Raw genomic sequence first — 57,671 nt, 5'->3', positions numbered from 1 at the left:
GTACATAGTTCTCGGCCTCTTTAACCGCTTGTTTCAGTTGGATACGTTAAGAATACCAAAAATACCGAAAGAAGTTCGATCAATCGGATATTTTCCCGAAATCACCCGAAAGGCGTTCGATCCTACCGCCCCGGTTGAGGTGTGCGTGATCAAGTTCGGTTTTTATTTCCTCATATTTGGCTTAAATTTGAGTAAACCGGCCTGTGCTGCCGGTCGATTTGTGAGTTAAAACCGGTCTTTTTCCTGTAACGAATGTCGTCTGTACTGATCCTTTTTGCGCATCCCGCCTTAGAAAAATCCAGAACCAACCGGCTTTTGCTGGAGGCTTGTCAGTCGGTGGACCGGGTGACGCTCAACGACCTTTACCAGGAGTATCCGGATTTTGACATCGACGTAGACCGGGAGCAGCGCCTGTTGCTGGAGCATGACTACATCCTCCTTCACCACCCGATGTACTGGTACAGTTCGCCCGCTATGGTCAAACAATGGGAGGATCTGGTGCTGGAACACGGCTGGGCGTACGGACGGGAAGGGAAGGCGCTGGTCGGCAAAAAAATGCTGAACGTCATGACCACCGGCGGACCCCGAAAGGCCTACGAAGAAGTGGGCTATAACCGCTTTACGATCCGGCAATTTCTGGCTCCCTTCGACCAGACGGCGTATTTGTGCAATATGATTTACCTGCCGCCGTTCGTCGTCCACGGCACCCACCGGCTTTCTGAACCGGAAATGCACCGGTATGCGAGTCAGTATAAAAGCCTGTTGACCATGCTGACCACCGATCAGATTGACCTCGAAGACGCCAAAACGCGCCGGTATCTCAACGAATTACTCATCGACTAACCACTGTTATGAATCAAACCGTACTTATTCAGGCTATGGTTTACCTGGCCTCCGGAGTTTTATTTGTGCCGATTGCCAAACGCCTTGGCCTGGGGTCGGTGCTGGGCTATCTGCTGGCCGGCGTCATGATCGGCCCCGCCGTGCTGGGTCTGGTGGGCGATGAAGGCCACGATATCATGCACTTTGCCGAGTTCGGCGTCATCATCATGCTGTTTCTGGTTGGACTGGAACTCGAACCTGAACGACTCTGGAAACTTCGGACGCCGGTCCTGGGACTGGGCGGTTTGCAGGTTCTGCTGACAGCGGTTCTGACCGGCGGACTGGCCCTGACAACCGGTTTGCCGTGGCAGCCGTCGCTGGCGCTGGGCATGATTCTGGCGATGTCATCGACCGCCATTGTGCTGCAAACGCTGAACGAAAAAGGGCTGATGCAAACGGCCGCCGGGCAAAACACGTTTGCGGTTCTGCTGTTTCAGGACATCGCCGTGATTCCCATTCTGGCCATCATGCCGCTCTTGGCGACGTATCCGATGGCTTCCGGACCTGATCATAACGCCCACACCGCGCTGCTTGATAGTTTTCCCGGCTGGTTGCGACCCGTTGCCGTGATTGGTGCGGTCGTTGGTTTGGTGCTGATTGGCCGGTATGTGATGCGCCCGGTTTTTCGCATCATCGCCCGAACCGGGATGCGCGAAGTCTTCATTGCCACGGCTTTATTGATGGTCGCGAGCATTTCGGTTTTGATGGAAATGGTGGGACTTAGTCCGGCGCTGGGCGCGTTTGTCGCGGGCGTGGTCCTGGCCAACAGCGAGTACAAGCACGAGCTGGAAAGTGACATCGATCCCTTCAAAGGGTTGTTACTCGGGTTGTTTTTTATCTCCGTGGGAGCCGCCATCAATTTCGAACTGATCGTTGAAAATCCGCTGCTGGTGATCGGTATCGTAGTCGTTGTTATGGCGGCTAAAGCCCTGATATTGGCGGTATTAGGCAAACTGTTTCGCTTGAAGACGGACCAGAATCTGTTGTTTTCGCTGGGTCTTTGTCAGGTGGGCGAGTTTGCGTTCGTGCTGTTTTCCTTCGCTTCCCAGAACGGTATTCTGGCGAAAGAAACCGTGGATCTGATGACGGCAGTGGTGGCCATCAGCATGGGAATGACTCCGCTGGTTTTCCTGGTCAACGAAAAACTCCTGTTGCCGCGACTGGGGACGAAAGAACTGGTTGATAAAGAGCAGGATACGATTGAAGAAAACAATCCCGTAATCGTGGCGGGTTTTGGTCGGTATGGTAACATCGTCGGGCGGTTTTTGCGGGCCAACAACATAGGAACAACGGTATTGGATTTTGATTCGGACCGGGTCGATACGCTGCGGAAACTGGGCATGAAAGTCTATTACGGCGACGCTTCCCGGTATGATCTGCTGAAATCGGCCGGTGCGGAACACGCCAAACTGATGATTATTGCGTTGGATTCGCCGGAAAAGGCACTGGATCTGGTCGAAACCGTGAAAAAGCATTTTCCGCACCTGGAGATTCTGGTGAAAGCCATCGACCGCGACGATACGTACGACTTTATGGACGCCGGGTTAACCCACGTCTACCGCGAAACCGTTGACAGTTCCCTGCGAATGGGCGTCGATGCCATGACGCTGCTGGGTTTTCGGGCGTACCAGTCGCAGCGGGCAGCCCGGTTGTTTCTCAAACACGACGAAAAAGCCCTGGCCGAACTGGCCGCCGTCCGGCACGATCGCAAGCAGTATTTCAGCAGCGCCCGGCGACGCATCCGCGAACTGGAAGAACTGCTGAGCTCCGACGAAAACGATCGCTGGCTGAAAGATATCGAGGATGGCTGGGACCCCGAATCGTTGCGGAACGAAGTCAAACAGATGAATCCCTAAGAAATAGTCTGTATCATTTGCCTTTCTTTTCACAAAACGCCACCAGCTACTATCCCAAAGGATACCGGTATCCTTTGGGATAGTAGTATCTTTTGTATAGTTGATGCCGGTACTTTTATGGCGAAATAAAATAAGGCACAACCGGTTGACGCCGGAAAGTTGTGCTCTTAATCGAAGCCGCCATGAACACAAAAACGAAACGAATTATCACCCTCATTTTTACGGGTATTGCCAGCGGAATGGTCATACTTAGTGGTATTATGAAACTGACGGGGAGTATAGATGTCGTAAAGACGCTGACCAACGCGGGCGTTGGACCGTATATTTCCTTATTAGGGATCATGGAGATTGGCTTCACGGCTCTTTTCATTTATCCCAAAACCATGAAGCTCGGCTTTATTTTCCTGTGTTGCTACTTTGCCGGAGCGATGGCTGCGGAATTGTCGCACGGAGGTCCGTTGACCGGTGCCATTTTTGTGATGGTCCTGATTTGGGTATCGGCCTTTTTAAGGGACAAAACGGTTTTTTTGCCCTCGGCAATGCAGGGGCAGGTTTGAGGATTACCCGATAGCACATCTCCTTCTGCCCCGATGCCGCAATCGGATTGCGGCAATCGCATTACCGTTTTTTTGTCACAAACGAGTTAAAGCCCCGGCGGGGTGTCCTCCACGAATCAGGACGCCCCGCCGGGGCTTTGTGGCATCTTGCCGGATTTGTCAGCTGTCGGATTGGGCGGATTTTTAAACGGCCCAGCAGCAAACCGGTCCTGGTTGGCGAAAGTAACAGAAGGAACTTATCGCGGCAATTGTTAACTTGCTATAAGAAATAAAGCCGTACCCATTGTGCAACCGCTGCCCCTGACATTTGCTTTCGACGAAGAGACCACCTATTTCGCTGACCTGATTATTCCTGTTCCCATTCCGAAACTGTTCACCTATCGCGTGCCGCGCGACATGGTAGAACGGCTGAAAGTGGGAGCGCGGGTGATTGTTCCGTTCGGCAAAAACCGGGTCTATACGGCAGTGGTGGGGCGCATTCACCACCAGCCACCGAATACCTACCAGGCCAAATACATTCTCGAATTGCTGGATGAATATCCGCTGATTACCGGCTACCAGCTGGAGCTATTTGCCTGGATGGCTGAGTATTACCTCTGCAACATCGGCGATGTCCTGAACGTCGCTTTGCCGTCGGGCCTGAAAATTACGAGCCAGTCGAAAGTGCAGTACAACCCGGATTTCGATTACCCGGAACTGCTGACAGACGACGAAGTGCGCTTGCTGGACGAGCTAAAAAAACACTCGGCGCTGTCGTACGAAGAACTGGGTCGGCTGGTGGGGGAGACCAATGTGCCGAGCACGATTAAACTCCTGGTGGGTAAACGGGCGGTCATCGTTTTTGACGAAGTGCGGGAAAAGTACGTACCAAAAATGGTGCGGAAAGTGCGGCTGAAGGCCAACTACGAAAACCGGGAGCAGGTGCTGGCGCTGATTAACAGACTGGAAAAGTCGCCGAAGCAGCAGGAAGTGGTGATGAAATACCTGAGCTACGTGCCGGTACAGAACAACCCGTTACTAAACCGCAAAGGGCTCGATAAAACCATTCTGAATCAGGACGATGAGGTATCGCAGTCGTCGCTGCAAACCCTGATCAAAAACGAAGTATTTGAAACATTTGAAATCATCGTGCCGCGTTTCGGCGACGAAGATATGCAAAGCGTTGAGGTGAAACTGACTGACATTCAGCAGAAAGCGTGTGATGATGTTGTCAGCCAGTTTAATAATAAAGACATCGTTTTGCTGCACGGTATTACCGGAAGCGGGAAAACGGAAGTCTACATCAACCTCATCCAGAATGCGCTGGAAAGCGGTTCGCAGGTGTTGTATCTGCTGCCCGAAATTGCGCTGACGACCCAGATTGTGGTTCGGCTAAAGAAGGTTTTTGGCGATAAAATGGGGATCTACCACTCGAAGTTTTCGGACAACGAGCGGGTGGAAGTCTGGAAGGGAATTGTGGATGGGCAATACCAGTTTGTGGTGGGCGTTCGATCGGCGGTTTTTCTGCCGTTCGACAACCTGGGGCTGATCATCGTGGACGAAGAACACGAAACGTCGTATAAACAGCACGACCCGGCCCCGCGCTACCACGCCCGTGATGTGGCGATGATGATTGCGCATTGGCAAAAAGCCAAGGTGCTGTTGGGTTCGGCAACGCCCTCCATCGAAAGCTATTACCACGCGCAGCAGGGCCGCTACGGTTTTGTTGAGCTGCTGCAACGCTATGGTGACGCTATGCTGCCCGATATTGTGCTGGTCAACACGCGGCTGGAAAAGCAGCAGAAGAAAATGAAAAATGAGTTTTCGTCAGTCTTGCTCGAACAATTGCAGCAGAACCTGGAGCGCAAGGAGCAGAGCATTCTGTTTCAGAACCGGCGCGGCTACTCGCCGTATCTGCAATGTGAAGATTGCGAATGGACAGGCCGCTGCCCCAACTGCGATGTCAGCCTGACCTACCACATGCGCGATGCCGAAATGCGCTGCCATTATTGCGGCCACAAAGATCCGGTGCCCAAAAGTTGCCCGGCCTGCGGGTCGTTCAAGGTGCGGACGATCGGTTTCGGCACCGAAAAGCTGGAAGATCAGCTTCAGATCGTGTTTCCTGAAGCCCGGATTCAGCGGATGGACCTGGACACGACGCGGGCAAAAAACGCGTATCAGCAGATTATTTCGGAGTTTGAAGGCGGCAACGTCGATATTCTGGTCGGAACGCAGATGATCAGCAAGGGGCTGGATTTCGGCAATGTCAGTCTGGTCGGTATTTTCGACTCCGACCGGATGATTCATTATCCGGAATTCCGGGCCATCGAGCGGGCATTTCAGATGATTACGCAGGTCAGCGGCCGGGCCGGACGTCGCGCCGACCGGCGGGGCAAAGTGCTGATTCAGACCAGCAATCCGCAGCAGGCGGTTTTGCTAAAAATTCTGGAAAACGATTACCGGGGCTTGTTTGAAGAAGAGATTGTGGAACGGGAAAATTACAATTACCCGCCTTTTTCGCGACTCATCAAACTAACGGTTCGGCACGCCGAGCAGAGCATCAGCCAGCAGGCGGCCCAGCGGCTGGTGGCCCAACTGACCGAAAAGCTGGGCGAAGCGCGGGTGCTGGGGCCGGAAGTGCCACTAGTGGAACGCATCCGAAACCAGTATCTGTACACGGTTTTGATCAAACTCGAACGCAGCATCAGCCCCAAAGCCGCCAAGGTTTTCATCCTGGATAAAATCAATGAATTGCTGAGTGACAAGGGGTTGAAAGCCGTCACGGTGGTGGCGGATGTGGATTGTTTGTAGAGGAACCAGATTAACAAGAAATGAGTTTTTCTAAAAAATGCAGCGATGAGTACATTAACCATAACTTTGACCGACGAGCAAGCTGCTCGTTATGGATTGCAATCTGATTCTATGACACTTGATCAACTGGTTGATAAGATCAAAACAGAAGTGGCTCGTGACGCTTTGCATAAGTGTCAAGCCATTGCTGGAAGCAATGGCTTATCAGAAATCTCACTGGATGAAATAAACGCGGAAATTGAGGCTGTTAGGAATGCAAAAACTGGTTATTGATACGAATATTCTGGTTTCTGCGCTTATTTCCCGAAGTTACCCGGCCCGTATAGTCGACGATGTTTTATTAGAAAAAAAGGCGGTACTTGTTTTGTCAGAAGCGATCTGGCAAGAGTACGTTGAAGTGCTTAACAGAGCCAAATTCGCCCGATTTTCCGACTTCAAGAAAAATGCGGAGATTCTGTTATTGAGGTTGGATGAACTGGCTGAAAAAGTGGCACCCACCGAAAAATTAACGCTGATAAAGGATAGCGACGATAACAAATTTTTAGAAGTTGCCGTAGCCGCACAGGCCCATTACCTTATTACTGGTAACTCAAACGATTTTACCTTTAATCGAATACGATCAACTCAAATCGTATCCCCAAAGGAATATTGGGAGAATTACGTTACAGAGCAATAAAGTTTTGCTTATAAGTCTATGATTAACAAGGGGTTAATCCCGTCACGGTGGTGGAGGATGTGGGTTGTTTGTAGCCCCTATCTCCGGTAAAACCCCTGCGGTAAAAGCAGCACGCAAAAAAGCACCTGAAACCGGATCAGGATCCAGTAACAGGAGAGTCTGAAAACCACCAGCGGTTTATTCTGGAACATCATAAAGAGCAGGATCTTCAAGGCCATGAGGGTATTGGCGGGTGCGGATTGAAAAAAATGAGCCATCGTTTTAAGCCAGTGCTTTTCTGAACAATTCTTCCCGACTGCGAAAAATACTCCGGCTTATTTCCGACCCGCAACTCCCTGGACTTTGGGAGCAGAAAGCCCGCAGACTGGTCGGCAGGGCATCATACCGCGCCAAAGCCATCAGCCAGACGGTGCGATCCTGATACGGGGCCAGTAACGCCCGGGCCCGGTTCAGATACCGGTGTTGCCGGGGTTTCCAGACCGGGCGCTCCCCATACACCATTCCTTCGCCATTCAACAGGTTGGGCAGGGCCTGCGGGGGCGCCAGCGGCAGCAGTTCCGCCAGCAGAAAAAGCCCCAGTTCGACGTTCAGCAACCGGTTGGCCAACTGGCCGGGCAGCTCGTGCTGAAACCGGAGCTGGGTCGCCAGCGGTTCCTGCCAGTGCAGCAGAAACGGGCTCAGTTGGCGGGCAAGGGGCGAGTTGGATAGGGGCAGTGCGTTCATGAGTATGTTGTTTACTGTCGGTCAGTTCGACGTTCGATCTATACAAAAATAAACCTACCAGAACGTAATCTTTTTACGTTGTCAACTAATTTATAAATTATTTTTAGCTCAACACTTTCCGCAAAACGGTCAGGCGATTGCGCGAAAAGCCCTCGGTTTTTAACCGGAACCGGGTGCGGTCACAACTGATGTCGTAGGCCTGAAGATGAACCGGCACGGCGACGTATGTTTCCAGCAGATCAAGCCAGCGCGTATCGGGGGTCAGATGGGTTAGCAGAGCCCGACCACGGCTCCGCAGTTTATGTTGCCGGGCTGTCCAGTTCAACCGGGCCGAAAAGGCCGGATCACGGTCGAGTAGCAAACCGGGCAGGGCGTCGGCCGGGGCGCTGGGGAGCAGTTCGGAGAGCAGAAACAGGCCCAGCTCAATGTCCAGAAGCTGGCGGGCCGACAGCCTGACCGACCGGCGGGCGTTGCGTTGAGCCGCCGGAACGGTCGGGGCTGTCGATTGCGGAAGTGAAAAAAGCGCGTTCATAGACTTGTTGTTAGTGGTTGGTTTGGGAATCGAACGCTGCAAAATTGATGGCACCAGAACGTAAACTTTTTATGCTCTTCTGCCGATCTACAAAAATTTTTCACTTTTTTTGTTGGGCTAAAAAATACCTGCTCATGCCCATCACCCGTTCCGCTTTCCAGCGCTACCGCCTGATCGACGAAGTAATCAGCCGCTATCCGCGCCGGTATTCAAAACAGGCCCTGTTTGAACTCCTTCAGGATCGCTGCGGCATTCGGTCGGTTTCGTCGCTGGAAAAAGACATTCAGCGGCTGCGCGAAGACCACGACGCGCCCATTGCCTACGACAAACGCAGCAATGGCTATTACTACACGAATCCGCAGTTTCGGCTATTGCGGCTCATGCTTACTCCCGACGACATGGAAGCACTCGATTACGCCCGGGAGGTGCTGGCCGCGACGCAGGGCGCGTCGGTGGTGGTGGAACTCACGAATGCCCTCCAGAAAGTGCGGCAAAGTCTGGATATTGTCCGGGAAGTGCGGCCCGAAGACGGCAATGGGTTGGGCATGGGCCGGAAAGTAGTGTATGTGGAAGAGAAGATTCTGGGCGGCAACCGGCAGTATGTTCCGGTGCTGATTCGGGCGGTTAATCAGAACCGGCAGGTGTCATTTCAATACCGCAAACACGCCGATCCGGCCGTAGAATCCTCGGATTCGGCCCGAACCCTGCACCCGATTTTGCTGCGGGAAGTGGCCGATAGCTGGTATGTGATTGGGTATGACGCTGTTAGTGGCAAGGAGAAAACCTACGCCCTCGACCGCATGGCCGACCTGGAGATCCTGGACGAACCCTGCGCGGTGCCGCCCTCGGTTCTGGCGTATGTGGCCGAGTTGTTCGACCACATTTACGGCATTACGGACACCACCGATCCGGTGGAAGAAATCGTGTTGTCGTTTACGCCCCTGTTCGGTTATTACGTGAAAGCCAAGCCGATTCACCAGACGCAGGAGGTGCTGCGCGACGATGAAACGGAGTGCATCGTCCGGCTGCGGCTGGCTCCCAACCGCGACCTGCTGATGCACCTGCGCAGTTACGGCGAACACGTCAAGGTGGTAAAACCGGCGAGTCTGGCGCAGACGATTACCGAATCGTTGCGGGCGACGCTGGGGCGGTATTGACTGGAAAAGCTATAAACAGGTCTTATGAGAACTGCTGTATTATTTTGCGTAAATTTGAACCAGACAAATAATAGTATGTTTTCAAATTAAAAAACAATACATTCTGAACCTTTTGGCGGAGTATTGCAATACTACAACTGGTAACAATCCCATTTCCTGCACACGAATGAAAAAAATCCGCCCCGGTGGTTCAACGCCCTTTCTCGTTCTGGTTCTCAGTTTCCTGTTCTTTCAAAGTTCGGGCTTAGAAAATCGATTCCGGAATGCCGGCCAACTGGCTGACGATGGCCCTGAACGTGCTGGCCGAAATGCGAAAACCGGAAAGGTCGCAGCACGGTCTGAAACCGCTGCCGATACGACCGGCTGGCAATTTCCGTGTGACAAAAATTCGATTGAGCGCTACACGGCGTATCGGACCGCCAAACCGCCCGTGATCGACGGGAAACTGGACGAGGAAATCTGGACCAAAATCCCGCATTCACCCCGGTTTGTGGATCTGGTTTCGGGCGGTAAGACGCTACACGACACGCGGGCCGCTGTCTGTTGGGACAAAGAGAATCTTTACGTGGCCTTCTGGGTGGAAGAACCGTATGTCAATGCCAAACTGGCGAATCACAACGATCCGATTTATTCGGAAAATGATGTGGAAGTTTTTATTGCCGGGAAAGACACCTATTACGAATTTGAAATCAATGCGTTAGGGACCCGCTACGAAGCGTTTTTTATCTGGAAAGATGCTTACGAAACCGGCGGTTTTGGTCAGAATCCCCACTTTGCGCTTTCCAATCCGGCGGTGCGGCAATTCAACGGCGTGGGGTTCAAAAAACACCCCCGGGGGCTGCGGTACGGTTCCTGGGATTTCCGCTTTCCGGGCCTCCAAAGTGCGGTTTTCGTCGACGGCACCCTTAATGATAACCGCGACCGGGACCGGAAGTGGACGGTGGAACTGGCCTTTCCGTGGAAAGGGATGGAAGAGCTCGCCAGAGCCGACCACCGGGCATTTCCGCCGAAGCACAACGATCAATGGCGCATGGATTTCTCGCGTTTCAACACCTACAAGGAAGCCGCTCCGTCCACCGATCACGGCGGCTGGGCCTGGAATTCGCACCGCGTCTGGGATTCGCACGTGCCGGAATGTTTCCCGATGATTACGTTTTCGGAGAAGGGGTTGTAGGGGGCGGTGATGTTGTTATAGAGCAGTTTATTACCAACTAATAAACTGCTCTTTTAGTGGAGCATTGAATAACCAACATAATTCACCTCGCCTGTAACGGATATCATTGTAGACTTTGGTGGGTTCACTTTTGTTAAGGCTTACGGTTAAGTCTTTCGCAAAATAGGTAAACTCTTTCATCGAATTTCTAACCCTTTGTGCCTGTACGAAGAGCAGTTGTGTTACAGCATCAACTCCCAAAAAACCATCAACGATGTCGGGAGAAAACCCTTGCATTTTGTCAAAAATAGAATTAGTATGACTGTACGCCATTGTTAAAAGAAAAAGTCGGTGGAAACTGACGCCTAACTTTTTATTAAATTGATGAAATCCAAAATCATTATGAATGTGCATTTCAGGTAATGGTGTGTGATCCAGTAAAGATACAACACGCTTTGCAACAGCAATTGCTATGTGTTCTTTGACCTGAAAGTATTCCTTCCCTGCACAGTACCGATGCTCATGGAGCAACAAATGAATTCGACTTTCCGCTTTTAAAATATCCTCTACTTGATAGGCCATTACTAATCTGAATTTATCAGGAATACTCGTTGATCGACTCAATTCTTCCAGCCGCTTCTCAGGATTATACTCACTTATACCTATCTTCAGTAGATCGTATTTTAGACTTGGATTTGCAGCAATGTATAGATATCCAGGCTTTTTCATATGCTATAAAATTGATTTCTAATTAGCTATTTTATCTCTTAAAAAGTCAATTAAAGACAACTCGAGGCATCTTTTAGTAGCGCTTGGTTCAAAATAAACCTATCATAACGGAATCTTTTTCTGTTGTTCTAATTTTTTGTACGAATTTTCTAACTAATCTTCTGACTTATAGAGTTGTATTGAAGAAATATAAATTCTATTGCTTCAGCAAGCGGCTATCTATCGGAAAAGGAGCATTCTCAACCACTTTTGCATCTTTTCGAAACCCGGGATGAAGCGTATGCAATAAATAATTACGGGACCGGCTTACGATGGCCGATGGAACCGATACCGTCAGGACATCGGGTTGCGTTAGCCAGTTTGATAAATGGGTTTGCAAGGTCTCGTAATGCGTATCATTTTGCCAGTCGCGGGGTAAATCGGCGAGTGTGACCGTTTGGTAGGTATCCGGTATATCCAGTACCAGCAAATGAAAGTCGGGGATAAATACCGGATTCAGGTGGGCTACGATTTCCAGCAGGGCCAATTCTGGTGTAGCCGAGGTGTATAAAATTGGATAGCCCTTGGGGTTCCAGCGTCCACCGGCCCGGCGGGCTCCTTCGGCAGATAGAGGATCGGTAAAGTAAGTACTTTTATAAATTCGATAAACCAGCATAAACTACCTGTTTCTTAGGCGTATACGCCGTATTCAATCCGGGTTAGGACGTCATCCACCAAACCAAAACCACTGATGGTGGTCAATAACTGTATGGGGGCCTGCCCTTTTAATTCGCGCAAGGGGTAGCGTAGCCAGTCGGCCAGGGCATCGGCCCGGTCGTCGAAGACCAGCAGGCCATGAGCCGCCAGGTTTTCCAATAACAACAACCGTTCGGAAGCCTGAGCATCCAGCCGTCCATCACGGCGGAAACGATGCAGGGTGCGTTCGGCAATTTGCAGAATACCGGCCAGTTCTTTCAGCGAGAGATTCAGCAACTGAGCCAGTTGATCGACCTGTTGTGTCGGGACCCCCTGTTGAGCCTGCTCGATGATCGTAAAGCCTGATGCTTGTTGCGGTTGATACAAGGGTGCTTTTCCTGCCGGGGTTACCGAACGGCGACGAGCTGAGGAAGAAGTAGGATGAGTTGCTATAGCCATAGGTTCGCTGCTTTTAGTAAAAGTAGCTGTTTTTTGGCAGTTATGCAATTGTTAATTGGCAGTTAGTTGGACAGAAGTAACAGGAGTCTGTTGTACTAACGAGTGGGCAACCTGAAAGAGAAATAGTGGCTAAGTGCTGTTAAAGAGCAGGTTCAATTAGATTATCTCAAGGCTTCCACCGTCTTTTCAGAATAACTATCCAACTGCTCTTCTTCAACTATCTTGACGTGCGGCAAATCGGTCAGGAGTTGAACCGCCTGGTCGTACGGTTTGTATAATCCCCGGTCTTTTGGACGAGCCACCAGCACATCGAAACGGGCGTTGTGGGCATCGGCATAGGGCGTCAACAGCGTAAATTGACCGAAGTTTAGGGTGGCTTTTTCGTGGATGGATGATTCTAACTTCAGGTCGAAACTAACCGGTTTTACTAAATTATACGTGCCGTTCTGCCAGGCAAAGGGAAACTTATACGTAAAGCTCGAACCTTCGGGTTTGATCGTGAGCGGATTGGTAAAGGCGTCACGCAACAGAGAACTATTCAAGCGTCGCCGAAGCCGTTTTTGGTATTCTTTCAATAAATAACTCTCATCATGGTGGGTACGGTATCCGTCCTCATCATAAAACGAAAGGTATAATTTATAAAATTGATTGCTGATGGCGGACAAATCGTCGGTGTAGAGGACGGCGGTTTTTAACTCGCCAAATTGCAGGGCACTGCTGTCACGAATCAGGATTTCGTTATCAATGAGTTGACGAGGATGTTCCTCATAGTTGGCAAAGATTTCCGGCTGTTTGGATAATTGACTCGTCCGGGCTGCAATGCCCTTGAAGTAAGACCGGATCGTTTTCTCAGCAAACTTAGGATACAGTTTTCTGATGCGACCTAGGCGTTCGGGATGGATAAAAACCGCCTGTCGTTGCTCAGGGAACAGGAGCAATACCCCAACGTTCAACACCTCACCCAGCGATTGGGCGTACCGGTATTGCAGGATGCTATAGTAGAAGACGGAATTCACGCGATCAAGGTCGTTAAAAATTTACAAAATGCTCCGGCACGGGCTTTGGTTTGTGAGAGGTGTTCCCGAATAACAGCGTAATTCCCGATTTCAATCCCCGCGTAGGTTAAATCTGAGGCAGCGGCATCCAAAGCGTTGAGCGACAGATTTTCCAAAAAATATTGAAAGGTTTCGAAAGCACCTGCCTTGTCGGCAGCAGGCATCCGTTCGAGCAAAGGGTAGAACAGATGATTATAATAAGGGTAGAACCATGCACTTCGTTCGAACGAAGGCATTACATAGTCATCTGATGATAGCGTATCATTGGCAAATGGAAAAATCTGTTCATGGTCTATCAAAATTAGCGTATCATCATCAATCAACAGATTGGGCTTGTTGCGGGCTCCGCCCCGATCAAGGTTCCAGATCAGATTATCGAATGCAAAGATACTACCTATCTGGTAGCTTTTCAACAAGGATCTTTGCTGTCTGACATCAACGATTGGAGCATTAGGTATTTCCACACTTCCAAACTTCAACCCGTCCGGAATTTCGTTTAGCCGTAATGCCTCTCGTTCGGGGAGGTCATGTATAAATGCATCGCCAAATTTAACCAGAGCAAATTCAGGTACATTTAAGTCAAATTCCTGAGCCAATACATTGCCGAATGCTTCCTTTGCCACCGGATGCAATTGCTGCGTTTGCTTTTCAGTGAACAGTTTGACTACATAGGGTGTAATCTTACCCTGATCGTTCACCTGTACTAGCCACGGCTTTGTGGAGCCGCCGGAGCGGATTGGGCCGAGGTAGGAGATGGCTTCGAGGATTTTCAAGGATGAAATAGGTGGTGATTATAGCTTTGCAAATAACTGCAAAACCTTCGCCGAAGGATAGCTTGACATTGAAGCTATCCCGTTAGCAAGTTCTATTGGGTATAATGCCCCTTCGTACTTTCGACTTATCAAACTCGGCAAAGTAGCTAATATCCTACTTAGACCAATTAGATCATTAGAGGTTGGGAAATTGGTGTTGTCATTGTAAAGACCTGGGGGGATATTTAGAACTGCATACCAAGATGGCTCGAGCTTTACATATAGTTTTTCCCCCCAATTTGTGCGAGAGCCATATGGATTTGCTAAATCCGGTTGCCTGTATACCTCCTTCCTAACATATTTATGACTTAATACAGAATAAGTCATAGGATCATCTTGATGTTGAGGGGAAGCAAACCTAGCTATTGATGCTAAGTGATCTGCAAAAGCACCTGTCTTTTCTTGTCCGATTAGATGAACAGGACGACCAACGTTTTTTGCATGTTCGAAGAAATCTCTGAGCGCAGGTACAAGTTTGGAATATTGGCTATTTAGGCTGAGAGGCCCATCTTTTATAAAAAGACAACTACTAACTAATCTTTTGTCTTGTTTATTCCAAAATATCCTAACTGCTGTGAGCAACATCAACGTTTCCATTATTAACATATAGGTATTGGGAACGGTGGTTGATGCGCTCTCATCTTCCATATCCAAATGAAAGCCGATCATGTCTGTTAGAAAAACAGACTCTTTACATGAAGCACACAGAGCCTCATCTGCATCATAAGGTAACCCCGGAATAACCTGGCTACAGTGAGGGCATTCAAACGCTGGTGATTTTGGTTTGCCTGTCCCCCATTTACTATAGGTAAGCCACTTCAACGTCTCATAATAAGCGCCATCCTGATCAACTTTAATTGAATCTCGAATGATATGCCTAACAGCAGTATAATTATTTCCTAATGGGGTTTTGACGTTTTTTAGCGGAAATACAGTTGTATGAAATAATGCACTTCCATTCAAGACGTCTTGTAATAGAAGTGGATGTGGATTTTCGTGGTCAATCTTATCAAGTTTTGTTTTGTCAATACACATGAGGGCTGTTTTGACAAATGCCACCTCTTTTTTAGGGTAATTATCTGATGAGACTGGAACCCAAGAGCCATCTACGGCAAAGATTCTTGGTAATGGAATGGCTGATGTTACGTCAAACTCCGTCCAAACGGTGTTACTTTCATCTTTAGGGTCGGAATCGTTATATTCAAAGTCCTCAATGAGCGATTTAACCCAATCGCTTTGAATCACTTTCAAATGCCCAAGTTTTGACGCTGTTTCTGTGGGTAATCTTGACCCTCCTTGGTATGGCATGAATTATCTATTTGATGAGTCAGCGTCAAATAACTTAGCTTGTACGGGTATGACGAATCGATTTGACATCGTGAGCATACGGATATAGCCCGGAGTTTTTGCTCGCATTATATCTTGTTCTGTGCCAGCGAAAGCTACTTGAACCCTCGACAGCGCACGAACTTCATCTTGTGAGGAGATGTGTCCAACGAAGAAATTTTCGGTTTGGGCCAACAACTCACGATTAATAGTTGATGGAGATTGGGTTGAATACACCATCCCAATGTGGAATTTAGCACCTTCTTTAGCAAATCGAGCATAAACTCCTGTTAAATCATTGTCATTCGGCGGAAATAGATTGTGGGCCTCCTCAAAATATAATTGAACGAAGTGGTTACCCAGATCGTCATTTACGAACTTCTCTTCTTGGACAGCAAAAACTTTTCTTGAGATCATATCCGCAAAGTACCTTCTTAATGCGTCAGTTGCATTCCCTAAGTCTAAGATCACCGTAATGCCATTGTTAACCGACAGAATAATATCATTCAAAAAATCGTCTGCATCTGAAGCATGAAATCTTAGATAATTACGTAACAATGATGGCCCTGAAGACCCGCCTGAAGAGGGAAACAGAAAATCTAAAACGGCAATATCGCTCGGGTCAAACATTGGATTCCCTGAACTGGACGTTAAGTTCCTGTTTCTTGGATTCTCTCGTCTAAATTGAGCCATCACCTCAAATTCCCTAACCATTTCATTTAAATTATTTGGATGATTTGGCGGGGTGGTATTATCAACCGCTTGATAAGCAGCTGTTCGCAACGGATCATTGAAATGTGGGTCAAAGTGTTTTGCATTGGCAGAAGTTAGCCCCTTACTTCTTAATCGATTCATATTAGCAGGAAAACCTGCTTTATGCAAGACAGCCCAATACATTTGTATTTTCCTAATAGGTCGATTTTTTTCGTCATCAGGTAAATCTGCAATTGATTCGATAGTAGGTAAACTAATACTGCTAAAACTTCTTATATAGTTGGAAGTCTTATTGTCTTGCTCAAGCATAGCGGCAAGTACTCCTATACCTGATTCCGGTTGTTCATAAAGATTAAGTCTTAGAGGTTTAGAAGGCGTGCTGCTTCTTTGTGTTAGAGCATATACTTGACAGCGTGATTCATAAGCTCCTCTTATAGATTTGTTCTGGGGATTGTCATTCGCATATTCACCATTAATGTCAAATATAATTTGCCCGACTGAATTGTCCTCCGAAGTGGCTTCAAGCATTCCTTGGGCTATAAGCTTGACCACGTTGGATTTTCCAAGGCGAGTTTTTCCAAACATTGCCGTTCTGCAACCTTTGAAATCTTGCATAGAAATTTTCACGGGCGTGTCCGGGTGCTTATTTCCAGATGAAAAGGGAAGTTGACATTCCATTGTACGCAGTACTCCCAAATCGAACTGATGTTCCAGTTTAACTGTACCGTTTACTATCAACTCTAACAACGCGTCGTCGGGGGCATATACTTTGTACCTATGAGCACTAACAACATTGTTTACATCACCTGAATAAGCTAACCGATCAACGTTACTTGGGCTGGCATAGAACATTCCAAGAACGTCGCAGTCGAGAGCACCCCATTGCAATTCACTTTGAGTCCAAACGTCCAATTCAGGCATAGACTTTTTATGAAGTTCAAAATAAGTTTGTTGCACTTGACTACTCAGAGGAGTCGGTGAAACGCCATTGACCCTTAACAGTGTGAAGTGAGGTGTTACTTTCGCAATATTATTTGGCGTCATCAAAAGAAATGAGCCACGCGGAATACCGCCAACCGCTAATTTATAAGGGTCAGATGTTATAATTTTTGCAGTTTCATAGCCAAGTTCTAATACGTAGCCTACAAAACGCATCTTATCTACTTGCTTAGCTTTCTCATAGCTGTTTTCCTTTTCTAAAAACGTCTTTAAAACATTAATTGGATTGTTTTGATTAGCAGCATTACCTAGAAAATCGTCTAGTGAAATTTCGTCAGACATGGTGGGATTGATTTATTGTATTACAAAAAAGATTCACTGCTTAAAATGACAAGCTCATCGAATTGGCGTCGATTCGTTGGATTTGCAGAAATAGAGCTAAATCGTGAAGTAGTGAGTAGTGTAAATCCTCTGTTTTCATATAACTCACGTACTGATTGATGATTTGCATTTGTCGATACTATATGCGCTCCCCTATCTCGCGCCCGTATAAGAGCTTCTGACAGGCGAACCTGATCATCCCAAGAAAATAACTTCTCATTATATTCTCTGAAACCGTTCAGGTTATGCCTGACTGTATAGGGAGGGTCGGCAAAAATCAGATCTTCTGCCATTGCCTTATCAATAGTGATTTCAAAATCGCATACTTCTAATCTAGCTGTAGAAAGTAATCTTGACCAACTTTTAAAATCATCTTCTTTTCTGAAAACAGAATCACTTGTGCCTTTCGGTACATTAAAAACTCCATTATTATTTACTCTGTATATACCGTTAAAACAGGTTCGATTTAGGTATATGAATCGGGCTGCGACGTCAATTGTATTAGTTAAAAGTTCAGCGCGCGTATTATAATAAAACTCTTCTGAATGCTCTGTTTGATAGTGCTGTAACTTTCTTAAAACATCATCGTAGCTATCTTTCACTCCTTTAAATGTGTCAATTAGATCCTTGTTAACATCACTTAGGATTGCTCTAATAGGTTGTAAAAAAAAGAAAACAGAGCCGCTTCCTAAAAAAGGCTCAATATAGGTATTGAAGTTTGTAGGTAACAAAGTCGAATGCTTCTCAACGAACCATCTTTTGCCACCAGGCCACTTCAAAAAAGGTTTTATTGGCTTCAAAATTCACTTGTTTGTTTACTAATATGCAAGTATAATTCAATTTAAAGGTAATTGCCTATATATAGATAGAAATATTCGTTATGACTCACAGGCTTTTAAAACCTTATTTTAACTCAATGCCAAGCCTTATGATGTTGCCCAATTTGACGCCATCCGGCACTAATCAATAGAAGAGCGACCTGAAAATTTCAGGTTTTAGAGCCTGGACGGATTTAAGGTTTCAGGGAGAATTCCAGGGCCAACAAACCAATTTATTTTTTAGATTGTGATGCTGGTTACTGGTCAACTGACTTTGGTGAAATCTTAGCCAAAACGGCCTACTATTAAGCAAATCGACCAGCATCTGGCAGAATTGCAGGGACGAATCACACCCCAGAATGCCCCAAATGATCATCCAAATGCTTCTAAACACTATAAGCCACTCCGCTTTTCGAAGGAAGTAGATCCCCGATTGCCAAAGTGGCTCTCACCCAGATGCTGCGTTTTTGAGCGGGAAGCACTCAGGCGGTTTCGTTCAACTACAAAATTGATAAGAAAATCCGGGCGGTTTGCGACTTCACTATGCCAGATGCCGGACCGGTGACGGCTTTCTTGACGACTGACTTTAGGATGAAATTCACCAGAAAAGGGAGGGCGGGATGCTTGTTAATCCATTTTACCCCACTGGGCTGGGTTTCCGTTGGGAATGAGCCGGTCTGAAACGGCCTTGTTGAAGAAAATTGGAAGCGTCATTTTCAGTGGGTTTTGAAGGCGGAACCGCGATTTCTTTTGCAGGACGATTGAATTCCTACAAACCGGACACCAGAGCGTAAACTGTTTTTTGGGCGGTCACCATAAACTTCACACCACCAGCCGTCGACACAGCACTTTTTTAATGACTACAGCCGCCTGAAAAACCGTCCGCGTTTGATTTTCGCGGAGAAATGACCTAATTTTCAACCTCGTTTGAAAATTAAACAACGGCATGAAATTACAAATGCTTTTTGCTCCTAAATCCCCCAAAGAAAACTTTCTGAATCTGAAAACATCGGTGTACAAGTCCCCTAAAGGGGATTTAGGGATTCTATTCTGTTGCGCCTTTTTCTTTTTGGGCGTCTGCACCTTCTCGCAGGCACAACCGCCGAAGAAACAGCCCACCGCAGCCAAACCGTCCGGCACCGCCGACGCGGCCTATTCCACCGACAAAGCGGTTTTGACCAAAGGCCAGCAACTGTTCCAGCAAAATTGCACGGCCTGTCATAACTTCCTGCAAAAAGGCATCGGCCCGAATCTGGCCAGCGTCACCACGGAGGTTCCGGTAGACTGGCTCCGGAACTTCATCCGCAATGCCCCCGAGGTCATCAAAAGTGGCGATGCCCGGGCGCACGAGCTTTTCGAAGAATACAAACAAATGATGCCGCCGTTTACGCAACTGAGCGATGGCGACATCACCGCCCTGACGGCCTTCATTCACTCGAAACGCAAAGTATCGACGGTCGATGTCGGCAGCGAGAAACTCGGCGCGGTGCTGAACGATCCCATTCCGGCTAAAATCCCGCAATCCGGTTTGCGGCTCCAACTCGAAGAGGTGACCACGGCCCCGGCCAGTGCCGAAAAAAAACCGCTGGCCCGCATCAATAAAATGCAGGTATTGCCCGGCAAAAAGAACCGCCTGTTTCTGGAAGACTTGCGCGGAACCCTCTACGAAATGGAAGGGAATTCGCTACGGGTGTTTATGGATTTTCCGAAGGAGCGCCCCAATTTTATTCACGTACCCGGTTTGGCCACCGGTTTTGGCAGTTATGCGTTCCATCCTGATTTTGAGACGAATGGACTCATGTATACCACCCATACCGAAAAAGCCAATGCCGCACCCGCCGATTTTGCCTATGCCGACTCCATCAAGGTGACGCTGCAATGGGTGCTGACCGAATGGAAGGTGACCGATCCGGCCGCTCCGACGTTTTCGGGCACGGGCCGGGAGATGTTGCGGATCAATATGGTGAGCCCCATTCACGGCGTTCAGGAGATTACCTTCAACCCGCTGGCCAAGCTGGGAAGCGCCGATTATGGTATGTTATATATCGGCATCGGCGACGGGGGCGCTACCGAAAATGGCTATCATTTCATTTGTAAGGACCGGAGCCGCCCCTGGGGGAAAGTCCTGCGGATCGATCCAAGAGGAAAAAACAGTAAAAATGGAAAGTACGGTATTCCGGCCCACAACCCGTATGCCAATGATCCAACGGCCCTGAAAGAAATCTTTTGCCAGGGATTCCGTAATCCCAACCGCATCAGCTGGACGCCCGACGGAAAAATGTTGATTTCCGACATCGGACAGGCGTGGTCGGAAGAACTGAACCTGGGCGTTGCCGGGGCAGATTATGGCTGGCCCGAGCGCGAAGGCACGTTTGTGATCAATTACCGGGGCCGCATGGACCGGGTGTATGCGCTGCCCGCCAATGACGCGACCTTCAAGTATACGTATCCGGTGGCCCAGTACGATCACGACGAAGGCAATGCGTTCTCGGCCGGATTTGTCTATTCCGGAACGGCCATTCCGGCACTCACCGGGAAATATATTTTCGGCGATATCGTCAACGGGCGGGTCTTTTTTGTGGAAAACGATCAGTTGCAGTTGGGAAAACAGGCTCCTATTCAGGAGTTTACGGTTCAGGTGGCCGGAAAAACGGCCACTTTTCAGGAGTTGAGCAAAAGTGCAAAAACGGATTTGCGGTTTGGGCTGGGACTCAATCAGGATTTCTACATTTATACCAAAGCCGATGGCAAGATTTATAAAATTGCCAATTGTGTACCCAATCCGTAAGGCATCGGAAACCGGTCAAACCACCGCCCGCTGGGGCAGATAAACCGTAAACGTGGCGCCGTGACCCGGTTGGGATTTGGCGGCAATGGTGCCACCGTGCATTTCGGCCACTTTCTTGCAGATGGTGAGGCCAATGCCCGTGCCGGAATACTGGTCTTTTCCGTGTAGCCGCTGGAAAAGCTGAAAAATCCGGTTGTGATACCGCTCGTCGAACCCGATGCCATTGTCTTCCACGCTGATACCCAGGTAAGAAGCGTCCCGCTGACGCATGGGAACCGGAATATCGAAAATGGTTACGTTCTGGGCAAAAATGCGCACCTGAGGAGGCCGCTCCGAAGACATGAATTTCAGGGCGTTCGATAACAGATTTTGAAACAATTGCCGTAGTTGCAACGGATTTCCGTAAATGGAAGGCAGGGATTCCACGGCGATCAGGGCGTTTTTTTCACGAATGGGTATTTCCAGATCATCCACCACCTCTTTCACCACTACATTGAGATCCACCAGTCGGAAAGGCTGGTGGTGTGTATTGAGCCGGGAATAGGCCAGAATATCTTTGATAAGAACGTGCATGCGTTCGGCCGCCAGATGCATCCGCTGAATCATATCCTGGGCCGTCGGACTCAACTCGCTGGCAAACTGCTCGACCAGCAACGTGCCGAACGACTGGATTTTACGCAGCGGTTCCTGCAAATCGTGGGAGGCTACGTACGCAAACTCGGCCAGTTCCTGATTGCTGCGGTTGAGCTCACCAATATTCAGTTTCAGTTCGTGCTGGTATTGCTCCAGTTTCTGCTTGGTTTCGGTCAGCTCCCGGTTATCCTGTAGCGTTTGTTCCACCGTTTTCTGTGCCTCGATATCCACCAGAAACCCATTCCAGTAGAGGATTTCTTTCTTTTCATCCCGCAGGGCATTCACCGTCACCAGGTGCCAGACGTAAACCCCGGTTTCCGCATTTCGGATTCGGATTTCGGTCCGGAACGTGTTTTCGGTAGCCGCGGTTTCGGCCCATTTTTCCCACCACGCAGCCGCGTCATCCTCGTGGATAACCGTTGCCCATTTCGTTTTATTGAGTTCTGCGACCGATACGCCGGTATATTTCCGAAACCATTCATTGGTATACAGAATTTTCCCTTCCGTAGTGGCCGTAAAAATCATGAGAGGCAACGAATCGGTTAGCGCCTGATATTGTCGTTCGCTCGTGCGCAATCGCTCGGCGAGTTCCTGCAACTGGCTGTTTTTTCGCTTGATTTCATCGGTTGGCGATTCGGCAGACTCCAGGCTAAACCGGGTTTTCCAAGCCTTAAATTTGGCTTCCGTGATGCAGGGGCTGACATCGACCCACACACACAGTTGCACTTCCGATCCTTTCGCGGATTCTGAAATTTTAAAGGTATCGACCAGGCGGGTGGCGGAATCAATTCGGCTACTCTGCTGTCTGGTAATCTGGTTCCGGCGATCGACGATTTTGGCGACGATGCAGTGCTGGGCCCCGTTTTGGCGCGTAATGCCCAGGATCAACGAGGCATCACCACCATACTGGAGCGCATCCTGCGAAACTTGAGAAACCGCCGTTGCAAAAGTCGACTGGGCAACCAGCGAAAGACCCGCCAGTTCGCCTAGTTTCATGGTGCGATTGTGCGCCAAAATCAGGCCCTGCTCATTATTTAAGGTAACTTTAGCCAGTTCGTACATAACAACAACCGATTCTGTCCAACAGCCGCCTGTTTCAGGACAGTTCGGCGGCAGTGGGTCTATACAAGGCGAATATCAAAAACACGTTTCTCTAAATAAGTATGGAAAACCACGTTGATACTCTCAAAAAAAGTAGGGGTATATTACTTTTTCAGTGTGCAGCTTTATGTCCGTTAAAACAGCCGGGAGGGAGTTTTGTTTTAACGGGATTCTAATAAACCAGCCAACTGACCCGTGCCAAAAAAACGGCAGCCCTGGTTAAAAATCTTTTCCCGGCAGAACCGATTGCGTACGGTTTTTTGTCCCGTACTTGCAAAGCCGCTCAGCGGCTACCGCCGGTGCCAGTTTTGGCAAATCGGATGGGCCGGACCAAACGAATAGAGCCATGAAAAATACCGTTCTGAAAAGAGCATTGCTGCTTTGCCTCCTGTTTTTTGTCGTCTCCAGCAGTTACTCCCAACCACGTACCTACTGCAACCCGATGGACATCAGCTATCGGTATAATTTTGAGCAGTTGAACGAACGGATTTCCTACCGTTCGGGTGCCGATCCGGTCATCATAAACCACAAAGTGGGCGGACGCCCCGGCGAGTATTTTTTGTTCGTAACCATTTCCGGCGGCTGGTGGAAATCCAGGGACCTTGTCAACTGGCAATTCGTGGTGCCCGACAAGTGGCCGATGGAAGACATGTGCGCCCCGGCGGCTTTGTCAGTACGCGATACGCTGTTTTTGTTTCAGTCGACGTTTGAACAGCGCCCCATTTTTTACTCGACCGAACCCGAAAAGGGAAAATTGAAGTTTTATAACCGCTGGCTACCGCGCCTGCCCAAAGACATCGGCCCCTGGGACCCGGCTCTTTTTCACGACCCCGATACCGACAGGTGGTTTATGTACTGGGGCTCTTCGAATGTGTATCCGATTTTCGGGGCCGAACTCGACCACCGCCGTCGGCTGACGTATATGAACCCGGAACCGTCGAAAGCCTACCAGCCCATGTTCTGGCTCGATCCGTGGCAACACGGCTGGGAACGCTTCGGGCCGAACCATTCCGATCCCATCAAACCCTTTACGGAGGGTGCCTGGATGACTAAATACAACGGGAAATATTACCTGCAATACGGTGCTCCGGGGACCGAGTACAACGTCTACGCCAACGGCACCTACATTGGCAAAGATCCACTGGGGCCGTTTGAATACGCACCCTATAACCCCATCGCCTACAAACCGGGCGGCTACGCAACCGGAACGGGCCACGGCAATACGTTTCAGGATAATTTTGGGAATTACTGGAATACCGGTACCACCTGGCTGGGCATTGTCTGGGGCATGGAACGGCGGATTATGATGCACCCCGCCGGGTTCGGCAAAGACGATCAGCTGTATGTCAACACCCGCTTCGGCGATTTTCCGCATCGACTCGCCACCCAAAAGTGGCAAAACAGCAATGACTTGTTTACGGGCTGGATGCTGCTGAATTATAAAAAAACCGTCACCGCTTCGTCGACGCTGGATACGATGCGCGCGGAGTTGACCGTGGATGAAAACCCGCGAACGTTTTGGGTGCCGACTAACAACAAACCCGGCGAAACGCTGACCACCGATCTCGGTGCCGACCACGACATTCGGGCCGTTCAGGTCAATTACGTAGATTATAAAAATACCGTTTTTGACAGTGACTCTACGGTCTATACGCAGTTTCGGCTGTATGTGTCCAGAGATGGTAAAAAGTGGAATAGAATCGCCGATTTAACGTCGGAACCCAAACGCGACCGGGCCTGTGCGTACGTGGAATTGCCTGGGGCTGTGCGGGCCCGGTATGTGCGCTACGAGCATGTATATACCGCCGGTCCCTACGTGGCCATCAACGGGTTTCGGGTGTTCGGTAACGGGTTGGGAAAAGCCCCGGCAACGCCCGTTAAACTGACGGTGGTCCGGCAGAAAGACCAGCGGAACGCCGACCTTTCGTGGCAGAAAGTGCCCGGCGCCGTGGGCTACAACATTCTGTGGGGAATTGCCCGGGACAAGTTGTATCAAACCTATCAGATCTGGAACGATCAGCCGAACCAGCTGGAATTGCGGGCGCTGAATGTGGGCGTGCCCTATTATTTTGCCATTGAAAGCTTTAATGAAAACGGCGTTTCGACGGTCAGTGAGGTGATGGGTCCCCGGTAAAAACCACGGGCGGCTACTTTTCAGTAACCGCCCGTGGTTCGACTGATTCATTTTTGGTTACTTAATTGGCCGATCCTTCGGCTTCTTCCTTTACACCCAGATGGCTGGCTTTGGTAAAATTGTCCCAAATGCCTTCAAAATGGGTAAAAATGTCGTTATTTCCGGGCCTTGTCCATATTTTTCGGTCATTTATTGGTTCTTTATAACCACTTTCTATCCCGGATGGTTTTATAAAGCTTTTCTTTTTCAAAAAAGACCATCAACTTCGGGGTACTGAATCTAGTATGAAACCAATCAATCGCATGAGCAAAATTTTATTGTTTATTGGCTGTTTACTGACGGGGCTGGCCGTGGCCCAAACTACGCCGAAACACCCGGATACGTCCGGGTCCGACTGGAAACCGCTTTTCGCAGCCGACTTGTCCGACGCCGGTTTTCCAAAAGGCGTCTGGAGCGTTGAAAACGGGGTTCTGACGGCTACAATGGACATTCCAATCTGGACCCGGAAGACGTATAAAAACTTTATTCTGGATCTGGAATTCAAGAATGCGCCCGGAACCAACAGCGGGGTTTTCGTTTATTGCAGTGATACCGCCAATTTTATTCCCAACTCGGTGGAGATTCAGATTGCCGACGACTACAGTGATCAGTGGTCCAAAGCCCCGGCTTCCTGGCAATGCGGGGCATTTTTTGGCCACAAACCGGCCATCCTGCCCAAAGTGGTCAAATCGGCGGGCGAATGGAACCACTATACCGTCACCTGTCAGGGAAAAAACATCACCGTTTTGCTGAATGGTCAACTGGTTAACCAGATCGACCTGAGCCTGTGGACGTCCGGCAAAAACAACCCCGACGGCTCGGCCATTCCCAACTGGCTCAACAAACCCTGGGCCAGCCTGCCCAACGAAGGCTACGTTGGATTTCAGGGGAAACACGCCGGAGCACCGATCTACTTCAAGAATATGAAAATTAAAGAATTGGAATAGCGGGAAAAAGGAAGGGGAATGCGGCTGTTTTCCTTCTTTTCTCCCTTTTCGCTGTGACTTTATGCGGTTTTTGAGGTCAAAAGAATGGGCAAACAAACCCTTCTCTTAAACTTAAAAACTGTCTATGAAAAAGCCATTAGCCGAGTTGTTCGGTACGTTTTCGCTGGTCCTCTTTGGATGTGGGGCGGCTGGTATTTCGGGTATTACTGCAACCGGCCCGGCCGGTATCGGCCTGTTGGGAATTTCGTTTGCCTTTGGCCTGGCCGTCGTTGTCATGGCCTATGCCATCGGACCCATTTCCGGGTGTCACATCAACCCGGCCATTACCATTTCGATGCTGGTTGCCGGGAAGATAAAAGCCGGCGAAGCGATAGGCTACATCGTTGCCCAATTTGTGGGTGCTACGCTGGCGGCCGGGCTGTTGTACCTGATCCAGAGTGGCGCTCCCGGTTTTATGATGAAGGAATGGGCGCTGGGCTCCAACGGCTGGGGACCCGGCTATCTGGCAGCCTACAACACAACCTCGGCCTTTGTTACGGAAGCGGTGATGACGTTTGTGTTTCTGCTGGTTATTTTCAAGACGACCTCCAAATGGGGCAATAGCTCCATGACCGGGCTGGCCATCGGCCTGACGCTGGTACTCATTCACCTCGTAGCCATTCCCATCACGGGAACATCGGTGAACCCGGCGCGTAGTTTTGGTCCGGCCATTTTCGCCGGTGGTTTGGCCCTGAAACAACTGTGGCTGTTCATCATTGCGCCCATTGTCGGCGGTATTGTAGCCGCAATTGTGTGGAAAGGCGTCTTTGAAGATGCAGTAAAATCCTGATAGAATGAACAGGGGCCTGATGGTGGTAGAAATGCAGATTCTTTTGACCTCCGTTAGGCTCCTGTCCTACACAATTCCGAAGAGATAATACAGCGCAATAACAAAAAATACCGCAGCGGTTTTCACCAGCGTCAGGACAAAAATATCCTTATAAGCCTGTTTGTGCGTCAGTCCGGTTACGGCCAGCAGCGTGATCAGGGCCCCGTTGTGTGGCAGGGAATCCATACCGCCACAGGCCATGGCGGCCACCCGGTGCAGCACTTCCGGATCGATTCCCCGTTGAGCGGCCTGTTCGATGTAGGTCTTGCTCATGAGTGCCAAGCTGATGCTCAATCCGCCCGAACCCGAACCGGTAATGCCCGCCAGCGTCGTGGTGGTGACGGCTTCGTTGACCAGTGGATCTTTGAAGGCCGAAGCAATGGCGGCACTCACCACCCTGAATCCCGGGAGAGCCGCAATTACCGCCCCAAAACCGTATTCGGATGCGGTATTTAAGGTAGCCAGCAAAGCGCCCCCGATAGCCAGATTAAGCCCTGAAGCAATACCGGTTTTGATCGCGCGGAAAGCAAAAACAAGCACGGTCGCTATGCCCAGAACCAAAGCGCCTTCCACGGCCCAGACGGCGGTTAATTTTGAAATGTCGACGGGCGGTATTTCTTTCATGCCCAGGCTGGAAAAGTCAAACGTTTTTCCGTACAGCTGCGGAATGCTCCACGTAAAGATTTTATTGAATACCGTGACGACAAGCAGGGGCAAAACCGCCACAAAGACGGAAGGTAATGTCTTGTCTTCGCGTTTTTCGGGCTCGTTTGTATGATTCGTTCCGTAGCCTTCCCCGTTTTTAGCGGCTTTATCCCGTTGCCAGTGCAGGTAGGAGAGGGCGATCGAAAAGATGAAAATACTGCCACAAATCCCCAGCCAGGGAGCCGCCCACGCATCGGTATTGAAAAAGGTGCTGGGGATAATGTTCTGAATCTGAGGGGTTCCCGGCAGCGCATCCATCGTGAACGTGAAGGCGCCGAGGCCAATGGTGGCCGGAACCAGCCGCTTGGGAATGGCGCTGGCTTTGAAGAGTTCGGCCGCAAACGGATAAATGGCAAACACCACGACGAACAGCGAAACTCCGCCGTAACTGAGAATAGCCCCCACCAGAACGACGGCCAGCATCGCCCGGTTTTTACCGATTACGTTGATAACGGCTGTCGAAATGGATTTGGCGTACCCGGCCATTTCAATCAGTTTTCCCAAAACCGCTCCCAACAGAAATACCGGGAAATATAGCTTGATAAAACCTGCCATCTTGTCGAGAAATACCCCCGAAAAGAAGGGTAAGACGAGCGCCGGATCGACTAGCAAAACCGCCAGTAAAGCGGCTATGGGCGCAAACAGGATGACATTGAATCCTTTGTAGGCAACGAGAATCAGGAAAGCTAAAGGCAATACGACAATGAGGACATCCATGGGGTGGGTTTGCTTGGCGTAAGAAGGCACCAAAGTACGAAAATTTGGTATTTTACCGCCTTTTTTTTGCACCCACTACAGTCCTACAGCGTTACAGTTTCCGACGAAAAATCTTTTAGCAAAGCGAGTACTTCCCCAACACTTTCAATGCGGTAAGCGGCATTGGTTGTGCCGGGACCCACTTTAATGGTATACTGGTTTTCGAGTTTAAGAGCCGAAAACATGTCTTCATCGGTTCGGTCGTCGCCAATCGCCAGCACAAAATCGTACGGGCGGGCCAGCGACAACTGCTTGGCAACCTTGCCTTTATCGGTTTCCGTACTTTTAATTTCGACCACACAGTTGCCATCGATTACCCGTAGCTGATACGGCAGCAGATTTTCGAGGGTGTTGATCAGCTCGCGGGACCGTACAAAACCGGTTTCGGATTCGGCACTGCGGTAATGCCAGGCCAGGGAATGGCTTTTTTCTTCGACAAACGAGCCGGGGCAGCGGGTGACAAAGTCGATCAGAAGCGGACTGACGATGGTTTTCCACGAACCGTCGTCCAGAATATCCCGTCGCCACAGGCCCTGTTGTTTGATGTAGGAGCCGTGTTCGGCCACCATGTCGATGGGCAGAAAACCCAGCCATTCATCGAGCGTCTGCTGGTCGCGGCCGCTGATGATAACCACGTAATTCTCCCGGCGACTGGCCAGCCGCCCCAGCACGTTAATGACTTCGATGGGGGGAGCCGCCTGTTCCGGTTTGCTCTTGTAATTGACCAGCGTGCCGTCGTAGTCGAGCAGCAGGAGCCTTGAGCGGGCCTGTGCGTAGCGTTCCTGAAGCGAGAAGTTGGTCTCTGATTTTAACAAAGGCGTTGGTTCGATTTGTTGGGTGTTTCGCATCGTGAGTAGGGATTCGACAAAACTGGTGGCCCATTTTTTTACATCATATTCCCGCAGCCGCCGTTGCATGATGGCAATCCGCCGGGCCTGTTCCTCCGGTTCCATCTCGAGCGCCAGCCGCATTTTATCGGCAACTTCGTTTTCATCAAACGGGTTGATGTGCAGGGCGGTACTCATTTCATTGGCCGCGCCGGTCATTTCGCTCAGAATCAGCACACCCTGGTGATCTTTGCGGGAGGCAACAAATTCTTTGGCCACCAGATTCATGCCGTCGCGGATGGGCGTGATCAGTGCCACGTCGCAGGCGGTATAAAGCGCCACCAGCTGCGGAAACGAAACAGAGCCATACCGGTAGACGATGGGGCGCCAGATCAGGGTGCCGTATTTGCCGTTGATTCGCCCGACGGCCTGCTCGATCATCTGCTTCCGCTCGCCGTATTTCTGGATTTCATCGCGGGAGGGTACCACCACCAGAATAAACGTCAGTTTTTCGGTCCATTCGGGGTATTTCCGGAAAAATGCTTCCAGCGCGTCGAGCCGCTGCATGACTCCTTTGGTATAGTCGAGCCGGTCGACGGAAAAAATAATTTTATTGCCGTTGTAGGCACTCTTCAAAGCCGCCCGCTCCTCAACGACATCCGGATGGTCGTAGGCGTCGTGATAGAGCGAATAGTTGATGCCGACCGGGAAGGAATCCGATTGAATGAGCCGGTCGTGGTAATTGATTTTCCAGATTTTATGCTGGACGCCCAGATTGATCTGGACGGACTGTAAAAAGTGAATATTGTAATCGTTGGTATGAAAACCGATCAGATCGGCCCCCAATAAGCCGGTTAGCAGATAGTCTTTGCATTTTTGGGGCAGGATCCGGATGATTTCGTAGGAAGGAAAGGGAATATGCAGGAAAAAACCAATCGTTGCATCCGGCTGTTTTTCCCGAATCAGCTTGGGCAATCCCATGAAATGATAATCGTGCACCCAGACGATATCCTTCGGTTTCAGCAGCTGTGAAACGGTTTCGCTGACGGCTTCATTGGCTTTCTGGTAGGCCACAAAATCCTTTTCCTGATAATCGACATACGTGGTAAAGTAGTGGAAAAGCGGCCAGAGTACGGAATTGGAAAAACCGTTGTAAAAATCCTGCTGAATTTTCCGGTCTAAAAAAACCGGGATGTACTCGAAATCATCATTCAGCAAATGCTTGTATTTCTCCCAGGTTCGCCGGGAAAAATCGGCACAGCCTACCCAAACCGGTTTTTCAGCAGACTCCCTGAAATCCAGTGATTTCATGGCCGTTACCAGTCCTCCGGAAGAAGCTTTTACGGTTGTACTGCCATTGGCCGAATCGAATGAAAAGGGCAGGCGATACGACACAATGATAAGTCTATTGTTCTTCATAACGAATGGTTTATACTAATCACGTTGCGTAATTAAATAAGACCATTTGGCGCGGAATGGTTCGAAAAAAAGGAGATTAGAAAAAATCTAATCCGGTAAATAAAGATCTGAACGCTAAAAAGGTATGTAGTTAATGGTATGGTATACAGTTATTTATGGTTCCGTTAGACCCTATAACTGTATACCATACGGATGAAGCTTAATCGATAATCGATTTAATAAGCTGAAGGGGAGCCAGTACCCGATCCGGATTATGATCGACTTCATAATTGAGATCAAAAATGCCTCTTTCCAGCAAATAAACCTCCAGTAAAATCTGAAGATCGGCCTTATTTTTCGGAAAAAACTCACTAGCCTGTACCGTATCGAAATAGGCTTTCAGGAAGATTTCGCTGATCTGATAGGCCCATAGATCGGCAAAAGGAAGCAGGCTCTCGACGTCTTCTTTGGGAACCTGGTTGGTCGACAGAAAGCCTTCGTACGCGACGTAATAAAACGACCGGATCATGGCCGCCACATCCCGCAAAGGTGATCGCTTGATGCGCCGGGTGCTGAAACTCTGGATCGGATTGCCGCCAAAGTCCTGAATCGCAACATCTTTGCCCGTCAGCAGAATCTGGCCCAGGTGATAATTGCCGTGAATGCGGATTTTTAAGGCGTCAATTTTATGGGCATAAATCCGCTTCATCGCCGTCAATACCGCTTGCTTTTTCGTCAGGATAGCTTCCACGGCCTGCTGGTTGCCTGCGGGAAGACTCTTCACTTTTTTGGTCAGATTCTGGTAACTTTCCCGCACCAGCGACTGCATACCGGAAAACAGCGACCGCTGGTAGTGCAGCGAGAAGGCTTCGGGGGCAAAATCCTTGTTGGTTGTGTTCGCCAGCGCCAGATGCAACTGGCCGGTTCGGACGCCAAATAACCGGGCCTCTTCCGACGCCGATCCGCCCAGCAGCTCCCGGCTCTCGTCCGACAATTCATCAAATCCCAGCGGATCCATCCAGGTTCCCTGACGACCGATAGCCGCCAGCGTTTCTTTGTTCCGGGCCAGAATCCGCTCGATGTAATTGTTGATCCGTTCCAGCATAAAGCTGTGCCCATTGCCGTGGTTCTCAATCATCTCTTCCACCATCCCCAGTGCAACGGTGCCTTTTTCAGACTGCCATTCGATGGTGCCGAGGAACGTGGGAACGGATTCAAATTTGGCTTCTTCGTTCAGGAAGCGGGTAATTTCCACATCTGAATTCAGATTCCAGTCCACTTTCCGGTACATTTTCAGGAAAAAGCGGTTGTCGTAATTGATGGCGGTATAATCCCGCTCCGCCGTATGCATTCGGGATTTGATCTCGCCCGACTCCGGCCCGTAGTTTTTCAGGGCGTCTTTTGCCGTAAAAATCAGCTTTCCTTTCTGGGCTGGAATGGACTGTTTGGCTGCCAGCTTGGCAAAAAGCAACTGTTGCAAGCGTCCGGTAAATAGAGCATCACAGAGCAGCCCATCTTCATCGCCGAGCTTCATCTGCGCCAAAACCGCCTGCGGACAACTCGTGGTGATCTGGCTGGCCCGGTCGCCCTTCACAAAGGTGACCGGTATCTGATACAATTCCGGCAGACCCTGTTCGTAGCTCACCTCAATCAATAGCAGCGTGCCTTTTTTATCATCCAGATCGACGAGGGCCTGATCGGCAATGGCAAAACTGTCGATCACCCGTCCTTTACCGATGAACCAGTTGGCTTTCGATACGTAGCCGGGCAGAATGTCGTTTTCGAGCCGGGTTCGGGCTCGGCTAGACGTCAGATCTTCCCATTTCGACAAGGTCAGGAGCGGAAGCGTGCTTTCCAGATCAATATCCGGGTGTACTTTTTGCAGGGTAAACCATTGATAATCATAGGGTGCCAGTGTAAACGGATACGTGCCATCTTCCTGGATGACCGGGAACCGGTTTTTGCTGAACACCTCCACGGGCCGGTAGCCTTTGTAATCGATCAGATCGATTTCGGTTGGCTGCGAATATTTGGATAGGTTAACAACAATCAGCAACGTCTCGTCCTCATAGCTGCGGGTGAAAGCCAGAACTTTCGGATTTTCGACATTCAGAAACTTCAGATTGCCGCGCCCAAACGCCTTGTGCCGTTTCCGCATGTTGATCATCCGCTTCGTGAACCACAGCAGCGACGACGTATTTTGCCATTGCGTTTCCACATTGACCGCTTCGTAGTGGTAAGCCGGATCGAGAATAACCGGCAGATATAGTTTTTGCGGATTGGTGACCGAAAAACCGGCGTTCCGGTCGGGCGACCATTGCATCGGGGTCCGAACGCCGTCGCGGTCGCCGAGGTACACGTTATCGCCCATCCCGATTTCGTCGCCGTAATACAATACCGGTGTTCCGGCCAGCGAAAAGAGCAAGCTGTTGAGGAGTTCGATCTTGCGCCGGTCGTTGTCCATGAGCGGAGCCAGCCGGTGCCGGATGCCCAGGTTGATACGGGCTTTCGGATTTTTGGCGTACATCTTGTACATGTAATCCCGCTCGTCGTCGGTCACCATTTCAAGCGTCAGCTCGTCGTGGTTCCGCAGGAAAATGGCCCACTGGCAGGTTTCGGGGATGTCGGGGGTCTGGTCGAAGATGTCGGTAATCGGATACCGGTCTTCCATCTGAACGGCCATGAACATCCGCGGCATCACCGGAAAGTGGTAATTCATGTGGCACTCGTCGCCGTCGCCGAAATACGAAGCCGAATCCTCGGGCCACATGTTTGCTTCGGCCAGAAAGATGGTTCCCGGATACTTTTCGTCAACGTGTTTCCGCAGTTTTTTCAAATAATCGTGCGTTTCCGGCAAATTTTCGCCGTTGGTGCCCTCACGTTCGAAGAGATACGGAACGGCATCGAGTCGAAACCCATCGACACCCATCTCACACCAGTAATCGAGAATCTTGATGACTTCTTCCTGCACCAGCGGATTGTCGTAGTTCAGGTCGGGTTGGTGGTAGAAAAACCGGTGCCAGTAATATTGTTGCGCCACCGGGTCCCAGGTCCAGTTGGACGCTTCAAAATCCTGGAAAATAATCCGGACGTCCTTGTATTGGTTGGGGTCGTCGGTCCAGACGTAATATTCGCGCTCCGGCGATCCTTTGGGGGCTTTTCGGGCGCGCTGAAACCAGGGATGCTGATCGGAGGTGTGGTTGATGACCAGTTCGGTAATCACTTTCAGATTCCGGTTGTGCGCTTCCTGCAGAAATTGCTGGAACTGCTCGACGTTGCCGTAAGACGGATTGATGCTGTAATAATCGGCAATATCATAGCCATCGTCGCGCAGCGGAGACGGGTAAAAGGGCAGCACCCAAATGGCCGTAACGCCCAGGTCCTGCAAATAATCCAGCTTTTCGAGGAGTCCCTGAAAATCGCCGATGCCGTCGCCACTGCTGTCGCGAAAGGCTTTTATATGTAATTCGTAGATGATGGCATCTTTGTACCAGTGGAGTTTGTCGTCTAAGACTGCTTTGTTAGTCGCCATATTTCCCGCGTCAAAATTTCCGTTTAAATCTCTGTAGGTATTATAATTCTAACCTCTTCGCGAGCGAGATGTTTAGGAAACCGCTTATTTTAGCCCTCCTGCGGTAATTGAATCGTACAGACGCGATTTTGAATCGTACAAACGCTATTGGAATCGTACAGACGCGATTAATCGCGTCTCTATCAAAAAAAACGAAAATGACCCCACAACCATACCCGAAGGCCCCGGATGAATTATTCGGCGATTTTTTTCTCGATGTCCAATTGAGCCGGGATTTTCCGGATTCGAAAACGTTTGTCGATTGTGTGCCGCTGATGGCACCTGAAGCCATTCTGGCGTTGTATGAAGCGCAAAAAAACAAACCGGATTTCTACCTGAAAGCGTTTGTCAACCAGCATTTTACGCTGCCCGATACGCCCACCTCGGCGTTCACCAGCGACGCAACGATGACCACCACCGATCACATTGAAGCGCTTTGGGATGTGCTCACGCGGGCTCCGGATTTGCCGGTCGAAGGCAGTTCGCGCCTGCCGCTGCCCTATCCGTATGTGGTGCCGGGCGGTCGTTTCCGGGAGATTTTTTATTGGGACAGCTATTTTACGTTACTGGGGTTAAAACAGTCGGGCCGGATCAATCTGATTCGGAATATGGTTAACAACTTTGCGTATCTGATTGACACGTACGGTTTTGTGCCCAACGGAAACCGCACCTATTTTCTCACCCGCTCACAGCCACCGGTTTTTGCGTTGATGGTGCAGTTGCTGGCCGAACTCGACGGTCCTGACGTTCTGACGCGGTATTTGCCCCAACTGCAACAGGAATATACCTTCTGGATGAAAGGCCGGGACGATACCGCCGAACTGGTGGAGCATCTGGTGCATCTGGAAGGCGGTTTGGTGCTCAACCGATATTTTGATCCAACGCCACGCCCCCGGCCCGAAGCCTACGTTAAAGAGGTGGAGCTGACCGAAGCGGCCAACGCCGTCGGGATTGAATCAAAAACCCTCTACGAACACCTGCGGGCGGCTTGCGAATCGGGCTGGGATTTCAGCAGCCGGTGGTTTAGCGACGGACAATCGATGGAGACCACCAGCACGGCGACTATTCTACCGGTTGATCTGAATTGTGTGCTGTATTCACTCGAAACGACGTTGCGGGACGCCTACAAGCAGAATGGTAACTTGCCTGAGTCGCAGCGTTTTGAGCAGTGGGCCGAATCCCGGAAAAAGGCCATTGAACAGACGTTCTGGGATGAAAACCGGGAATTTTATTTTGATTACGATCTGGTAACGCACCGGCAGACAACGTCCCAGACGCTGGCGGCTGCGTTTCCGCTGTTTTTTGGACTCGCCACACCCCGGCAGGCCCAATGCGTCCATGACCGGTTGCGGGCGGATTTTTTGCAACCCGGCGGCTGGGTGACGACCCTCATTCGTTCCGAACAGCAGTGGGATTCGCCCAATGGATGGGCACCGTTGCAATGGATTGTTTATAAAGGACTTATGAACTACGGTTTTACGGAAACAGCCGCCGGGGGCCGTGACCGCTGGCTGGCTCTGAACGACCGGGTTTTTCGGGCAACGGGCAAAATGATGGAGAAATACAACGTCGTGGACGACACCATTACTACGGGTGGGGGCGCTTATCCCAATCAGGACGGTTTTGGCTGGACCAACGGCGTTTATCTGCAACTGATGCATGAAAAGAGCTGAAACGGCAGCGGTTTATTCATTTTAGAAACCGCAGTGATCGGCGGAAAAGTTATTTTTTCGCAGTCATTACACAACCTTTACACAAAATTTGCTGGATTGTCGGAAAGGGTTGCTTATTTTGCACCTGTTTGGTCTACTGACTTCTGTCAAATTCTATGTCATTGAAAAAAACCAAGATTGTTGCCACGGTCGGTCCGGCGTCCGACACCAAAGAGAAACTGCTGGCTTTGGCCCGCGCCGGTGTAAATGTTTTCCGGCTGAATTTTTCTCACGGCTCACACGAAGATCATTTAGCCCGCATCAAAAGCATCCGGGAAATCAACGCTGAATATGGTCTGAACCTCGCCATCCTGCAGGATTTGCAAGGTCCCAAGATCCGCATTGGTAAAGTCGAGGATGAAAATGGGGTCATGATTTTTCCAGGTAATAAGCTGGTATTTACCAACGATGATATCATTGGAACCGCTGAACGCGTCAGTACGCCCTACAAAGGCATGTTTCGCGACGTTCGGAACGGCGAGCGCATCCTGCTGGATGATGGCAAACTGGAGGTAAAAGTAATCGGAACGGATGGCACCGACGTAATTACGGAAGTGGTGTATGGCGGTCCGTTGAAATCGAAAAAAGGGGTAAACCTGCCGAATACGAAGGTTTCGATGCCTTCGGTAACCGAAAAAGATTTCGAAGATCTGGATTTTGGTCTGGAACACGAAGTCGACTGGATTGCGCTGTCGTTTGTGCGGCAGGCATCCGAGATTCTGGAAATAAAAGAATACATCCGGGCGCGGGGCAAAGTATGCCGCGTAATCGCCAAACTCGAAAAACCGGAAGCGATTCTGAACATCGACGAAATTATTGCCGCCACCGACGGCGTCATGGTAGCCCGTGGTGACCTGGGCGTTGAACTGCCCGCCGAAGACGTTCCGATGATTCAGAAAATGATCGTTGAGAAGTCGAACAAAGCCGCCAAACCGGTTATTGTGGCCACCCAGATGCTCGAAAGTATGATCGATGCACCCCGCCCGACGCGCGCTGAAGTCAACGACATTGCCAACTCCGTGTTGGACGGTGCCGATGCCGTGATGCTGAGTGCCGAAACCGCATCGGGAAAATACCCGATTCTGGCCGTCGAAAATATGACGAATACCATCCTGAAAGTTGAAGAGCTGAGCGATAAAATTTACTACCGCTATCACGCTTACGTTAACGAACAGCCGGGTAAAAATGTGCTGAACGACAACGTCGTGATGAGTGCGTGCCGGTTGGCGCGTGACACCAAAGCGAAAGCAATCATCGGAATTACAACCTCAGGCTACACCGCCTTCCGGTTATCGCACCACCGCCCGAAAGCCGGTTTGTACGTTTTTACGGCCAACAAAACGATGATGAACGCACTGGCCTTGTACTGGGGTGTTCAGGTGATGCCGTATGAGCCCAATCCGGAGAACACGGTGGATCAGACGGTTTCTGAAATCAAGGACCTGCTGGTGAAACGGGGTGTGCTCGAGTCGGGGGATATCTTCATCAATACGCTCAGTATGCCGCTGATGGAAAACCTGAAAACGAATACGGTGAAGTTGAGTGTGGTAGAGTAAAAAGAGTTGTTTCGCGGAGTTGAGCGGAGAAAAAGGGGAGTTAAGCGGAGAAATTTCTGTTTAACTCCCCTTTTCTTTTTAACTCTGCTAAACTCTGATTTTCTCCGCTAATCTCTGCGAAATAACACCCTTGTATTTCCGCTGAAAGTAGCTAAAGGAAACCACAACCAGAATCCCGTAGACGATGGAGATGATATACGCCGAATAGATGAAGAAATCGAGAAAACTGATGTTGGGCTGACCGAAGTTTTTATACAATACCACCGCTACACTGCCCATGTAGCCGTAATAATCCGCCAGCGTCACGATAAAGCCGACCGTGCTGACGTAACGAAACGAAGCCACCAGCCGCTCGAAATACAGCCCGTTGCAGGGCACATACGCTCCGTATAACCCCAACCCCACCAGCGTAAACCACGTTCCCGGCGACAGGATGCCCTGCTGAAAAAGCCAGGTACTGATTCCAATCAAAACAGCCGACAGCAGCATGACCATGTTGATGAGCCGGAAAGCTACAAAGTTGTCTTTCACCAACTGCAAAGCGCCCATAACGACCAGAATGCCGAGGGCGACGGTGGTTTCCGTTTTGGCAAATATCGACGGATTGCTGATGCCGACGGCAGAGAGAATTTCGGGGGCAAAATTGTCGCGGAAATCCCGGAAGGCCGACAGCAGTACGTAGGAGACGATCAGCGTGGTGAGACCGACCGAAAAGGTCTGTAAAAAATGCCGCCGTTCGGCCTGGTTCATGGGTCGGCGTTCGGTGCGCAGCGCCTGATCTTCGGGCGAAGGCGGGGGCAGCAGCGTCATCATCCAGACCGATACCAGCAACGGAACGACAAACAGCAGCCCGGTAACGAACGGGAGCCAGAACTCCGAAATGCCCCAGGCGCTCCGGATGGTGAGGGCGACGGTTTTGACGAACCCCGACGCAAAAATGAACGACGCGGTCAGGCCCGCAACGAGCGCATCGGTTTGCCGCCGACCCTCCAGAAACCCCAGCATAATGCCGTAGACCATGCCCAGCGGGAGGCCGTTCAGAAACAGAAAGATAATGTTGTAAGGAGCGGGCGTGAGGGCAAAACCCAGTAAGGCCACCTCGGACAAACCGATGAAAAGCAGAACGTACAGGGCCCGCTGGGCCGGTTTCATTTCCGACACCACCTTTACGCCGATCCGCTTGGAAACCGCGTACCCGAATACCTGCGCCGTGATGAGCCAGATTTTGTAACTGATTCCGGCATAACTCATGCCTTCGAAAATCACGGCTGTAATCCCTTTCCGAAAGGCATACATGCAGGCATAGGTGCAAAACGCAGCCAGTGAGCCGAAAAGAACAAAGAAGATTGGATTGCGTAAAAGAGATTTGCCGCGCATTCGTGTAGGTTTGATCACAAATTACACAGATTTACGAATAGAATGCGCGGCAGGACCTAAAAATCAGATTTCGGAACGCTTCCCGGCAAATCCGGTTTTTTGGTATTAAGATTGTGTTACGTAAAATAGGAAACCGTATACCGAAGTTGATTCTTCGTTCGTATATAGTTTAAGAGTTCGTTAGTCTCTCAACCTGAATACAACCGATATGAGCGCACAACCGATTACGAATGGATGTCTGCTGATCGCTGAACCGTTTCTGGGCGATCCGAATTTTGAACGAAGTGTCGTGCTGGTGTGCGATCATAGTGAGGAAGGAACCTTTGGGCTGGTGCTGAACCAGATTGCTCAGGTGAAACTAAACGACGTATTGACCGACGAAATGTATCACGATTACTCCCTCTACGTCGGCGGGCCGGTTCAGCAAAACACCCTGCATTATATTCACCGCCTGGGCCATGCCCTGGAGGAATCCATCGAATTGCCGAATGGACTCTACTGGAGTGGTAATTTCGATCATTTGCGGAAACTCATCAACGCCGGTGCGGTGAAAGAAACCGATGTTCGTTTTTTTGTCGGCTATTCCGGCTGGTCGGGCGGCCAACTGGCCGACGAAATGGCGCAGAACGCCTGGATTGTTACGCAGGCCGATTCCAGCTTCATTTTCGACACGCCATCCGACCAGTTCTGGCGGGGAATCTTGCGGCAGATGGGCGGGCAATACCGCGTACTTTCGCATTATCCGGTCGATCCGCGACTCAATTAGGTTAAGCTGGACCCGAGCGGTGAGCGTAGAAAGGAAAGAGTTGAATCGCTGGTTTCGGTGCGGTTCCCGGTGCGCTGTGGCCTTCCCTCTCTGGTCTATTCTCTTAATTTTTGTGAAAATGCCCCGAAACTTCGGGCTACAGCCGTAAGATAACTGAATTTCTCCCGTTATTTGTCTGCCGGTTCACGACCACGATGGTGAGCTGATTGGTTTATTTCCCAAAAACTGTATGTTGAAAGTCAGACTACTTATACTAGTGGCGTTTGTATTCGCTTCCTTTTCTTCCTTTGCTCAGATTCAGGGTGTGTTCGGTCTCAAATTCGGAGCCAATTCGTCAAAAACCGTTCAGGAGGGCGTCACCCCTTATATTTCCCGTTTAAAAACTTCCTTTCACCTGGGCGGTATTTACCGGTTGCGGTATAAGCGGTTCGTCGCGCAGCCTGAATTGTTATTTTCGCTCAAAGGCGGCTCGTTCAAACGGCTGGGGGCCAATCCGCAGGTGATCCGAAACAATTATAATTACCTGAGTGTGCCGCTTATGCTGGGCTGGGTGCCCACGGAAGGGGTGGTGCTTCAGGCGGGCCCCGAATTTAGTTATGCCCTCAATACGCCCAGCACCAACGGCCCGGGAAAACGTAACGATACCGGTATTGCCGTTGGCGTTCACTATGATTTTCTGGATATGGCCGAAAAGTTTAGTTTGAACCTGCGCTACATCTACGGCCTGAACAACATCTCCAACAGCCCTATCGTCGAATACCGCAACCGGACTTTTCAGGTTTCAATCGTCTATAATTTCTATAAGAAAGGGAAGTAAGTCGGTGCGGATTATCGTTATATTCAAACGAAAAAATCCTAAACCATGAAACCCATGTCAGCTTACCCCAGTCCATCAGCGGAAGCGTTGCGGGAAGAACTGCAGCAAAACAGCGAGAATGACCACGTTGGGCACACGTTGCTCTTTGAAAATGCGAAGGTAAAAGTCTGGCACATCACGCTCCAGCCGGGTGAACGCATCCACTATCACCGCCACAATTACGATTATTTCTGGACGGTGCTTCAGGATGGGCAGGGTGTTTCCAATCAGGCCGATGGCAGCCAGGTGAGTTTTACGTTTCAGAAAAACCAGACGTCCTTTCAGAATATCGTCCAGCAGGGGAGCGCCATTCATGATTTGCAAAATACAGGCGACCAGATCCTCGAATTTATAACCACTGAATTAAAGTACTGATAGTGAGAGGTATGTACTTCTAACTGAACCGTCGGTCCGGCCAACGGCCTGGTCCTCTTTTGCCAATTTGATCAGGGAAAACGCGGCCTGGAAATCCTAAAATATAGCCAAAAAGGCAAACAGTAACCGCTCGGATTGGTTATCCAGGGAATAAATCAAATTCGTTTTTCACCTGAAAAGAGCAAAATCATGGCAGAGAAGAGCAAAGAGGAACTAGCCGCCATACAAGCAATAAGTCCGGCGGGTATGGGGGATCGGTCGGATAAAGGAAAAAGTGCCAGCGGAGTCGCCAGCGAATCGCCCGACGATGAGGTGCTGAACATCCAGCCGACCGACATCGAAGACAAGTACGTGGAAGGTGAGGGTGAGGAACCCGCCAGCAACCTTCGGGAAACCCATCCGAACCGCAACCGGGATGGCAAACCGCAACTCGATAAGCCGTCGTATGGCGGAGGTCATTAACTGCATCGGGGCGCCAATGGCGCCCCGATGGCTATACATCCTCATTTTACCCGCACGTAGACGAGCTTAAAATTGCCTTTGCCCGTTTCCCGCTCGTCGATTTCAAACAGATCGATGCTTTTCAACAGCGGGACCAGCTTTTTAAAACCGTAATTCCGCGGATCGAAGTCCGCCTGTTTTTTCGGTAACAAGTTGCCCAGCTCACCCAAAAACGCCCAGCCCGACTCGTCGGCCAGATCATTGATGCTGTCGGCAATCATCTTGATCACTTCTTTATTGACTTTACCGATGGCTTCCGGTTCGGGGGCTGCTGCGATAACGTCCGGTTCCTTGACCGGTTTTGCCGGAATTTCGACCGGTTTTGCCGGCGTTTTTCTCCTCGACCGGGTTTTGGATACGGACGACACGAGCACGGGGACGACCTCGTTTTTCTTCAGAATTTCCAGGTAAATGAACTTGTTACAGGCTGATATAAAAGGGGTTGGCGTTTTCTTTTCACCAATTCCAAACACTTTCATTCCGGCTTCGCGCAGGCGGGTGGCCAGCCTTGTAAAGTCACTGTCGCTGGAAACAATGCAGAAACCGTCGACCCGCCCGGTATACAGAATGTCCATCGCGTCGATGATCATGGCGGAGTCCGTCGCGTTTTTGCCGGTCGTGTAACTGTACTGCTGGATAGGCGTGATGGCATTTTCCAGCAATACGGTTTTCCAGCCGGCCACAGTTGGCTTGGTCCAGTCGGCATAAATCCGCTTGAACGTGGGCGTTCCGTATTTCGCAATCTCTTCCAACATACCCCGGACGTTGGAATACGGCACATTATCGGCGTCGATCAATACCGCAAGTCTCAGGTCAATGGTGGTTTCCATGTAGTTTTCAGTTCGTAGCGGATACCGCAAATGCTTTATCCGGCAACTTTACCAAAAAATACGCAGAAGTCAACCTGAGCGGAGCCGCTTCTTTGCTGGTGAACGGCATGATTAGCTTTTGGCTTCTTTTGATTCTTCCGCAAAGCCCTTCATTTTTGCGGTTATATCGTCATAAACGGCATCAACTTTTTTCTTGAAACTTTTGACGGAATGGGAATAGTCGTCCTTCAGCCCTTCCAGATAATCTTCTCCTTTTTCCTTGATCTTCCTTCTGACTCGCACGCCTTTGTCGGGCGCAAACAACAGTCCCAGGGCAACACCGGTGGTGGCGGCCAACAAAATGCTCAATACTACTTTTTCGGTTTTCATGATGTACAATGGTACGGTTTGGTTATATGTAATCAGCGATTACAAAGGTAGTTGGCTGGAAAGGAAAAGAACTTGAGCAATGTCGCCTGTAAAACTGAAAAATGTCACCTGGTTAGCTAACCAGGCACTTACAGCGCCGTTCCCTCAATCAAAATAACCCGCTCAATGGATTGATCTTTCAGGCCCATATACTGCCTGCGTTGCGGGTCGTCGCGATAGGCTTCGAAATCGGCCCTCGTCGGAAAAGTGACCAGATGGATTTCGTACGGGAGCCCCATCGTCGTTGTAATAACGGACGATTCGGCGGGCCGTACCCGGTAGATCAATTCGCCCCTGTACTGTTGAAGCAAAGGCAGAACTTGGTCTTCGAACGCATGGAAGGCATCTTCCTGTCCTTGTTTTACAAAGACAACCTGGGTGTAGTAAAGCATGGTTTATTCGATCAACTATAAATGATAACGAGTAACCGGCCAATCCGTTACTCGATCAATCGGAACAGGCGGTTCCAGCGGATTTTAGTCCAGACCGTTGCCGGGTCGGGATCGATCGACATCCAGACGAAAACCGCCTTGCCCACAATGTGGTTTTCCGGTACAAATCCCCAATACCGGGAGTCGTCCGAGTTGTGGCGGTTATCACCCATCATGAAATAGTAATCTTGCTTAAAGGTATACGAAGTAATGGGCTGGCCGTCGATTTTGAGGCTGGTCGCCGTCATTTCAACCTTCGCATTGCCTTCATGACGGTTGATCAGGGGGCCATAAACCGCAATGGTCTGTGGATTGATGGGTACAGTTTGTCCCTTTTTAGGGATCATGAGCGGACCGAAGTTGTCCCGGTTCCACGCATAGGCCGAACTACCGTAAATGCCCGGTGCGACCGCTCCGGCGGGGTCAATCAGCGGTTCAATACGGTTCACCCAGTCGAGTTCTTTCAGTTTTGCAATCACATCCGGCGTGGTGGTGATGCTATAACCGACCAACTCCGCTGCTTTCTTGCTTTCAGAATATTCCTCGATGGGTTGCCAGTTGATGAACGGCCCTTCCGCCGATTTGTAGTCGTTGATGATGTTGTATTTCCGGAAAAACCGTTCATTCAGCACCTCGGTCGTTTTCATGAAATAGCTGGTTTCGGCCCGAACCGGTGTGGGAAATGCCTTGCCGTTGACGAACACCTGCGCCTGCCGAATCTCAAGTTTATCGCCCGGAATACCGATGCAGCGCTTGATAAGGTTGGTTCTCAGATCCATCGGATAATCGGGCTCACCGGCTTTGGGGGGCGGAAAGTTAAAAACCACCACGTCGCCGTTTTTTACGTGCGTAAAACCGGGCAACCGGTAGGAGGGTAGCTGGATCAGGTCGCTATACGATGGGAGGTTGGTTCCCCAGATTTTCTGGTGGGTGAGTGGAACCTGCAAGGGCGTTTGCGGGGTCCGTGAACCATAATGCAGTTTGCTGACAAACAAAAAATCGCCGACCAGCAGGCTGTTTTCCATCGACGGGGTCGGAATGGCGTACGCTTCAAAGGTCAGAAACCGAATCAGTGTCGCGGCAATCACCGCAAACAAAATGGAATCGAGCCATTCCCGCAGGAAGGATTTTTTGGGTTTAGACGGCTTGTTGACCGGGCCGGTTGGGGTCTTGCGCATGAGTTAGACAGAATGGGAGTTACGAATCGCTCTACCAGTACAATCAAGCGCAACCGGAAAAACCCGAAATGAACGGCATGATCGTTCGGGCAAAGTAAGAAGCAACCGTTTAGAACGGAATGTATTTTACAGGGGAGGTTGTTTGCTTTGCTGAATGGTGCGGTCCGCTGGTTAGGAGTTGCCAAGGCCGGGCGGCCCCGCTGGGTTCATGCTGCCGCGGATGGCAAATCCTGATCCGCACAGCGCCCCGCTATTCCCTCCGCAAACTCACCACCGGGTCCATCAAAGCGGCTTTGATGGCCTGTACCGACAGCGTCGCCAGCGCAATTACAATCGCCAGTCCGCCCGCCAGCGCAAACACCCACCACGCCAGATCGATGCGGTAGGCAAACGCCTGCAACCACCGGTTCATAACCCCTGCGGCCACCGGCGACGCAATGAGAATAGCGATGAGCACCAACCGGATAAAATCCTTCGACAACAAGACTACGATACTCGCCACGGTGGCGCCCAATACTTTCCTAATCCCGATTTCTTTGGTCCGTTGCTGAGCCGATAGGTGCGCCAGTCCGAACAAGCCCAGCGTACAAATCAGAATGGCCAGCGTGGCCGCATAGCCTACAATCCGCTGCCATTGCTGTTCCAGTTGATAGTCTTTGGCGTTGATTTCGTCCAGAAAACGGTAGTGGTACTCCACCATCGGCAGCGTTTTTTTATACACTTCTTCAAAGGCGGCCAAGCCCTGCTGCCGGTTTTTGTCGATTTTTACCCAGATACCGCCCGACTGATCCTCCTTCATGAACATCGCCAGTGGTTGAATCCGCTCTTTCAACGAGCCAAAATGAAAATTCTGTACTACGCCGACGATACTCAATGTTTTCCCGCCAGCGTCATTGCTCAATCGAATGGTTTTGCCAATGGGTTTGGATAAACCGGCGGCTTTTATGAAGGCTTCATTGACGATCACGGCATTCGTTTTGTCAGACAAGAAACTTAGTGACAGATTCCGTCCGGCTTTCAGTGGGATAGACAATGCCGGAAGATAGAATTCATCGATGTATCGATACACGCTGTGAATCATTCGGTCGGCCACGCGGGTTTCGAATCTTCCTCCCAGTTCGCTACCAAACGATACGTGCTGAATCCCGGGTTGGTTGGCCAGTTCATTTCGCAAAATGGCCTGAATAGCTTTGAAATCCCGGGCACCGGGAATGGTTGTATAAATCACCTGATCGGGACTGTAACCTAGATCTTTGGTCCGGACATAACGCATCTGGTGATAGAAAACGAGGGTGCAAACAACCAGAAAAACAGACAACGAAAACTGCACGACCACCAAACTCCGCCCCAGCCAATTCCGCCCCGAAAGCTTCTGCCGGTTATACAATACGTGGGTAGGCTTAAATTTCGATAACACCAGGGCCGGGTAAAAGCCGGTCATTAAGATATTGACTATCAACAAAATAAGGCAAGGGGTTAGCAGGTTTTTATCCATGATTTCTCCATACATAATTCCCTTTCCACTTAACTGATTGAAAACCGGCAACGTCACGAACAGCAGGATCAAGGCGAGCCCGAACGCCAGCAGACACAGCAGGGCCGACTCCCCCAGAAACTGAAAGATAATCTGGCTCGGGCGGCTACCGGTTATTTTCCGAATACCGACTTCTTTGGCTCGTTTCAGTGAATTGGCGATGCTGATGTTGACAAAATTGATGGACGCCATCAGCAGGATGAAAGCCGAAATGCCCAGAAACAGATACGAAAAAACCGGCTTGCTACCGTTGATAACGCCCCCTTCCCGGTTGCTGCCACTTTCGTACAAAGGTGCCAGATGAATGTCGGTCATGCGCTGTAGTCCGTAGCGGATGGCCGGATCAAATCCGTAATTTTTCCGGTTTTCGGCCCGCTGCTGACGGGCGAAAAGTGTATGGATTTTATCGAATTTTCGGACAACGGCATTCGGATCTGCTTTGGGATGCAAGACTACGAACGTACCTAAATACGCATTCAGCCAGCTGGTATCATCGAACGACACCTGCATGAATTTGAACGGAAACAGCACGTCAAACTGAAGAGACGATGTGCGGGGCGGGTCCTGCACCACGCCGGTGATGATCGAAGCGCCCATTTGGTTGCCCGATGGTCCATCTTCCAGCAGCGTTTTCCCGACTACATCGATGCTGTTGAAAAATTTCCGGGCTGTTCGTTCCGTAATCACAACGGTATTAGCACCTTGCAAAGCCGTTTCGGGATTACCGCTCAAAAACTTGAACGTAAAGACCTTGAAGAAGGTCGAATCGACGTATAAAAGCTGGAGGTTGAACGATTTTTCGGCAGCAATGAGGTTGCCAAAAATATCACCGCCCATAATGCGCACATAATTCTGTACTTCCGGAACCTGCGCTTTGAAAACCGGACCCTGTACCTGCCCCGTGCCGCCGGTGGTTTCGGCCTGTCCGCCTTTGGTCCGGACCATCGTCGTGGTGATCCGGTACAGATTCGGCGCGTTCCCGTGAAACCGGTCGAAGCTCCGTTCATCTTTTATGTACAGAATAGCCAGCAGCACGCAGGTGATTCCGACGGCCAGCCCAACGACGTTAATGGCCGAATACAGGCGGTTTTGCCACAGCATTCGGAAGGTGATCTTGAGGTAATTCTGAAGCATAAACGTACCCGCGGACTTTAGTCCGTGCTGACTATTTTGGTGCTACTACACGGTGACTAGTTCGCGGACTAAAGTCCGGGGGTACGGGATTCCAGCCGATAGCCTACGCCGTGCACGGCCACAATCTTGAGCGTCGCGTCGTCCTGAAGCAGTTTCCGCAGCCGCGACACAAACACGTCCACGCTGCGCCCGACGATGATTCCTTCGTCTTCCCAGACCGATTTGAGGATAAAATCCCGTTCAAGCAGTTGATTCAGATTTCCGGCAAAAAGGCGGAGTAGTTTGGCTTCCCGGTACGTCAGCTGGTGCGCCTGCTGCCCGGAAAGCAAGGTTAGATTTGTGGGATCAAGGCTGGAATTTCCAAACTGAATAGCCCGGCTTGTTTCTGCCATCGGTGCCGAAGCCAATCCTTCTTTCGGGGTGGTCGATCGACGCCATACCGTGAAAACCAGGGCCGTCAACATACTGCCAACGGCCAGCATCCACCAGGCAGAAGCGGTTTGTGGCGCAGGCTCGGGCGCGGCAAACCGGACTTGCAGGTTGTAACACCCGCTGGCCTGTTGACGACCGCTGCAAGGTACCGTCTGCTTTTTGTTTACATCCAGAACCGTGTAGCCCAGTTGTATTTTTCCATCCGAACACGTCAATACGGCCACGTCATAGCTCTCCTGAATACCGTGGATTTGCAAGGATGACTGCAACAGGTCAGGTAATTTACCATAATTGAACGGGTGATCCAGGCGGATCAGAAACGTGTTGGCATCGGTCTGTTGAACGGGCGAAATCCGGGACGTCGAATCACCCGCGGCCACCAGGAGATGATGCGCGGTTCGGCGAAGAGCCAGATTTACTTTTTCGGCAAAACGGCTTTTTTCAGCCTGCGTCGGGTTCGGGGTCGAACGAACAAACTGCACAAACAGCAGCCCCGTTAACAAAACGAAACTGGTTGTGATGATTCGGGCTACTTTTCCCATACTGCTTTTCGATTTATTCTTTCCGCACAACGTCCGCCGGAAGCGTCTGCAATTCGTCTTTCACAAATGAGTCGATCTAACAGGCGCAACGAAATAGGCACACAGAACGGCTGCCATTTCTGGTTCGATTCCAATCCGCTTCCCGCCGTTTTGATGGGGTCATCGTGATTAAAATACGTCAATTTGCCGGTATAATACAACGACTCATTTTTTAAAAAAACGGCCCCATGCTCTACCGGTCAACATCCGTCTCCTTTTTTGAACGGGAGTTTAAGAAACCAGAAAAGCTTCAGGGGGATGATGCGCTTGGCCACCGCATCTTCTTTTCGGATCGGCTCAATCACCAGATCGTCACCAACGTGCGCGTAGGCCAGTACGTCGGCCAGGTCAATTTCGGACGCCTGGCAACGAATATTGGCTTTTCCCATGGTCAGTTGTTTTCCGTCCCGGCTCAGATAAACCCTGAATGGTATTTTGACGGCATCGGGCGAATAGGGATCGCCGGCAACCACGGTCAGTTTGCCCCGGCTACTGAGCGAGAAGAAGGAATAATCCAGCGTAATACCATCCAGAAGCAGAGGATTATCGGAAAATTCTTTCGTTTTTTTCTCATCGGTTGCCTTTTTGCTTTCGTGAGAATCGGTGGTCCGGTTTTCCATCAACCGCACGGAACTACTAAATACGGACGGTTGGGAAACCGTACCAAAAAACAAGACGAGTACAATCCATTTTTTTGTCATGGCGGCTTTTCGTTAAGTGATGAACCAAATGTATGGCCCATTCCAAAAGCGGCCAATTAACGCCGGTAAAACATTGTAAACGAATTGTAAAAGCTTCTCAGAAGAGTTATTTCGCGGAGTTGAGCGGAGAAAAAGGGAGTTAAGGGGAGGTGAAAAATCTCTGCTTAACTCCCTTTTCTCCGCTCAACTCCGCGATACAACGCTCAAGACTCGACCAGCAGCTTCCTTTGTTTCACCAGATCCTCCCGTTTGACAAACGTGATGGGCACAAACTGGTCGGTGGGGGAACCGATGTAGTAGAGCGTCCAGTCCTGATCATAACCCGCCAGCATCTGCCGGATGCAATCCACGCGGTCGATGGTCGGAATGTTGCAGTCTTCCCAGTAAAACAGCTCCACGCGGTAGTGCAATTCTTGCCGCTTGCCGTTGATGGTGACTTCGATTTCGATGTCCTGTTTGCCGGGCATCATGGGAATGGGAATAGCGATATGTGCTGCCATAGTTATAGGAGATTGGGATTTCAGTTATTCACTTCGAAGGCTTTTTACCGGATTTGTCAAAGCGGCTTTGATGCTCTGAAAACTGACCGTTAGGAAGGCAATCGCGATAGCCATCACCGCTCCGGCACCAAAAATCCACCATTCGATACCCACTTTGTAGGCAAAGCCCTGCAACCACTTGTCGGTAAAATAATACGCGATCGGCGACGCAATCAGGATGGCCACCAGCACGAGTTTCAGGAAGTCCCGCGTGAGCAGCCCCACCAGACTGACGACGGTAGCGCCCAGAACCTTCCGAACGCCCACCTCTTTAATCCGCTGGAAAGCAATCAGGGTAGACAAGCCGAACAGGCCCAGGCAACTGATGACGACGGCCACCGCCGTTGCCAGGTTGATAATGCGGGCCATGTTCCGCTCGCTGGCGTAGATTTCTTCCAGCGTGCTGTCGTAAAATTTGTATTCGAACGGTTCAGTCGGATAAAACTGTTTCCAGACCTGCCCAATTTTCCGGATGGACGCCTGCCATTGTTCCGGATCGGGCGAACCCAGTTTTATATTGAAGGTATGCAGACTCTGCTTTTCACTCATCAATACAACCGGTTCAATTTTTTGATAAAACGATCCGATGTGAAAATCCCGCACCACCCCGACAATCGGAATGGCGGTGCCATCCAGTTGCTGAATGTATTTCCCGATCGCTTCCTGGGGTGACGGAATGCCGAATTCGTGCAGGGCGGTTTCGTTGATCACGTATTCCCGGGCCGTATCGGACGGAGCCAAATTCCGACCAGCCAGCAACGGTATTTTATACAGGGAAAGCAGGGTGGTATCGACAAACTTGAGAAACATCTGTTTTTCGGCAACCTGCCCTTTTTTATTCTTGTATTGAAAGCTGTTGCTGTTGAACGAGCTGTTCATGGGCGCATTGCCCAACGCCACGCCGGCAATACCGGGTTGTTTGGCCAGTTCCTGCTGCATGGTAAACTTCCGGTTTTTATAAGCCGGCTTGTTTTGCAATTTCCAGGGTGTTTCGACCAGCAAAACCGCTTCCCGATTAAATCCGAGATCTTTATTGAGCAGATAATGCAGTTGCCGCCCCACCAGCATGGTTCCGACAATGAACAACTGGGCGACCACGAACTGGAAGACAATCAGACTTTTCCGCATCGTCAAGCCACCTTTTCCAACCTGCGTGGTCACCTGTCCGCGCATCATGCTCACGACCTGCACGCGGGTAACCAGCCAGCCGGGATACAAGCCCGAAAATACCGTAACCCCCAGCAGAAGCAGCAGCAGAAAAACGGCGATTTTCCAGTAGTCGGTATAGCGGTCCATGCCTTCCGGTATTAATTCCTGAAAAGCCGCCAGCGCCCAATACGACAGCACAATCGCTAACGCGGTGATCACCAGCGTTTCACCCAGGAACTGCCGGATCAGATGCCAGCGTGAGCTGCCCAGCGTTTTGCGGATACCGACCTCTTTGGCCCGCTGCGGCATCTGGGCCGTCGTGAGGTTGATGTAGTTGATACACGCCAGTACCAGCAGAAAAGCCGCAATGCCCATCAAGCCGTAGAGCACGTTGCGATTGGCCTTGCGCATGTTTTCGCCGTATTCGGTCGAAAAATGCACCTGAGCCAATGGCAGGAGTTCATGCCAGCGTTTGAAATGGTATTTTTTCATATTCTCCGCGCCGTTGAGAGCCGAAATCGCATTGATTTGCTTCAATACGTTCGGAGCGGACGCGTTCGGTACCAGGGCGATATAGAGTTTGTTATTGGAGCTTACCCCGCCCCAGTTCGGGTTCCTGTTTTGGGCTCCTTTGGTTGGAAAAAACTCTTTGGCATCAAAGCTGCTCGGAAAATCGAGGTCGGCCACCACGCCGGAAACCCGCACGGTTATCGTATCGTCGTAGATCATCGTCCGGCCCAGCACCTTCGCCATCGGAAGGCCCGGGAAGTATTTCTCGGCCCGGCTTTGGGTCAACACCACCTGGTTGGGCGCATCCAGCGCCGTAGCACTACTGCCAGCCAGCCAGCGGTGCGGCACCATTTCGAAATACTGGTTATTGGTCACAATGAGGTTTTTCGGTTCCAGAAACCGGTCCGAACCGGCTTTGGCCCCCGGTATCCGAACACTTTCTTTCCAGTCGTCCCAAACCGGTACCACTTTTTCCAGACCCGGCACCTGCTCGTCGATCGCGTCGGCCATCGGCATCGGCACACCGGCATTTTTCCCTTCGTTATCCTCCGACTTAAAATGACTCACCACCCGGTAAATCCGCTCGCGGTTGGGCTGCTGACTATCGAAGCTAAACTCGTAGCTAACGATCCGGTAAATGACCCAGCACCCGCTGATGCCAATGGCCAGCCCCAGGATGTTGAGAGTGGTAAATAACCGGTTCCGCCACAGGTGGCGAAAGGTGGTTTTGAGGTAGTTATTACCCATTTTAGGTTAGAATTAAGCGTTAATAAGTAAGAATGATGAGGTAAGCGTGATGAGTTAAAAAGAAATGCGCCAGCAACTCTTAACTCATCACGCTTACCTCATTACTCGGAACGCAATGACTTCACCGGGTCCATCAAAGCGGCTTTAATCGATTGGAAACTGATGGTTATCAGGGCAATCAGCGTTGCCAGCACACCCGCCAGTACGAAAATGCCGACGCCCATCGACGTTCGGTAGGCAAAACCGGACAGCCAGCCGTCCATCAGATACCCCGCCACCGGGCCAGCCAGCACGATGGCAATCAGCACGAGCTTCATGAAATCTTTGGTTAGCAACACCACGATGGTCGAAGTGTTGGCCCCCAGCACTTTCCGAATACCGATTTCGCGCGTTCGGCGGGCCACGGTGAACGAAATCAGGCCCAGCAAGCCTAAGGACGCAATGAAAATGGCGAGTCCGGCAAACAGGCCGAAAACCGTTCCGAATTGCTGATCCGATTTATACTGCTGGTTGAAAAATTCGTCCAGAAAGAAATACTCGAACGGATTTCCGGGAAATGCCTGCGTATACTGACGCTCGACGGCCGCAATCGTGGCGGGTAAATTGCCCGTCCGGACTTTCAGTGAATAGTAACTCAGGTTCCGTAATTCATCCGGCCGGCGGTAAACCGACAGAAAAATCATCGGGTCTTTGGCCTGTTTCAACCCTTGCTGGTGATAATCTTTCACGACGCCGACAATGTGCAATGCGTTATCGCCCGACGCAATATCCTTGTTCAGCGCATCTTCCGGTGACTTGAAACCGAACGTCTTCACGGCCGTTTCATTCAAAATGACCGACATCGAATCGGTCCCGAAACGGCGGTTGAAATTCCGTCCGGCCACCAGCCCAATTTTGTAACTAGCCAGAAAATCGTTGTCGATGGACGTAAGAAACATGGTCAGGGAGCTTTGCCGGTTCTGTTCCTTGCGCCGGAAACTGCCGGTCCACAGAATTTCGATTCCCGGCACGTAGGCCGAAGCCGTTGCACTTTGGGCCAGATTCTGCTGCAGTACCATCTGTTTAAACGTTTCCGAACGCGTCGGAAAACTCGCATCAGTTGCACCGGGTGCCTGCACGACCAGCGTCTGTTCTTTGTCAAAACCCAACTCCTGCTGTTGCATGTAGCGCAGTTGTTTGTAAACCGTCAGCGTTCCGATAATCAGCATTACCGAAGCCGCAAACTGCACCACAATCAGGCCTTGCCGCAAGGCCATGCCCCGCGTCGTTTGGGCAAAACGCCCCTTCAAAACCGCAATCGGCTGGTAGTCGGACAAAACAAAAGCCGGATACAGACTGGACAAAACCGTGCCTATAAAAAACACGAGCAAACCGTTAATCCAGAGCGCATTACCAAAAAACTGTGAAAAATCGAGCGGCTTTCCGGTTAATTCATTGAACAACGGCAGCAACGCCCAGACCAGCGTAACGGCCACGCCGAAGGCCAGCAGATTCAGCAGCAGAGATTCAAAAATAAACTGCCGGATCAGGCCTCCCCGCAGCGCCCCCACTACCTTCCGAATACCGACTTCCTTCGCCCGGTCGAGCGCCCGCGAGGTGGACAGATTGATGTAGTTGATCCAGGCAATGATCAGAATGGCGAAAGCCACCCACACCAGAAACTGCACGGTTCGGCCGTCGCCGTTCACTTCGGCTTCCTGGTTCAGGTGCGATTCGAGGTGAATATCGCGTAACGGTTGCAGCAGCAGGACGTTTTGTTTGCCCGACTGACGGTACCAGTCGCCGTTGTACTTCATTAGCATGTCCGGCAGCTTGGCTTCCAGTTTCTGCGGGTCTGTCGCGGGCCGGAGTTTGACGTACGTAAAAAAATCGTACCAGCCCCAACTGGTTTGCGCATCGGGTTCAGTCCGGTACGAAAACAGGAGGTCGATTTCGAGGTGGGAGTTTTTTGGGTAATCCTTAAACACGCCCGTGACCAGATACGAACTGGCATCCAGCTTGACCGTCTGATTCATGGGGTCGGCCGCTCCGAAATATTTCCGCGCGGTCGATTCCGACAAAACCACCTTTCTGGTACCTACCAAAGCCGTTTTTGGATCACCTTTCAGCAAACCGATCTTGAAAAACGACAGCGCGTTGGAATCGGCGTAGAAAAAATTGGTTTCCCGAAAATGCTTATCGCCAAAGCTGACGACGCCGTTGTTCGCGTCGTAAAGCCGGACAAAATCCTCGACTTCGGGATAGTCTTTTTTCATGGTCGGGCCAATGGCCGGATACGATGTGGCCGACCGCCAGGCCAGTTTCCCTTCCTGATACCCATCGAGTTCGATCCGGTAAATCCGGTCGGCGTCGGTATGAAAATTGTCGTAACTTTTCTCGAACGTCACGTACAGTCCAATGACCAGGCAGGCTGCCATTCCAACGGAAAGTCCCAGCAGGTTGATGAGCGAGAAAAACCGCTGATTGCGGAAGTTCCGCCAGGCGATTTTGAAATAGCTTTTGAGCATGTCCTTTTTTAATTAAGAGTTACGAATTACGAAGATGTTTGAATCAAGGCCGGAGGCCTGTCCTGTTAATAGACCCTGGTGCATCACAGCTGACAGCTCCGGAGGAGCGGCCTGAATGCGTTTTTAGCCCGGAGCTACATGACCTATAATTCTTTCATCTCCTATTAACAGACCGCCCTTGCAGGGCTTCCCGGTTCATTCAAACAGGCTTTAAGAGTTAAGACGGGCTGCCGTATGGTTAACTGAAATGTGTCAGCCAACCGCTCGGGCGTCGGACGGCCGATGCCGCCCCGTCTTCATTCTTCATTCTTCATTCCGACCGCAGTGAAGTAACCGGGTTCATCAAAGCCGCCTTGATGCTTTGGAAACTGACCGTGATCAGCGTCACCAGAACCGCCAGAACGCCCGCCAGGGCAAACATCCACCACGAGAGTTCGATCTTGTAGGCAAACTCCGCCAGCCATTTCGTCAGGGCCCACCACGCGATCGGGGAGGCAATGACGAGCGAAATCACAACCAGAATTATAAAATCGCGCGACACCAGACCGACCAGGCTGCTGACCGTGGCACCCAAAACCTTACGAATGCCGATCTCCTTGGTTTTCTGCTGCGTAACGAGCGAAACCAACCCGTAGAGGCCCATACACGAAATCAGAATGGCCAGCCCGGCGAAGTAGCCAATCAGCTTCGTCAGCCGCTGTTCATTTTCGTAGAGTTGGGCGAGCGTATCGTCCAGAAACTGGGCAACAAAGCCTTTTTCCGGGAAAAACCGGTCCCATTCCTGCTGAATAAACTTCAGGGTTTCGGCCCGGTTCTGCGACTGGATTTTGATGGAAAAAAGCCGCAGCAACGGCTGGTCGATGGTCATCAACATGCCTTCGATGGGGCGTTGCAGCGATTGATTGTGAAAATCCTTCAGGACGCCGATGATCTTGCCCTGCTTGCCTTCCAGATTCACCGACTTGCCAACGGCCACGGCCGGCGACTTCCAGCCCAGTTGCTTTACGCCGGTTTCGTTAATCAGGAAAGCCGCGGATTTATCGGTCGGAAACGATTCCGAAAAATCCCGACCCGCCACAAATTTGAGTCCGTAAGTTTGGGCAAAGTTGTGGTCGACGCCCATCGTTCCCATAAAAATGTTCTCGTCCGGCGCGTGGCCTTCCGCAATCACATTCCGCCGAACCGAACCCGAACCCATGGGCTGCGTCGAAAGGGTTACCTGTTTGATCTGCGGATTTTTGAGCAGAATGTCCCGGAAGGTTCGCAGCCGGAAATAGGTGCTATCCGATCGGTTGGCAAAAACGTTGGTAATCTTTTCGTTTCGGGTATTGGCGGTAATGATGAAGTCTTTCTCAAAACCCAGCGGCTGGTTTTTCATATAATTCAGTTGCTGAAACGCCACCAAAGCCCCGATTATGAGCGCAATCGACGCAACAAACTGCGCGCCCAGTAACACCTGCCGCAACTGCCCGCCTTTGACTTTTCCGCTGACAAAACTACCGAGCGCGGCCCGACCTTTCAGCGTAGCAATCGGCTGGAAACCGGAGACGAAAAAAGCCGGGTAGCTGCCCGATACTAAACCCGTCAACAAGGCAATACCGACAAAAAAGAGCAGCAAACCGCCGTCGGACAGGAAATACCGCATGGTTAGTTCTTTGCCGGTCAGGTTGTTGAGAACCGGGAGCAAAACCGCAATCAGAATGAACGAGAGAATCAGGGCGATGGCACTCAGCAGGACCGATTCACCCAGAAACTGCGCAATCAGTTGCTGTTTTTGGCTACCCAACACTTTCCGAATGCCGACTTCTTTCGCCCGTTTCAGCGAGCGGGCCGTCGACAAGTTCACGAAATTGATGCAGGCAATCAGCAGCGTGATGAACGCAATGCCGAGAAAAACGTAGATGTAAGTTATGCTACCGGGCGCTTCGGGTGTGCCCTGCGCCTGTGAGCGCAAATGAAAATCCTTCATCGGCTCCAGGGTATATACGATGTCTTTGGCAAACTGCTTGTTGGCGTGCGTCAGCAGGAACTGCGGAAACCGGGCGTTGACCGACTCCGGCGATTTTCCGGGCCGCAACAAAACGTAGGTATACCCGTGTGAAATGACCCAGTTCTGCGGAAGGTTTTGCCGAACGTTTTCACTTTCCGTCGCATACATGGTTTCGTAATTCGACAGTAAGTCAATGTGAATGTGCGCGTTATCCGGAAATTTCTCCACCACGCCCGTCACCCGCAGCGGGTGCTGGCCTTCGTACAAGAGTGTTTTGCCCAGCGGATTGGTTTTGCCAAAATACTTAGCCGCGATTTCGTCGGTGATGACCACCGTAAAGTTGTCCTTCAAAGCCGTCTGCGGGTCGCCTTGCCGAAAGCGGAACGAGAAAATGTCGAGCAAGGCCGGATCGCCGAAGAAAAACCGCTCTTCGTCGAACTTGACGGGCTGGGCCGCGCGGTTATTGACCAGTTCGATGGTGGCACTGCTCCGAAATAGCCGCGCTGACTGCTCAATTTCCGAGAAACTGGAGGTCAACAACGGTGATACCGGGGGCGGTGTCAGGGCGAGGGGTTGCTCCAGGCCCGCAAATTTGGGCAGATAGCTGATCCGGTAAATCCGGTCGAATTTCTGCTGAAAGTGGTCGTAGCTCAGTTCGTGCCGCACAAACAGCAAAATGAGGAAACAACAGGTCAGGCCGACGGTTAAACCGACGATGTTGATGATCGAAAAACTCTTCTGCCGAAGGAGGTTTCGATACGCGATTTTGAGGTAATTCTGAAGCATAATCTCATAGGATAGGTTTGGACTCGTACCCACGGACCGCACGAACGGTCCGTGAGCGCATTATTTGCAAATCACGGACTAAAGTCCGTGGGTACATTACTCGCTTTTTAAACTCTTCACGGGATTCATCAACGACGCTTTGATGGACTGGAAGGAAACCGTCAGCAGGGCAATTCCGACCGCCAGAAAAGCCGCCAGCACATATACCCACCAGGCCACGTCGATGCGATACGCGAAATCCTGCAGCCAGTAATTCATCGTCCAGCCCGCGATTGGAAAGGCGATCAGAACGGAAATAAAAACCAGCTTCAGGAAATCTTTGGAGAGCAAAACCACAATGCTGGACGAGGTGGCACCCATCACTTTGCGGACGCCAATTTCCTTCGTGCGTTGTTCGGCGGTAAATGTTGCCAGACCGAACAAACCGAGGCAGGCGATGACGATCGAAATACCGGCAAAAACCGTAAAGAGCCGACCGGTTTTTTGCTCCGCTTCATACAACGTCGCAAAGCGGTCGTCCAGAAACGTGTAGGTGAAAGGGGCCGATGGGCTCAGGGCGGCCCATTTTTGTTTGAAAGACGCTACAGCATCCGACACCTCGCCCGCTTTCACTTTCACCTGAATCGCCCCGGAATTACCGCCCAGAATCATCATCAGCGGGGCAATTTTTTGCCGGGCCGAGGCATAATGAAAATCCTTGACGACGCCGATCACGGTAAATTCACGACGCCCGGAGCGAACAATCGTTTTGCCAATCGGGTTGGTTTTACCCCATCCTAAGTCCCGAACTGTGGCTTCATTGATGATGACTGCGGCCGAATCCGTCGAAAACGCTTTCGAAAAGTTTCGCCCCTGCCGTAACTGGATGCCCAGCGTGGGCAGATACGTGTCGTCGACGTGAAAAATGGCCGTCTGAATCTCGTTGGTATTCGCTTTCTTCACCGGATCTTTCCCGTAAATCTGGGTGCCATCCATGTTCTCGGTGCTGAGCGGAACACTGCGCGAAAGGCTCGCCTGAATAACCCGGCTATCCTGAAGCAACTGATCTTTCAAAGCGGTTTCGTTCGTGC

Annotated in this window: 47 protein-coding genes (2 of these 47 running past the window's edge); 18 read left to right on the top strand and 29 right to left on the bottom strand. The window is 50.6% G+C overall.

What is annotated here, in order from left to right:
* A protein-coding gene (locus tag EHT87_RS12645; RefSeq protein WP_124906978.1) for a YpdA family putative bacillithiol disulfide reductase crosses the window boundary here: on the bottom strand, positions 1-6 show its beginning. The gene continues 1,023 nt to the left of window position 1, outside the view; only the first 6 of its 1,029 coding nucleotides appear in the window; it begins with the start codon at positions 4-6; its stop codon lies off the left edge, out of view.
* A gap of 246 nt (positions 7-252) precedes the next feature.
* On the opposite strand from EHT87_RS12645, the gene kefF reads away from it, so the two are divergent.
* The 6 genes from kefF (at position 253) to EHT87_RS12615 (ending at position 6,761) form a co-directional block, all read left to right on the top strand.
* Positions 253-843 carry a glutathione-regulated potassium-efflux system oxidoreductase KefF gene (gene kefF / locus EHT87_RS12640; protein WP_124906977.1) on the top strand — a complete coding sequence of 197 codons (591 nt, stop codon included), beginning with the start codon at positions 253-255 and terminating at the stop codon, positions 841-843.
* Positions 844-851: 8 nt separating this feature from the next.
* On the top strand, positions 852-2,738 hold the full coding sequence (locus EHT87_RS12635) for a monovalent cation:proton antiporter-2 (CPA2) family protein (RefSeq protein WP_124906976.1): 1,887 nt from the start codon (positions 852-854) through the stop codon (positions 2,736-2,738).
* 182 nt (positions 2,739-2,920) lie between these two features.
* Entirely contained in the window at positions 2,921-3,295 is a 375-nt protein-coding gene (locus EHT87_RS12630; protein WP_124906975.1) for a DoxX family protein, read from the top strand.
* A 285-nt stretch (positions 3,296-3,580) separates the two neighbouring features.
* Positions 3,581-6,085 (top strand): replication restart helicase PriA, encoded by a 2,505-nt coding sequence (gene priA, locus EHT87_RS12625; RefSeq protein ID WP_262707749.1) that lies wholly within the window; start codon positions 3,581-3,583, stop codon positions 6,083-6,085.
* A gap of 45 nt (positions 6,086-6,130) precedes the next feature.
* Entirely contained in the window at positions 6,131-6,358 is a 228-nt protein-coding gene (locus tag EHT87_RS12620; RefSeq protein ID WP_124906974.1) for a hypothetical protein, read from the top strand.
* On the top strand, positions 6,339-6,761 hold the full coding sequence (locus EHT87_RS12615; protein WP_124906973.1) for a putative toxin-antitoxin system toxin component, PIN family: 423 nt from the start codon (positions 6,339-6,341) through the stop codon (positions 6,759-6,761). The genes EHT87_RS12620 and EHT87_RS12615 overlap by 20 nt, the downstream gene beginning before the upstream one ends.
* A gap of 77 nt (positions 6,762-6,838) precedes the next feature.
* Here the strand turns inward: EHT87_RS12615 and EHT87_RS12610 are convergent, their stop codons facing one another.
* The 3 genes from EHT87_RS12610 to EHT87_RS12600 form a co-directional block, all read right to left on the bottom strand.
* A complete protein-coding gene (locus EHT87_RS12610; RefSeq protein WP_124906972.1) occupies positions 6,839-7,018 on the bottom strand; it encodes a hypothetical protein in 180 nt (59 codons plus the stop codon).
* A gap of 4 nt (positions 7,019-7,022) precedes the next feature.
* On the bottom strand, positions 7,023-7,484 hold the full coding sequence (locus EHT87_RS12605; RefSeq protein ID WP_124906971.1) for a pPIWI_RE_Z domain-containing protein: 462 nt from the start codon (positions 7,482-7,484) through the stop codon (positions 7,023-7,025).
* Positions 7,485-7,587: 103 nt separating this feature from the next.
* Complete coding sequence (locus EHT87_RS12600) at positions 7,588-8,016, bottom strand: pPIWI_RE_Z domain-containing protein (RefSeq protein ID WP_185716200.1); 429 nt, start codon at positions 8,014-8,016, stop codon at positions 7,588-7,590.
* A 134-nt stretch (positions 8,017-8,150) separates the two neighbouring features.
* Between EHT87_RS12600 and EHT87_RS12595 the strand changes: the two genes are divergently transcribed.
* Together EHT87_RS12595 and EHT87_RS12590 are read left to right on the top strand one after the other, a co-directional pair.
* The gene (locus EHT87_RS12595) at positions 8,151-9,173 is read left to right on the top strand and encodes a helix-turn-helix transcriptional regulator (RefSeq protein ID WP_124906970.1); all 1,023 of its coding nucleotides are present in this window, start codon (positions 8,151-8,153) and stop codon (positions 9,171-9,173) included.
* A 166-nt stretch (positions 9,174-9,339) separates the two neighbouring features.
* The gene (locus tag EHT87_RS12590) at positions 9,340-10,347 is read left to right on the top strand and encodes a carbohydrate-binding family 9-like protein (protein WP_124906969.1); all 1,008 of its coding nucleotides are present in this window, start codon (positions 9,340-9,342) and stop codon (positions 10,345-10,347) included.
* A gap of 30 nt (positions 10,348-10,377) precedes the next feature.
* On the opposite strand, the gene EHT87_RS12585 is transcribed toward EHT87_RS12590, so the two are convergent.
* The 8 genes from EHT87_RS12585 to EHT87_RS12550 all read right to left on the bottom strand — a co-directional run bounded on the left by EHT87_RS12585 (position 10,378) and on the right by EHT87_RS12550 (position 18,216).
* Entirely contained in the window at positions 10,378-11,055 is a 678-nt protein-coding gene (locus EHT87_RS12585) for a GIY-YIG nuclease family protein (protein ID WP_124906968.1), read from the bottom strand.
* Positions 11,056-11,251: 196 nt separating this feature from the next.
* Positions 11,252-11,710, bottom strand: a complete 459-nt coding sequence (locus EHT87_RS12580) for an RES family NAD+ phosphorylase (RefSeq protein WP_124906967.1) — start codon at positions 11,708-11,710, stop codon at positions 11,252-11,254.
* A gap of 14 nt (positions 11,711-11,724) precedes the next feature.
* On the bottom strand, positions 11,725-12,189 hold the full coding sequence (locus EHT87_RS12575) for an Xre family toxin-antitoxin system antitoxin (RefSeq protein ID WP_124906966.1): 465 nt from the start codon (positions 12,187-12,189) through the stop codon (positions 11,725-11,727).
* 161 nt (positions 12,190-12,350) lie between these two features.
* A complete protein-coding gene (locus tag EHT87_RS12570; protein WP_185716199.1) occupies positions 12,351-13,205 on the bottom strand; it encodes a DUF3037 domain-containing protein in 855 nt (284 codons plus the stop codon).
* On the bottom strand, positions 13,202-14,017 hold the full coding sequence (locus EHT87_RS12565; protein WP_124906964.1) for a HipA family kinase: 816 nt from the start codon (positions 14,015-14,017) through the stop codon (positions 13,202-13,204). Before EHT87_RS12565 ends, EHT87_RS12570 begins: the two co-directional genes overlap by 4 nt.
* Before the next feature lie 18 nt (positions 14,018-14,035).
* Positions 14,036-15,307 carry a hypothetical protein gene (locus tag EHT87_RS12560; RefSeq protein ID WP_221622017.1) on the bottom strand — a complete coding sequence of 424 codons (1,272 nt, stop codon included), beginning with the start codon at positions 15,305-15,307 and terminating at the stop codon, positions 14,036-14,038.
* Between the two features lie 60 nt (positions 15,308-15,367).
* The gene (locus EHT87_RS12555; RefSeq protein WP_124906962.1) at positions 15,368-17,377 is read right to left on the bottom strand and encodes an ATP-binding protein; all 2,010 of its coding nucleotides are present in this window, start codon (positions 17,375-17,377) and stop codon (positions 15,368-15,370) included.
* 20 nt (positions 17,378-17,397) lie between these two features.
* The gene (locus EHT87_RS12550; RefSeq protein ID WP_221622016.1) at positions 17,398-18,216 is read right to left on the bottom strand and encodes a DNA adenine methylase; all 819 of its coding nucleotides are present in this window, start codon (positions 18,214-18,216) and stop codon (positions 17,398-17,400) included.
* Between the two features lie 964 nt (positions 18,217-19,180).
* Here EHT87_RS12550 and EHT87_RS12545 point away from each other — a divergent pair.
* A complete protein-coding gene (locus EHT87_RS12545; RefSeq protein ID WP_229321020.1) occupies positions 19,181-21,022 on the top strand; it encodes a PQQ-dependent sugar dehydrogenase in 1,842 nt (613 codons plus the stop codon).
* Positions 21,023-21,037: 15 nt separating this feature from the next.
* Here EHT87_RS12545 and EHT87_RS12540 read toward each other — a convergent pair whose 3' ends face one another.
* On the bottom strand, positions 21,038-22,717 hold the full coding sequence (locus EHT87_RS12540) for an ATP-binding protein (RefSeq protein ID WP_124906961.1): 1,680 nt from the start codon (positions 22,715-22,717) through the stop codon (positions 21,038-21,040).
* Positions 22,718-23,102: 385 nt separating this feature from the next.
* Here EHT87_RS12540 and EHT87_RS12535 point away from each other — a divergent pair, with 385 nt between their 5' ends.
* The 3 genes from EHT87_RS12535 (at position 23,103) to EHT87_RS12525 (ending at position 26,705) form a co-directional block, all read left to right on the top strand.
* A complete protein-coding gene (locus tag EHT87_RS12535) occupies positions 23,103-24,890 on the top strand; it encodes a discoidin domain-containing protein (RefSeq protein ID WP_124906960.1) in 1,788 nt (595 codons plus the stop codon).
* A 302-nt stretch (positions 24,891-25,192) separates the two neighbouring features.
* Positions 25,193-25,876, top strand: a complete 684-nt coding sequence (locus EHT87_RS12530) for a 3-keto-disaccharide hydrolase (protein ID WP_124906959.1) — start codon at positions 25,193-25,195, stop codon at positions 25,874-25,876.
* Between the two features lie 124 nt (positions 25,877-26,000).
* Positions 26,001-26,705, top strand: a complete 705-nt coding sequence (locus EHT87_RS12525; RefSeq protein WP_124906958.1) for an MIP family channel protein — start codon at positions 26,001-26,003, stop codon at positions 26,703-26,705.
* 66 nt (positions 26,706-26,771) lie between these two features.
* On the opposite strand, the gene EHT87_RS12520 is transcribed toward EHT87_RS12525, so the two are convergent.
* The 3 genes from EHT87_RS12520 to treS all read right to left on the bottom strand — a co-directional run bounded on the left by EHT87_RS12520 (position 26,772) and on the right by treS (position 33,962).
* Complete coding sequence (locus tag EHT87_RS12520; protein ID WP_124906957.1) at positions 26,772-28,166, bottom strand: GntP family permease; 1,395 nt, start codon at positions 28,164-28,166, stop codon at positions 26,772-26,774.
* Between the two features lie 83 nt (positions 28,167-28,249).
* The gene (locus EHT87_RS12515; protein ID WP_124906956.1) at positions 28,250-30,451 is read right to left on the bottom strand and encodes a bifunctional alpha,alpha-trehalose-phosphate synthase (UDP-forming)/trehalose-phosphatase; all 2,202 of its coding nucleotides are present in this window, start codon (positions 30,449-30,451) and stop codon (positions 28,250-28,252) included.
* 199 nt (positions 30,452-30,650) lie between these two features.
* The gene (gene treS / locus EHT87_RS12510; protein ID WP_124906955.1) at positions 30,651-33,962 is read right to left on the bottom strand and encodes a maltose alpha-D-glucosyltransferase; all 3,312 of its coding nucleotides are present in this window, start codon (positions 33,960-33,962) and stop codon (positions 30,651-30,653) included.
* Positions 33,963-34,159: 197 nt separating this feature from the next.
* Here treS and treF point away from each other — a divergent pair, with 197 nt between their 5' ends.
* Both treF and pyk read left to right on the top strand, forming a co-directional pair.
* Positions 34,160-35,674: an alpha,alpha-trehalase TreF gene (treF, locus tag EHT87_RS12505; protein WP_124906954.1), complete on the top strand. Its 1,515-nt coding sequence runs from the start codon at positions 34,160-34,162 to the stop codon at positions 35,672-35,674.
* A gap of 155 nt (positions 35,675-35,829) precedes the next feature.
* On the top strand, positions 35,830-37,269 hold the full coding sequence (pyk, locus tag EHT87_RS12500) for a pyruvate kinase (protein ID WP_124906953.1): 1,440 nt from the start codon (positions 35,830-35,832) through the stop codon (positions 37,267-37,269).
* Positions 37,270-37,356: 87 nt separating this feature from the next.
* On the opposite strand, the gene EHT87_RS12495 is transcribed toward pyk, so the two are convergent.
* On the bottom strand, positions 37,357-38,646 hold the full coding sequence (locus tag EHT87_RS12495; RefSeq protein ID WP_124906952.1) for a DUF5690 family protein: 1,290 nt from the start codon (positions 38,644-38,646) through the stop codon (positions 37,357-37,359).
* Positions 38,647-38,854: 208 nt separating this feature from the next.
* Between EHT87_RS12495 and EHT87_RS12490 the strand changes: the two genes are divergently transcribed.
* The 4 genes from EHT87_RS12490 to EHT87_RS12475 all read left to right on the top strand — a co-directional run bounded on the left by EHT87_RS12490 (position 38,855) and on the right by EHT87_RS12475 (position 41,105).
* Positions 38,855-39,412: a YqgE/AlgH family protein gene (locus EHT87_RS12490; protein ID WP_124906951.1), complete on the top strand. Its 558-nt coding sequence runs from the start codon at positions 38,855-38,857 to the stop codon at positions 39,410-39,412.
* 229 nt (positions 39,413-39,641) lie between these two features.
* Positions 39,642-40,229, top strand: a complete 588-nt coding sequence (locus tag EHT87_RS12485; RefSeq protein WP_124906950.1) for a porin family protein — start codon at positions 39,642-39,644, stop codon at positions 40,227-40,229.
* A gap of 54 nt (positions 40,230-40,283) precedes the next feature.
* Positions 40,284-40,643, top strand: a complete 360-nt coding sequence (locus EHT87_RS12480) for a cupin domain-containing protein (RefSeq protein WP_221622015.1) — start codon at positions 40,284-40,286, stop codon at positions 40,641-40,643.
* A 189-nt stretch (positions 40,644-40,832) separates the two neighbouring features.
* Positions 40,833-41,105: a hypothetical protein gene (locus EHT87_RS12475; protein ID WP_124906948.1), complete on the top strand. Its 273-nt coding sequence runs from the start codon at positions 40,833-40,835 to the stop codon at positions 41,103-41,105.
* Positions 41,106-41,146: 41 nt separating this feature from the next.
* Here EHT87_RS12475 and EHT87_RS12470 read toward each other — a convergent pair whose 3' ends face one another.
* The 12 genes from EHT87_RS12470 to EHT87_RS12415 form a co-directional block, all read right to left on the bottom strand.
* A complete protein-coding gene (locus EHT87_RS12470) occupies positions 41,147-41,974 on the bottom strand; it encodes an NYN domain-containing protein (RefSeq protein ID WP_124906947.1) in 828 nt (275 codons plus the stop codon).
* A gap of 111 nt (positions 41,975-42,085) precedes the next feature.
* A complete protein-coding gene (locus EHT87_RS12465; protein ID WP_124906946.1) occupies positions 42,086-42,343 on the bottom strand; it encodes a YtxH domain-containing protein in 258 nt (85 codons plus the stop codon).
* Between the two features lie 128 nt (positions 42,344-42,471).
* Positions 42,472-42,774, bottom strand: coding sequence for a DUF1330 domain-containing protein (locus EHT87_RS12460; RefSeq protein WP_124906945.1), 303 nt, complete (start codon positions 42,772-42,774; stop codon positions 42,472-42,474).
* Positions 42,775-42,821: 47 nt separating this feature from the next.
* A complete protein-coding gene (gene lepB, locus EHT87_RS12455) occupies positions 42,822-43,991 on the bottom strand; it encodes a signal peptidase I (RefSeq protein ID WP_124906944.1) in 1,170 nt (389 codons plus the stop codon).
* A 250-nt stretch (positions 43,992-44,241) separates the two neighbouring features.
* Positions 44,242-46,659, bottom strand: coding sequence for an ABC transporter permease (locus EHT87_RS12450; RefSeq protein WP_124906943.1), 2,418 nt, complete (start codon positions 46,657-46,659; stop codon positions 44,242-44,244).
* A 68-nt stretch (positions 46,660-46,727) separates the two neighbouring features.
* Positions 46,728-47,633, bottom strand: a complete 906-nt coding sequence (locus EHT87_RS12445; protein WP_124906942.1) for a winged helix-turn-helix domain-containing protein — start codon at positions 47,631-47,633, stop codon at positions 46,728-46,730.
* A gap of 239 nt (positions 47,634-47,872) precedes the next feature.
* Positions 47,873-48,373, bottom strand: coding sequence for a hypothetical protein (locus EHT87_RS12440; protein WP_124906941.1), 501 nt, complete (start codon positions 48,371-48,373; stop codon positions 47,873-47,875).
* A 203-nt stretch (positions 48,374-48,576) separates the two neighbouring features.
* Entirely contained in the window at positions 48,577-48,873 is a 297-nt protein-coding gene (locus EHT87_RS12435; protein WP_124906940.1) for a hypothetical protein, read from the bottom strand.
* A 24-nt stretch (positions 48,874-48,897) separates the two neighbouring features.
* Positions 48,898-51,318 (bottom strand): ABC transporter permease, encoded by a 2,421-nt coding sequence (locus EHT87_RS12430; protein WP_124906939.1) that lies wholly within the window; start codon positions 51,316-51,318, stop codon positions 48,898-48,900.
* 101 nt (positions 51,319-51,419) lie between these two features.
* Positions 51,420-53,825, bottom strand: coding sequence for an ABC transporter permease (locus EHT87_RS12425; RefSeq protein ID WP_124906938.1), 2,406 nt, complete (start codon positions 53,823-53,825; stop codon positions 51,420-51,422).
* Between the two features lie 310 nt (positions 53,826-54,135).
* Positions 54,136-56,601, bottom strand: a complete 2,466-nt coding sequence (locus EHT87_RS12420; RefSeq protein ID WP_124906937.1) for an ABC transporter permease — start codon at positions 56,599-56,601, stop codon at positions 54,136-54,138.
* Between the two features lie 96 nt (positions 56,602-56,697).
* On the bottom strand, positions 56,698-57,671 hold the 3' portion of the coding sequence (locus EHT87_RS12415; RefSeq protein WP_124906936.1) for an ABC transporter permease. Its footprint extends 1,453 nt past the window's final position; the window shows 974 of its 2,427 coding nt (coding positions 1,454-2,427); the start codon falls outside the window, past its right edge; the stop codon is at positions 56,698-56,700.

Source organism: Larkinella knui, from assembly GCF_003858645.1.
In the GTDB taxonomy this organism is placed as follows: Bacteria; Bacteroidota; Bacteroidia; order Cytophagales; family Spirosomataceae; genus Larkinella; species Larkinella knui.
The sequence above is the reverse complement of the archived record's forward strand: the minus strand, read 5'-3'. Positions and strand labels throughout refer to the sequence as shown.

What these genes read in the sequence shown, in the direction of transcription:
- EHT87_RS12620 (WP_124906974.1), top strand. Translation starts at nt 6,131, where the DNA reads ATGAGTACATTAACCATAACTTTGACCGACGAGCAAGCTGCTCGTTAT.
- EHT87_RS12540 (WP_124906961.1), bottom strand. Translation starts at nt 22,717, where the DNA reads ATGTACGAACTGGCTAAAGTTACCTTAAATAATGAGCAGGGCCTGATT.
- EHT87_RS12605 (WP_124906971.1), bottom strand. Translation starts at nt 7,484, where the DNA reads ATGAACGCACTGCCCCTATCCAACTCGCCCCTTGCCCGCCAACTGAGC.
- EHT87_RS12525 (WP_124906958.1), top strand. Translation starts at nt 26,001, where the DNA reads ATGAAAAAGCCATTAGCCGAGTTGTTCGGTACGTTTTCGCTGGTCCTC.
- EHT87_RS12600 (WP_185716200.1), bottom strand. Translation starts at nt 8,016, where the DNA reads ATGAACGCGCTTTTTTCACTTCCGCAATCGACAGCCCCGACCGTTCCG.
- EHT87_RS12630 (WP_124906975.1), top strand. Translation starts at nt 2,921, where the DNA reads ATGAACACAAAAACGAAACGAATTATCACCCTCATTTTTACGGGTATT.
- EHT87_RS12515 (WP_124906956.1), bottom strand. Translation starts at nt 30,451, where the DNA reads ATGAAGAACAATAGACTTATCATTGTGTCGTATCGCCTGCCCTTTTCA.
- pyk (WP_124906953.1), top strand. Translation starts at nt 35,830, where the DNA reads ATGTCATTGAAAAAAACCAAGATTGTTGCCACGGTCGGTCCGGCGTCC.
- EHT87_RS12595 (WP_124906970.1), top strand. Translation starts at nt 8,151, where the DNA reads ATGCCCATCACCCGTTCCGCTTTCCAGCGCTACCGCCTGATCGACGAA.
- EHT87_RS12545 (WP_229321020.1), top strand. Translation starts at nt 19,181, where the DNA reads ATGAAATTACAAATGCTTTTTGCTCCTAAATCCCCCAAAGAAAACTTT.
- EHT87_RS12585 (WP_124906968.1), bottom strand. Translation starts at nt 11,055, where the DNA reads ATGAAAAAGCCTGGATATCTATACATTGCTGCAAATCCAAGTCTAAAA.
- EHT87_RS12425 (WP_124906938.1), bottom strand. Translation starts at nt 53,825, where the DNA reads ATGCTCAAAAGCTATTTCAAAATCGCCTGGCGGAACTTCCGCAATCAG.
- treF (WP_124906954.1), top strand. Translation starts at nt 34,160, where the DNA reads ATGACCCCACAACCATACCCGAAGGCCCCGGATGAATTATTCGGCGAT.
- EHT87_RS12495 (WP_124906952.1), bottom strand. Translation starts at nt 38,646, where the DNA reads ATGCGCGGCAAATCTCTTTTACGCAATCCAATCTTCTTTGTTCTTTTC.
- EHT87_RS12420 (WP_124906937.1), bottom strand. Translation starts at nt 56,601, where the DNA reads ATGCTTCAGAATTACCTCAAAATCGCGTATCGAAACCTCCTTCGGCAG.
- EHT87_RS12480 (WP_221622015.1), top strand. Translation starts at nt 40,284, where the DNA reads ATGTCAGCTTACCCCAGTCCATCAGCGGAAGCGTTGCGGGAAGAACTG.
- EHT87_RS12530 (WP_124906959.1), top strand. Translation starts at nt 25,193, where the DNA reads ATGAGCAAAATTTTATTGTTTATTGGCTGTTTACTGACGGGGCTGGCC.
- EHT87_RS12485 (WP_124906950.1), top strand. Translation starts at nt 39,642, where the DNA reads ATGTTGAAAGTCAGACTACTTATACTAGTGGCGTTTGTATTCGCTTCC.
- EHT87_RS12445 (WP_124906942.1), bottom strand. Translation starts at nt 47,633, where the DNA reads ATGGGAAAAGTAGCCCGAATCATCACAACCAGTTTCGTTTTGTTAACG.
- EHT87_RS12465 (WP_124906946.1), bottom strand. Translation starts at nt 42,343, where the DNA reads ATGAAAACCGAAAAAGTAGTATTGAGCATTTTGTTGGCCGCCACCACC.
- EHT87_RS12615 (WP_124906973.1), top strand. Translation starts at nt 6,339, where the DNA reads ATGCAAAAACTGGTTATTGATACGAATATTCTGGTTTCTGCGCTTATT.
- EHT87_RS12555 (WP_124906962.1), bottom strand. Translation starts at nt 17,377, where the DNA reads ATGTCTGACGAAATTTCACTAGACGATTTTCTAGGTAATGCTGCTAAT.
- EHT87_RS12470 (WP_124906947.1), bottom strand. Translation starts at nt 41,974, where the DNA reads ATGGAAACCACCATTGACCTGAGACTTGCGGTATTGATCGACGCCGAT.
- lepB (WP_124906944.1), bottom strand. Translation starts at nt 43,991, where the DNA reads ATGCGCAAGACCCCAACCGGCCCGGTCAACAAGCCGTCTAAACCCAAA.
- EHT87_RS12610 (WP_124906972.1), bottom strand. Translation starts at nt 7,018, where the DNA reads ATGGCTCATTTTTTTCAATCCGCACCCGCCAATACCCTCATGGCCTTG.
- EHT87_RS12460 (WP_124906945.1), bottom strand. Translation starts at nt 42,774, where the DNA reads ATGCTTTACTACACCCAGGTTGTCTTTGTAAAACAAGGACAGGAAGAT.
- treS (WP_124906955.1), bottom strand. Translation starts at nt 33,962, where the DNA reads ATGGCGACTAACAAAGCAGTCTTAGACGACAAACTCCACTGGTACAAA.
- EHT87_RS12635 (WP_124906976.1), top strand. Translation starts at nt 852, where the DNA reads ATGAATCAAACCGTACTTATTCAGGCTATGGTTTACCTGGCCTCCGGA.
- EHT87_RS12520 (WP_124906957.1), bottom strand. Translation starts at nt 28,166, where the DNA reads ATGGATGTCCTCATTGTCGTATTGCCTTTAGCTTTCCTGATTCTCGTT.
- EHT87_RS12535 (WP_124906960.1), top strand. Translation starts at nt 23,103, where the DNA reads ATGAAAAATACCGTTCTGAAAAGAGCATTGCTGCTTTGCCTCCTGTTT.
- EHT87_RS12440 (WP_124906941.1), bottom strand. Translation starts at nt 48,373, where the DNA reads ATGACAAAAAAATGGATTGTACTCGTCTTGTTTTTTGGTACGGTTTCC.
- EHT87_RS12580 (WP_124906967.1), bottom strand. Translation starts at nt 11,710, where the DNA reads ATGCTGGTTTATCGAATTTATAAAAGTACTTACTTTACCGATCCTCTA.
- EHT87_RS12450 (WP_124906943.1), bottom strand. Translation starts at nt 46,659, where the DNA reads ATGCTTCAGAATTACCTCAAGATCACCTTCCGAATGCTGTGGCAAAAC.
- EHT87_RS12435 (WP_124906940.1), bottom strand. Translation starts at nt 48,873, where the DNA reads ATGGCAGCACATATCGCTATTCCCATTCCCATGATGCCCGGCAAACAG.
- EHT87_RS12575 (WP_124906966.1), bottom strand. Translation starts at nt 12,189, where the DNA reads ATGGCTATAGCAACTCATCCTACTTCTTCCTCAGCTCGTCGCCGTTCG.
- kefF (WP_124906977.1), top strand. Translation starts at nt 253, where the DNA reads ATGTCGTCTGTACTGATCCTTTTTGCGCATCCCGCCTTAGAAAAATCC.
- EHT87_RS12430 (WP_124906939.1), bottom strand. Translation starts at nt 51,318, where the DNA reads ATGGGTAATAACTACCTCAAAACCACCTTTCGCCACCTGTGGCGGAAC.
- EHT87_RS12475 (WP_124906948.1), top strand. Translation starts at nt 40,833, where the DNA reads ATGGCAGAGAAGAGCAAAGAGGAACTAGCCGCCATACAAGCAATAAGT.
- EHT87_RS12490 (WP_124906951.1), top strand. Translation starts at nt 38,855, where the DNA reads ATGAGCGCACAACCGATTACGAATGGATGTCTGCTGATCGCTGAACCG.
- EHT87_RS12590 (WP_124906969.1), top strand. Translation starts at nt 9,340, where the DNA reads ATGAAAAAAATCCGCCCCGGTGGTTCAACGCCCTTTCTCGTTCTGGTT.